The 40815-nt window shown below is 53.3% G+C and carries 29 protein-coding genes, 1 tRNA gene and 2 rRNA genes; 7 read left to right on the forward strand and 25 right to left on the reverse strand.

Annotated elements, in window-relative coordinates:
- Positions 1 to 475 precede the first annotated feature (475 nt).
- The 13 genes from RDM37_RS04640 to RDM37_RS04700 all read right to left on the reverse strand — a co-directional run bounded on the left by RDM37_RS04640 (position 476) and on the right by RDM37_RS04700 (position 13268).
- A complete protein-coding gene (locus RDM37_RS04640; protein WP_308555431.1) occupies positions 476 to 952 on the reverse strand; it encodes a biopolymer transporter ExbD in 477 nt (158 codons plus the stop codon).
- 23 nt (positions 953 to 975) lie between these two features.
- Positions 976 to 1581: a biopolymer transporter ExbD gene (locus RDM37_RS04645; RefSeq protein ID WP_298887169.1), complete on the reverse strand. Its 606-nt coding sequence runs from the start codon at positions 1579 to 1581 to the stop codon at positions 976 to 978.
- A 25-nt stretch (positions 1582 to 1606) separates the two neighbouring features.
- Positions 1607 to 2077 (reverse strand): hypothetical protein, encoded by a 471-nt coding sequence (locus RDM37_RS04650; protein ID WP_308555433.1) that lies wholly within the window; start codon positions 2075 to 2077, stop codon positions 1607 to 1609.
- 9 nt (positions 2078 to 2086) lie between these two features.
- Positions 2087 to 2908 (reverse strand): MotA/TolQ/ExbB proton channel family protein, encoded by an 822-nt coding sequence (locus tag RDM37_RS04655; RefSeq protein WP_308555435.1) that lies wholly within the window; start codon positions 2906 to 2908, stop codon positions 2087 to 2089.
- Positions 2909 to 2956: 48 nt separating this feature from the next.
- A tRNA-Ser gene (locus tag RDM37_RS04660) sits at positions 2957 to 3044 on the reverse strand.
- Positions 3045 to 3241: 197 nt separating this feature from the next.
- Entirely contained in the window at positions 3242 to 4033 is a 792-nt protein-coding gene (locus tag RDM37_RS04665; RefSeq protein ID WP_308555437.1) for a TatD family hydrolase, read from the reverse strand.
- An 86-nt stretch (positions 4034 to 4119) separates the two neighbouring features.
- Complete coding sequence (locus RDM37_RS04670) at positions 4120 to 5124, reverse strand: polyprenyl synthetase family protein (protein WP_308555439.1); 1005 nt, start codon at positions 5122 to 5124, stop codon at positions 4120 to 4122.
- Between the two features lie 172 nt (positions 5125 to 5296).
- Positions 5297 to 6001 (reverse strand): energy transducer TonB, encoded by a 705-nt coding sequence (locus RDM37_RS04675; RefSeq protein WP_308555441.1) that lies wholly within the window; start codon positions 5999 to 6001, stop codon positions 5297 to 5299.
- A 182-nt stretch (positions 6002 to 6183) separates the two neighbouring features.
- Complete coding sequence (locus RDM37_RS04680; RefSeq protein ID WP_308555443.1) at positions 6184 to 7593, reverse strand: MFS transporter; 1410 nt, start codon at positions 7591 to 7593, stop codon at positions 6184 to 6186.
- 56 nt (positions 7594 to 7649) lie between these two features.
- Positions 7650 to 8969: a folylpolyglutamate synthase/dihydrofolate synthase family protein gene (locus RDM37_RS04685; RefSeq protein WP_308555445.1), complete on the reverse strand. Its 1320-nt coding sequence runs from the start codon at positions 8967 to 8969 to the stop codon at positions 7650 to 7652.
- Positions 8959 to 10248, reverse strand: coding sequence for an adenylosuccinate synthase (locus RDM37_RS04690; protein WP_299367756.1), 1290 nt, complete (start codon positions 10246 to 10248; stop codon positions 8959 to 8961). Before RDM37_RS04690 ends, RDM37_RS04685 begins: the two co-directional genes overlap by 11 nt.
- Positions 10249 to 10269: 21 nt before the next feature.
- A complete protein-coding gene (locus RDM37_RS04695; RefSeq protein ID WP_308555447.1) occupies positions 10270 to 10767 on the reverse strand; it encodes a transcriptional repressor in 498 nt (165 codons plus the stop codon).
- A gap of 983 nt (positions 10768 to 11750) precedes the next feature.
- A complete protein-coding gene (locus RDM37_RS04700) occupies positions 11751 to 13268 on the reverse strand; it encodes a leucine-rich repeat domain-containing protein (protein ID WP_308555449.1) in 1518 nt (505 codons plus the stop codon).
- Between the two features lie 833 nt (positions 13269 to 14101).
- On the opposite strand from RDM37_RS04700, the gene RDM37_RS04705 reads away from it, so the two are divergent.
- The 7 genes from RDM37_RS04705 (at position 14102) to RDM37_RS04735 (ending at position 23263) form a co-directional block, all read left to right on the forward strand.
- The gene (locus tag RDM37_RS04705) at positions 14102 to 14323 is read left to right on the forward strand and encodes a DUF2795 domain-containing protein (protein WP_004331394.1); all 222 of its coding nucleotides are present in this window, start codon (positions 14102 to 14104) and stop codon (positions 14321 to 14323) included.
- Positions 14324 to 14399: 76 nt separating this feature from the next.
- The gene (locus tag RDM37_RS04710; protein ID WP_308555451.1) at positions 14400 to 15455 is read left to right on the forward strand and encodes a PorP/SprF family type IX secretion system membrane protein; all 1056 of its coding nucleotides are present in this window, start codon (positions 14400 to 14402) and stop codon (positions 15453 to 15455) included.
- A gap of 211 nt (positions 15456 to 15666) precedes the next feature.
- Entirely contained in the window at positions 15667 to 17031 is a 1365-nt protein-coding gene (locus RDM37_RS04715; protein WP_308555478.1) for an SUMF1/EgtB/PvdO family nonheme iron enzyme, read from the forward strand.
- A 53-nt stretch (positions 17032 to 17084) separates the two neighbouring features.
- The gene (gene gldL / locus RDM37_RS04720; protein ID WP_308555453.1) at positions 17085 to 18119 is read left to right on the forward strand and encodes a gliding motility protein GldL; all 1035 of its coding nucleotides are present in this window, start codon (positions 17085 to 17087) and stop codon (positions 18117 to 18119) included.
- A 57-nt stretch (positions 18120 to 18176) separates the two neighbouring features.
- Positions 18177 to 19727, forward strand: coding sequence for a gliding motility protein GldM (gene gldM / locus RDM37_RS04725; protein ID WP_308555455.1), 1551 nt, complete (start codon positions 18177 to 18179; stop codon positions 19725 to 19727).
- A 38-nt stretch (positions 19728 to 19765) separates the two neighbouring features.
- A complete protein-coding gene (gene gldN / locus RDM37_RS04730) occupies positions 19766 to 20977 on the forward strand; it encodes a gliding motility protein GldN (protein WP_308555457.1) in 1212 nt (403 codons plus the stop codon).
- A 396-nt stretch (positions 20978 to 21373) separates the two neighbouring features.
- Positions 21374 to 23263 (forward strand): leucine-rich repeat domain-containing protein, encoded by a 1890-nt coding sequence (locus RDM37_RS04735; protein ID WP_308555459.1) that lies wholly within the window; start codon positions 21374 to 21376, stop codon positions 23261 to 23263.
- 294 nt (positions 23264 to 23557) lie between these two features.
- Here RDM37_RS04735 and RDM37_RS04740 read toward each other — a convergent pair whose 3' ends face one another.
- The 12 genes from RDM37_RS04740 to RDM37_RS04795 form a co-directional block, all read right to left on the reverse strand.
- Positions 23558 to 24001: a hypothetical protein gene (locus tag RDM37_RS04740; protein WP_308555461.1), complete on the reverse strand. Its 444-nt coding sequence runs from the start codon at positions 23999 to 24001 to the stop codon at positions 23558 to 23560.
- A 70-nt stretch (positions 24002 to 24071) separates the two neighbouring features.
- Complete coding sequence (locus tag RDM37_RS04745; protein WP_308555463.1) at positions 24072 to 25409, reverse strand: hypothetical protein; 1338 nt, start codon at positions 25407 to 25409, stop codon at positions 24072 to 24074.
- 92 nt (positions 25410 to 25501) lie between these two features.
- Positions 25502 to 26464: a 2-dehydropantoate 2-reductase gene (locus RDM37_RS04750; RefSeq protein WP_308555465.1), complete on the reverse strand. Its 963-nt coding sequence runs from the start codon at positions 26462 to 26464 to the stop codon at positions 25502 to 25504.
- A 6-nt stretch (positions 26465 to 26470) separates the two neighbouring features.
- Positions 26471 to 27841 (reverse strand): dihydrolipoyl dehydrogenase, encoded by a 1371-nt coding sequence (gene lpdA, locus RDM37_RS04755; RefSeq protein ID WP_298889126.1) that lies wholly within the window; start codon positions 27839 to 27841, stop codon positions 26471 to 26473.
- Between the two features lie 36 nt (positions 27842 to 27877).
- Entirely contained in the window at positions 27878 to 28624 is a 747-nt protein-coding gene (gene gpmA / locus RDM37_RS04760) for a 2,3-diphosphoglycerate-dependent phosphoglycerate mutase (protein ID WP_308555467.1), read from the reverse strand.
- Between the two features lie 29 nt (positions 28625 to 28653).
- Positions 28654 to 31926 carry a protein O-mannosyl-transferase family gene (locus RDM37_RS04765; RefSeq protein ID WP_308555469.1) on the reverse strand — a complete coding sequence of 1091 codons (3273 nt, stop codon included), beginning with the start codon at positions 31924 to 31926 and terminating at the stop codon, positions 28654 to 28656.
- A gap of 164 nt (positions 31927 to 32090) precedes the next feature.
- Positions 32091 to 33149 carry a putative sulfate exporter family transporter gene (locus RDM37_RS04770; RefSeq protein WP_308555471.1) on the reverse strand — a complete coding sequence of 353 codons (1059 nt, stop codon included), beginning with the start codon at positions 33147 to 33149 and terminating at the stop codon, positions 32091 to 32093.
- 34 nt (positions 33150 to 33183) lie between these two features.
- Positions 33184 to 33837 (reverse strand): LysE family transporter, encoded by a 654-nt coding sequence (locus RDM37_RS04775; RefSeq protein ID WP_308555473.1) that lies wholly within the window; start codon positions 33835 to 33837, stop codon positions 33184 to 33186.
- Between the two features lie 607 nt (positions 33838 to 34444).
- On the reverse strand, positions 34445 to 36988 hold the full coding sequence (locus RDM37_RS04780; RefSeq protein WP_308555475.1) for an outer membrane beta-barrel protein: 2544 nt from the start codon (positions 36986 to 36988) through the stop codon (positions 34445 to 34447).
- 845 nt (positions 36989 to 37833) lie between these two features.
- Positions 37834 to 38076, reverse strand: a complete 243-nt coding sequence (locus tag RDM37_RS04785; RefSeq protein ID WP_308555476.1) for a hypothetical protein — start codon at positions 38074 to 38076, stop codon at positions 37834 to 37836.
- A gap of 2189 nt (positions 38077 to 40265) precedes the next feature.
- Positions 40266 to 40376: ribosomal RNA gene (rrf, locus tag RDM37_RS04790) — 5S ribosomal RNA — on the reverse strand.
- A gap of 127 nt (positions 40377 to 40503) precedes the next feature.
- A 23S ribosomal RNA gene (locus RDM37_RS04795) occupies positions 40504 to 40815 on the reverse strand; the annotation flags it as partial.

A 40815-nucleotide genomic window follows, 5' to 3' on the forward strand; every position in this document is an offset into this window, starting at 1 on the left:
GGTCCTATCCATCAGGGCGGATCGGAGGGCGGATTAGAGATTGGAGGTTAGAAGTTAGAGGTTAGAGATCGGAGGCCCGATGGCTCCAATAGCTCTGATGGCTCCGATCACTCCAGCCAACAGCCAATCCATGGCGGACACATTATATATAATGACCTCATTGATGCCTCACTCGTCCTTATGTGTAGCTCCTAACAGAGCGATCATAATGCGTCAGCCCTGGCTTGATACGCCTTAGTATTAGGTTTCTGTTCGTCAGGCCACGAATTCGCTATTGCTTCTTCTCTCCCAAGGGTCACCCCTTGAAACTTGCAAGTCGCTATGGGGTTCGTTGGCAACTACGCCCCGTGTGGACTTTCACCACAGATGTATAACATGCCCGTCATACCAAAAGAGGAGGGTGCTACCCTATTGTAAGTAGCACCCTCCTCGTGATTAAGTGAGAGAGTCTATTGCTTAGCGCAATGCGTCTCTATTAGTTATCTCGCTTAGGTCTTGCTGAGTATGATATATTCAGAGCATCAGCACGACGTAGCTCTTGCTTGATATCTGCTATGATTTTCATCTTGGTAGATGCATCGCCCTTGATAGAGATGGTCATCAGCTTGCGACGCTCATCCTGTATCTGCGCCTCTTCGTCCTTGACAAAGCCATAGACGGCAGAGGGATCTGTAGTAATCTGATCATTGAGCTGGATAGCTGGTGCTGTACCAAACTTAGCCTGAAGCTCAGGGATAGGCTTACCTACGTAGATAAATGATACAAGAGACTTCTCCTCCAACTTGGTTAGCTCTGTGGCTGTGGGGAGATTCTGAAAGGCTACCTTAGGTGTAACCTCTCGAATACTCGTCACCATCATGATGAAAAACAGAAAGGCAAAAATCAAGTCTGGCAGTGAGGATGTATTCAGCTCAGGCATCGTACGCCCTCCAGCTTGTTTGAACTTTCCCATAATAATGCGCTATAAGTTGAAGATTAGGAGTTGAGTGGCATCTCAGAGATGTGCATCGGATAGCAGTCGACTACAACCTTCTGCTTGTCTGGTGTAAGGTCATTGTATGGCTGACCATACTCCTTCTGAGCGACGATATCCCATACCTCATTGTAAGCGCGGAGTAGCTCGTTCTGTACGTCGATATACATCTGGTAGCTGGTCTCGACCTCGTTCTTGAGCGAGATAGCATACGAAGATATCGTCACGAGTCGATCTCCTAGCCCTGCGATGTAGCGTGTCTCCTTCTCTGGGAGATGTGGCAGATCTTGCGGGTTGAGGATAAACTCGACAGTACGATCCTTGAGCCTATCAAGAGGTACGATAGCCATGTCGTCACGTCCTGACGCATCTTTTTTGATGATAGCTATCTGATCCGAGCGGTTCACAAGGATACGGAGCACGTTACGATCACGTATCTCTATATCTTGCTGCTGCTGCTCGGGGGGAACCAACGGCGGTAGGCGCCTCTTTAGTCCCTGATCGGTGTCCATTGAAGTAGTAATCAAGAAGAAGATCAGAAGAATAAAAGAGATGTCGGCCATGGATGACCCATTGATACTGGGTACCTTCTTTTTAGTTTTAGACATTGCTCTTTACTGATGTGTTGATTACTTACTTGGCAAGACGCTTGCGGATACCACCCCAGATGACACCCACGATGATGAGAGCCACTAGTGTGTAGGTGGTGTAGATGCACATATCGATGATCTTGAGCCACCCTGGAGTGTTGTATTGTGCTGAGTCTTCATTGACAGACATCGGAGTACCATCGCCTATAGCATAGGTGATGCCGAGTATCACGATCAAGACTATGAATACTAAGAGACTCTGGAGAGCTCTCTTAGGATTGGTGCGGAACCCTTGGATTAGGGAGACGATAGCGAATACTATCGTTGCTATGAGCGTCAGCGCAACAAGTGCATAGCCCCAATACAAGACTAAGTCTGTATTGGCATAGACCTTATTGCCCGCAGCATCTAGCTCGACTCCCCCGACGAAGAACGCAAGGCAGACCGCAACGGAGACTACTAAAAGTACTAGTAGCGTCCAGCTAGAGATCTTACGAATTTTGGTTACTGCCATGGTTGCGTATTACTTATGGAGGTTGTACTTGATAGCAAAGTCAACTAGCGTGATAGATGCATCCTCCATACGATTGAGGATAGACTCAACCTTAGATAGGATGTAGTTGTAGAAGACCTGTAGGATCATAGCAACGATCAGACCACCGATGGTCGTGATCAGAGCCACCTTCATACCACCAGCGACGACCGTCGGGCTGATATCACCAACCTTCTCAATCTTATCGAATGCCATGACCATACCAACGACGGTACCAAGGAATCCGAGTGAAGGTGCAATAGCGATGAAGAGGGTAATCCAAGAGAGGTTCTTCTCGAGGAGTCCGCCCTGTACACCACCATAGGAGACGATAGAACGCTCGACTACGTCGATGCCCTGGTCAAAGCGCATCAGTGCCTGGTATGCGATAGAAGCAACAGGACCACGTGTGTTGCGTGCGATGTCCTTAGCTCCATTCATGTCACCGCGGTTGAGTGCCTCCTCGAGCTTGCGTAGGAATGCCTCGTAGTTATTGTCTGCTAGGTTGAGGTAGATGATACGCTCTAGGCAGAGAACGAGACCGAGGATCAGGACGAGTGCGATGAGTGCCATAAAGTCAGCACCACCCTCAATGAACTTGGTCTTGAGAGCCTGGTGGAAGGTCTGATCAGCCGTAGCGTCCTGCTCCATGACAGCCGCCATGTCGACTTCAACAGCCTCATCAACGGGAGTGGCTGCCACCTCCTCTGTGGTGTCTGTAGCTGCTGGAGCAGCCTCCTGTGCGTAGGTCATCTGTGTGAGGCCCAGTGTGAGTAGAGCCATGCATGATAACGTTGCAAATAACTTTTTCATTGCGATAGTTGTGTTAGTTGATTATTTCTAGTTTGATTGTTATTACTGCGGAGAGAGAGGGATTCGAACCCTCGAAACGCTTTCGACGTTTACACGCTTTCCAGGCGTGCCTCTTCAGCCACTCGAGCATCTCTCCTTATGGGTCTATTTTGTTTGTTCTGTCTTGCTATGCTTACTTGTTCTTTCCAGCTATCTGTGTCAGTAAATAGGCTCTCTTGATCCGTTTAGTAGTGCAAATCTAAAGAAATTTGGCGACTTAGCACGCATCTAGACCTCTGATCTCGTTTTTCACAACCTAATTCGGGAAGCTTTGTGATCTGTTACGATCATAAGCTACGAGACTAAGTCTAACGAAAAGAGCCGTATAGCGTTACTTGTCGTATGCTCTGCCAAGCTCTCTAGAGAGATGCCTAGCTGATCTGCGACATAGCTAGCTGTATGAACTAAATATGCTGGCTCATTGCGCTTCCCCCGCTGGGGAATAGGAGCCAAATAGGGTGCGTCTGTCTCTAGAAGCATCTTGTCTAGAGGGATCTGAGACAGTAGTCGAGCGGTGCGAGACCGCTTATAGGTTACATTGCCATTGACCCCTATCATCATCAGTGGCAAGTGATCCAATATGCGCTGCAGCTGTGTCTCCTCGCCTTCGAAGCAGTGAAAGACTCCACGGAGCTGCTCGGGAGCGAAGTGAGATGTCAAGAGGTCGATCGTCTCGTCCAGGGCTGATCGTACATGCAGTATCACCGGTAGGTCTAGCTCTGTAGCCCATCCGACCTGCTCGATGAGAGCTTTCTGCTGCTCGTCGACATAGGTACGATCCCAGTAGAAGTCTAGTCCGACCTCCCCTATCGCTACGATTGCCTCACTAGACTCAGCTATATATTGGCGTAGCTGACGTAGCTGCTCTGCGTAGTCTGCCTCCACCGAGGTGGGGTGCAGCCCTAGCGCCATCGCTGTACGATCAGGATAGGTGTGGTGCGTCTCGACTAGTAGAGGGAGTGACGTGAGATCTACATTGGGCATAACCATATAGTCTACCCCCGCCTGACAGGCTGCCAAGATGACCGCCTCTCTATCTGCGTCATACTCGACACCATATATATGCGTGTGGGTATCTATCAGCATATCTCTGTCCTACCTCTTCGATCTAACCAAAGGGAAGCTCTCCCTTTCGCTACAAAGTTGCTAGTCCTTCGCTAAGGACTGAGCGTTTAAGTGTTGCGCTCAGCTATTTTGGTTACAAAAGCGCGCAACTGCGTAGCCTCTCTACCACAAGCGGACTCCAAAGCCTTTAGCGCACTCTGCGCCTCTGCTAGGTAGTCTCGCACGAGTGCCTGCACTTGTGTAGCTACGTCCATCTCGTCATATAGAGCCTTGACTGCAGAGATCTTCTCTTCAGCCTGCTCGTTAGATCTACGCATCGCCTCTGTGAGTGCTTGTCGCTGAGCGGGAGAAGCAGTAGCATAGGCGAGTGTATGGAGGATGGTCTTCTTGCCCTCTAGGATATCCCCTCCGAGAGGCTTGCCAAAGGTCTCACTATCTCCGTATAGATCTAAGTAGTCATCTTGAAGCTGGAAGGCTAACCCGAGGTTCCACCCAAAAGCGTAAGAGGACTCGAGCTCTGCAGCACTCCCCTTCGAGAGGATGGCTCCAAAGCGCGTTGCCGTGGCTATCAAGACCGCTGTCTTATAGCCGATCATCTCTAGGTATTGCTCCTTAGAGACATAGTCTAGCTGCTCATACTCCAGGTCTAGTTGCTGACCCTCCATGATGAGCGTAGCCATCTTATTGAAGTCTTGTATCAGATTAGGGAGCATCTCAGCAGAGACACCCTCTGTAAGCATCTGATAAGCTAGAATGAGCATAGCATCTCCCGAGAGGATGGCGGGTGTCAGTCCATACTTAGCATAGACCGAGGGCTTGCCACGCCGTACGGGAGAATTGTCCATCACATCGTCATGTAGTAGCGTGAAGTTGTGAAAGACCTCTAGAGCTACTATAGGCGATGCTGCCAAGGGTGCCTCAGGACATAAGTACGCCTGCATCAAGAGAGCCAGGACTGGACGCACGCGCTTAGCTCCCTCTTGCTCCAATGTGTATCGTATCGGAGCGTAGAGAGCTTGAGGAGTGCGCTTATCTAGCTTCAGACGCTGCAGCGTATCCTGCACTATCTGACGATAAGCCCCCAGATCTTTGGCTTCTACTGTGTGAGACATTCCTTGGTTAGTATGAGGTGCAGAGACTTCCTGTGATACGGTGCTAATGGGTGATATAGCCGTCTACCTACCAGAGCTACTTGGTAGCAGGTTGGATTAACAACGTAGGGAGACACCTATATCATCCGATAGCGCATTGTGTTATTACAGAAAGGGCTTCACGCCTTTTGCATTAGCCTAGCACGAAGGCAACAGGCAGTGTGAAGTAAGAGCGTACGGGCTTACCACGCTGCTTACCAGGCGTCCACTTAGGCATAGACTTAAGCACACGGATAGCCTCTTTGTCTAGTGCTGGGTCTACCTTGCGTGCTACAACGACATCTCCGATAGAGCCGTCCTTCTCCACGACGAAGCGGAGTACGACCTTGCCCTGGATATTGTTGTCTAGAGCACTCTGTGGATACTCGATGTGATTAGCAATCCACTTAAGCATTGAGGGGATATCACCCATGGGTGGTACAGCGGGATTCTCGACGATCTCGAAGATCTGATCCTCAGGCTCCTCGAATGTCTGTACAGGCTGTACGATAACGGGTGGCGGTGGTAGCTCACGATTCTGGTCTACAGAGACAATTGAAATCTTAGCAACCTCCTTCTTATCGTCCACTACTTTAAACTCCTCAGGTAGTGCTACCTCTACGACCTCCTGTGGAGCCTCTGGTTCAGGTTCGGGTTGCTCTTCTTGCTGCTCGTTGATAATGAGCGCATCCTCCATGTCGGCGATATTGAGCGAGGTCATCTCGTCTGCATTATCGTCCTTTGTAGAGGTCCACTCTAGAGCGGTATAAAGGATACCTAGAGCTAAGACCAATCCCATAGCCAACGATAAGGGTATCGTCTTTCTTAGGTCTGCGTGGGGTGATTTCTTGATTTCCATATAGCGAGTTATCTTATTTCTTCGGTGGAATGGTAGTTCTTTTGGAGTGTGCTATCACGTATAGCTAGCTCTCTCGGCACAAATGTACGAAGATTTTTGCGAGTAGCCTACACCTCCTAGTTAAGTCTTCCCTAAGAGGCGCGATGCCACACACCAAAAGAACCCCCTCCCCGACGGATAAGTTACTTCTTAATGTTCGGCAACTCAAGGCCGTAGCCCTTCTTCTTGTCTGCTGCCTTAAGGAGTATAGCCGTGATGAGAGCTACGACACCAAATGCAGTAAAGACGAGCATAGCCTGGAAGTAATCCTTAGGCTGTCCAGGAGCTACGTTCTGGTTGTTTGCATCGAGGATCGCACCAATGAGCATAGGCACAGACATAAGCCCGATGTTCTGAATCCAAAAGATAGCTGAGTAAGCAGAGCCTAGCACCTTACCTGGGATGATCTTAGGTACGGAAGGCCATAGAGCTGCAGGAACCAGCGAGAAGGAGATACCTAGTACTACGATTGCAATGACAGCGATGGTAGCTGCCAGTCCGTGAGAGACTGTGCTGAAGGGGAAGAAAGCAAACGTACCATGGCAGACAATCATCAGGATAGCTCCGATTATAAGCATCGTCGCTCCCTTGCCACGAGCATCTAGGTAGAAGCCCAAGATTGGGGTTATAACCATAGCTCCCACTGGGAAGAGACTAAAGATCTTGGCGGCTATATCTGACTCAAAGCCCACGTTGCTCACAAGCATCTCAGTAGCAAACTTCTGGAAGGGGAAGATAGCTGAGTAGTAGAGCACGCAGAGGATCGCAACGATCCAAAACATCGAATTGCCAAAGACATGACCGAGGTCTCTAAACTTAAAGGGCTCCTCCGCCTCTTTCTCCATAGCAGCATGAGCAGCCTCTAGCTGATGGTCAAGCTTCTTATCCATAAAGAAGTAGACCACATAAAGAAGTAGGGCTACGACAAGAAGACAAGTGCCAAAGAAGACAGAAGCGCGTACCGTACCATACTGCTCAGCGACCATCGGTGAGAGCCAAAAAACAGCAAAGACACCCAGACGAGCCACAGCCATCTCGATACCCATTGCTAGAGCCATCTCCTTGCCCTCAAACCACTTGACAATGGATCGAGAGACCGTCACGCCTCCCATCTCTGTACCGCAGCCGAAGAGCGCAAAGCCCACACAAGCTAGCTTGGCGGAAGCTGGCACACCCGTCCAGAAGCTGTTGAGGAAGCTATACCCGAAGCCTCCTGCATTAAACACAGGACTCAGTGCATACAGCTTGATCAAAGCACCGATCACCATCAGAGAGCCTGATAGGAGGAAGGTAAAGCGTACCCCCATCTTGTCTAGGATGATACCAGCAAAGATGAGGAAGAAGAAGAATACATTGATAAAGAATTCACTACCTCCATAGGTGCCAAAGACGGTAGAAGACCACTTTAGCTCCGTCTCGACCATCGTCTTGATAGGTGAGAGGATGTCCACAAACATGTAGGCAAAGAACATCGTGAGTGCGACTAGTGCCAGTGCTAGCCATCTCATCCCTGCGCTGTCTCGCAGGGTCTTTAGTTGCATAGATTCAGTCATTACGTTATGTAGTATGTTTAGTTTGTTGATGCGTATATAGGTAGAGCGTCTAGCCCTCATTGATGGGTTGGACGCTCTTTTTGTATCGTGGGATAACTCTTGAGTAGCTCGGCAACGATGAAGTTGCTACCACCGACGAAGATCAAGTCTCCTGCATTAGCAAGTGCCACGACCTCTCGCAGAGCCTCCTCTACCGAGGGATAAGCTCTACCCCTGAGGCCGATAGCCTCAGCACGTTGCTGCAGCTCCTCGGCGGGTAGCGTACGCTGTGACGCTGTCGTACAGAAGTAGTAGCGAGCTGACGAAGGCAGGAGAGCCAAGTTGGTGTCTATATCCTTGTCGGCACTCATACCTACTATTATATATAGGTGATCATAGGACTCCTCTTTGAGTTGGTGCGCTACGACAGCTATACCTGCGGGGTTGTGCGCTGTATCGCAGACGATGTGCGGATCTGTCGAGATCGTCTCCCAGCGGCCACGCAGTCCCGAGAGCTTGTACAGCTCGGCAAAGCCTCGCGCCACCTCCTCATGAGTGAGTGGTGTGTCGAGCACTTTATCATCTAGGATGCGTAGTGCGGTTAGGACGGTATGCACATTTTCCAACTGCGCATCGCCCGAGAGCGGTGTCTCTATGAGTCCATAGTCGACGGTGTCTAGCCGCATACCTGGGTGCAGCTCATCGTATTGCTTGATCGTGTGCTCATCCTCGCAGAAGGTGATCGGCGCATGACGCTCATCAGCTACCCGCTCAAAGAGCTCACGCACAGAGCCTCCCGCATTGCCTATGACAGCCTGGACGCCCTCCTTGATGATGCCCGCCTTCTCGCCGGCAATCGCCTCGAGCGTGTTGCCGAGATATTGCGTGTGGTCCAGACTTATGTTGGTGATGATCGAGAGCTTAGGCAGTATCACATTGGTACTGTCTAGTCGCCCTCCTAGCCCTACCTCGATGACAGCGTAGTCCACCTCATGGGTGTGGAAATACTCAAACGCCATCAAGGTCGTGTACTCAAAGAATGAGGGACCGACAGACTCAATCAGCGGACGGGTTCGCTCGACAAAGGAGACTACCTCCTCCTCGGAGATCATCTCGCCATTGATCCGTATGCGCTCGCGAAAGTCCACCAGGTGTGGCGAGGTAAAGAGCCCCACCTTATAGCCGGCCGCTGTCAGCACGGAGGCTATGAGCGAGGTGGTCGAGCCCTTACCATTGGTACCACCCACATGGATGGTGCGAATGTATCGCTGTGGATTGCCTATCGCCTCGCACATCTGCTGCATGCGCTCTAGGCCAGGCTTATAGGCATCGCCCCCTTGGTTTTGGTAGCAAGGGGTCGCTTGGTAGAGATAGTCTACCGTTTCTTTATAGTTCATTGTTGAGCTTGCGCATGATGGTCTGTGAGCGGTCAGGCCCTACAGATATGATCGAGATAGGTACTCGTAGTTGCGCCTCTAGGAAGGCCACATAGTGACGGAAAGCGTCTGGTAGCTCTTGCTCCGAGCGACAGCCGTCTAGTGGCGTCTGCCAGCCTGGTAGCTCCTGGTAGATAGGCTCTATGTCCGCCTCGAGTGAGTACGGCATATTCTTGTACTCCTTATCTCCTATGCGGTAGGCGACACAAGCCTTGATCGTCGGGAGCGTATCTAGCACATCACTCTTCATCATGATCAGATGCGTCACACCGCTGAGCATGATCGTGTAGCGCAGGGCTACAAGGTCTATCCAGCCACAGCGACGAGGACGACCCGTCACCGCGCCAAACTCATGTCCACGATCTGCCATCAGGTGCCCTACCTCATCTTGTAGCTCTGTGGGGAAAGGTCCTGACCCGACACGTGTACAGTATGCCTTGAAGATACCGTAGACGCGACCTATCGCCTTGGGCGAGATGCCGAGACCGATGCAGCAGCCAGCACTTACCGTGTTACTACTGGTCACAAAGGGGTAAGTACCAAAGTCCACATCCAGTAGCGAGCCCTGCGCACCCTCAGCAAGGACGTTCAGCCCCTCCTCGAGTGCTTCGTTGATGAGGATCTCACTATCTACAAACTGGTAGCCCTTGAGGTACTCAATGGCTTGGTAAAAAGCCTCCTCCATCTCAGGCAGCTTAGAAAGGTCAGCACCCATCTTCTGCAATAGATCCACGTGACGATCCCGCACAGCTTTGTAGCGGGTTTCAAAGTCTCGCTCGATGTCACCGATGCGTAGTCCCGTACGAGCCACCTTGTCGGTATAGCAGGGGCCTATGCCCTTGCCCGTGGTGCCAATCTTAGCAGCACCCTTAGAGAGTTCCTGAGCAGCATCTAGCAGACGATGCGTCGGGAGGATCAGGTGTGCCTTGCGGGATATGACTAGTCGCTTCTTAATGTCGTGGCCGCTCTGAGCCAGCTGCTCAGCCTCCTCACGTAGTAGGACGGGGTCGAGTACGACACCATTGCCGATCATGTTAAGCTTGTTGCCCTGGAAGATACCTGAGGGGATCGAACGCAATACGTAGCGCTGTCCCTCAAACTCCAGTGTATGCCCCGCATTAGGACCTCCTTGAAAGCGTGCTACCATCTGATAGCCTGGGGTTAGGACGTCAACGATCTTGCCTTTGCCCTCATCGCCCCATTGTAGTCCGAGTAGGACGTCTACCTTTTTCTTGTTCATGTCTTAATATATCTCTATCGATCAGCGACTTGAGATGGCTTGTTGTAGCCCTCCCGACCGAGTCGCCGACCTCTTATTATTCGTTTTAGCAGTCTCACGCTCGCAGTGTTGGCATAGTCCGTAGAAGATCAGCAGAGGCTGTGCCAGACGATACCGATGCGGCGTAGTATGACGTAGTGCCTTGAGACGTCGAGGCTGTCTATAGAGCACCTCAGCACCACAGCAACGACAGCGACAGACAGCATAGAGACTAGCCTGCTCACTGGTCAGATAGTGCGCTTCGCTCGCCTGCGGGAGCTGCACGATCAGCCCCGCCTCAGCCAGCAGACGCACCGTACTATAGACCGTGCCGCGGCTCTGGCGATAGCCCCCCTCCTTCAGCTGAGCCATCAGCTCCTCTGTCGTAAAGATACGACGCTGCAGACTGACCACCTGAGCGATCTCTACTCGCTCAGAAGTCAGCTGATAGCCGTGCTGCTTGAGAAAGGCCTTAAAAGGCGACACCAAATCCGACATCATACTGCGCCACTCCCCTACCTTAGGAGATGTGACATACTACCATTTTACTGCGTTACACATTCGTGAGGACCACATCTGTAGTAGCCTCACAGCGAGACGCGTCACCACTTCGTGCGACACGCTCCACGGCATTCCCCCACCCCACTTCGTCCTCCAGCTGAGAGCAACGAGTGCAGCGGGATCTGACCGATGTCGCAAAGTTATACAAATTACTTTACTTACGCCACCTCTCGACCCACCCCGCTCCAAATTGCATTTTGGAGTGGAAAATACAGAGGTCACCCCGTAGGGAAGCACGATGAGTGTCGAGTCGGAGGGCGTCCGTTGGGGCAAAGCGAGACGTCGCCGTGTAGGGACGCTCGGTCTGAGCGTCCGTTGTGTCAAAGGTTACAGCATCGTGATTTAACGGGGACGGACGCACAGATCGTGCGTCCCTACACGGCGACGTCTAATCTCTAACTTCTAATCTCTCAGACGACTCCGACAGCTCTGATAAAAAGGACCTCGCAGAGGTCCGACGCATCGTAGCCGTCGGTCGGAGGGGCAAAGCCCCGAACGACCGATGGATAGGCGAACGTGCTAGGAGGTCGACCCCTTGTGGGTCAGACTAGACGAAGCTTACAGTCATAGTCCGACCTCCCACACAGGGGAGGTCGTTATGCGGGGTGTACCCATCGGCTCCCCCAGTCGTTCGGGCTACGCCCTCCGACTGGGGGCTAGGATCCGTCCGACCGCGCTGCGGTCGTTCCTCCCTAAGCCTGAGAGCGAAACGTCATTGTCATCTGTTGTGACCTCCGCAGGAGGTAATACGAAGGATCCATATTGCGGATACACATCGTTTGTGACCTCCGCAGGAGGTCAGACGAATCATAGCCCCCAGTCGGAGGGCGTAGCCCGAACGACTGGGGGAACAAGACGTCGCCCATTGATCGACCCCTTGTGGGTCGGACTAGACGAAGGATGCAGTCCCAGTCAGAACGCTCTTATCTTTCTAGAACTTCCCAGTTTTTCTTCTTTGCAGTAGTTACGTCAGCAGCGCTATACCTGTTTTCATCCCTTTTCTTAGGGAAGTGAGCTACTAGATAAATAGTACCACTACTCTTTTTCCTTCGATTGGGAAGACTATTCACTAGTTTGGTCATAGCCTTGCCTTTGATACGATTACTGTAGCAACGAATCTCCATCAATCTAGCACGCCCAGACACGTTCAAGCTGGTTAGTTGATTGTCGTAGCAGTAAAGCTCTGTCAAGGCGGTGTTATTTGACACGTCCAAGCGCTTCAGTTGATTGTCGTAGCAGTAAAGCTCTGTCAAGGAGGTGTTCTGCGACACATCCAAGCTGGTCAGTTGATTGTCGTGGCACAGAAGCGTTGTCAAGGCGGTGTTCTGCGACACATCCAAGCTGGTCAGTTGATTGTCGTTGCACCAAAGAGCTACCAAGGCAGTGTTCTTTGACACGTCCAAGCTGGGCAGTTGATTGTTGAAACAGAGAAGCTTTGTCAAGGCGGTGTTCTTTGACACGTCCAAGCTGGTCAGTTTATTGATGGAGCATTCAAGCTCTGTCAAGGCGGTGTTCTTTGACACCTCCAAGCTGGGCAGTTGATTGTTGAAACAGATAAGCTTTGTCAAGGCGGTGTTCTTTGACACGTCCAAGCTGGTCAGTTGATTGTTCATGCAGGTCAGATATGTCAAGGCGGTGTTCTTTGAGACGTTCAAGCTGGTCAGCTGATTGTAGGAGCAGCCAAGCTCTGTCAAGGCGGTGTTCTTTGACACCTCCAAGCTTGTCAGTTTATTCTTGAAGCAGTAAAGATCTGTCAAGGCGGTGTTCTGCGACACATCCAAGCTGGTCAGTTGATTGTAGAAACAGAGAAGCTTTGTCAAGGCGGTGTTCTTTGACACGTCCAAGCTGGTCAGTTGATTGTTGGAACACCAAAGCTCTGTCAAGGCGGTGTTCTTTGACACGTCCAAGCTGGTCAATTGATTGCTGTAGCAGTAAAGCGTATCCAGGGCGGTGTCCTTTGACACGTCCAAGCTGGTCAGTTGATTCTCGTAGCAGATAAGTTCTGTCAAGGAGGTGCAGCCCGAGAGATTCAAGCTGGTCAGTTGATTGCTGTTGCACTTAAGCTTTGTCAAGGCGGTGTTCTGCGACACGTCCAAGCTCGTCAGTTCACTGTAGGAGCAGTTAAGCGTTCTCAAGGAGGAACAACCCGATACGTCCAAGCTGATCAGTTGATTGAAGGTGCAGTCAAGCTCTGTTACATCGCCACGGATGGTGACTGTTCGGCTTTTGAGTCTGTAATACTTGCGATCGGAATTGTTCGTTTTCCCAGTATCTTGGGTTCCCTCAATGGTGACGTTGCCATTGGCCTTGATGACTAGTTGGATTTCCTCTCCGACCCCTTTGGAGGTGGTCATCGTGATGACGCCTTGGGCGAGGAGGGAGGTGGAGGTGAGGAGGGTGCCGAGAAGGGCGAAGAGCCAGATGCGTGGATGTTTGCTCATAATGTAGCTAGAAGTTAGAATTGGGGGGGGCTGTGAGGATTCTGCCGTGTGAGTGATGTTTCCTGCGAAGTTATGCCTTTACTTTGAGGTATGCAAGGGGTTAGAGATTAGAGGTGTCGGAGGGCGTCCCTCCGATTGGGGACGCAACAATAATTTAGGGTTGAGCACATATCGAGACGAAGCTATGTCGGGGAAAAGTGATTTCCACGTGGATATTTCGAAATATCCAGGTGGAGAATTTTTATTTCCCAGGTAGGAAAGAAAAAATTCTTCGGAGGAATCAAATGAAACTTCGGAGGAATTTTTTGACGCCCACGTGGAAAATAAAAAATATCCACGTGGAGATTTCTGATTTCCCACGTGGATATTCGAGAAAGAAGAGAATCGGACGAATTTCCCCGTAAAGATATGTAAATGGAGAGTAGAGGTTAGAAGTTAGAGATTAGAAGTTAGAGGTTAGAGACGGAGGGGCTTCTAGTGGCACTAGTATCTCTAGCCAACAGCTAACAGCCAACAGCCAATCGCCAACAGCCAATCGCCAACAGCCAATCCATGGCTGACACATTAATATATAATGAGTTGTCGAACCAGCTTGACGCAAGAACCTTTAACGAGTATGGCGCCCTCTCGCTAGACACTGGGATGCGCGGGTGACATTTGCGGGAGCCCGTAATCTGAAGTGTTGTAAATGTGGTCTAGGTTGTCTATATTTGCACGCTCGTAGGAGATGCGCTATGGGGCGAGTCGGCGAAGGTGTGCAATAATCTAGCGACACGGCCGTTCTCTCCGATAGGATACTCCTTATTATATATAACCACTGATATAGACTGACTATGTACTGGACGTTAGAATTGGCCTCCAAACTGGAGGATGCTCCCTGGCCTGCTACCAAAGATGAGCTCATCGACTATGCTCAGCGCTCAGGCGCGCCCATCGAAGTGATCGAAAACCTCGAGGAGATCGAGGACGAGGGCGAGGAGTACGAGACCATCGAGGATATCTGGCCAGACTACCCTAGCAAGGAGGACTTCTTCTTCAACGAGGAGGAGTACTAACTCGCTACTATAGACCCTGACTCATAATCGGGGAATCTCTGCATAGCTATGAGCTTATGACCACACGCCACCTAGGATGAAAGAGACGCACCCACTACGGATCTGCGCTATACGGCTTGCGCTAAGAGAGCACCAGTCGGAGAGGGGCGTGTGCGCTACGGTGAGGTGGGGGCGTAAGTCTTTCGGGAGGTTCCTGCTATGTCTACTTATCGTGGCCTGCTGGCTCCCGATGCGTTCGCTGGCACAGGTGGACCCGCTTTTTTCCGACTACCGACGGTTGCAGAACTACTACAATCCGGCAGCGATCGGGCTGCAGAAAGATCTGCTCCTGACGGCTGCCTATCATCAGCAGTGGATCGGTATCGAGGGGGCACCGGCTAACCTTTTTGTCTCGGCCCATACGGAGCAGCAGTGGGGCAAGAGCTACCACGGCGTGGGGCTGGTGGTCGTGGCGCAGCGTGCGGGACTCTTTACCCGTACAGAGGCGCAGGCGGAGTATGCCTTTCAGCTTCGCTGGAAGGGGGACAAAATTCTCTCTATCGGCACGGGACTAGGCATGATCAACCTCCTATACGATGGCACTAAGGCACACATACCAGACGGAGGAGCAATGACGCCCAACGACCCCTCGCTACCCCAGACGCCTGTGTCGGGGCGTAACTTTGACCTCTCTGCGGGAATCCTATGGCACACGCCTCGCTACTTCATCGGTGTCTCGGGGCGTCATCTCACGGTGCCGCGCATCACCCTCGATAGGCTTTACTATCAGAAGGTGCCGATACATATCAATGCCGTCTGTGGGTACAATATTACACCAGCAGGTGCGTTATTATCGTGGCACCCCTCACTATTTGCCTCGACAAACTTGACGTCGTGGCGGGTGGATGTCAACCTAGATGTGCGCCTTGCGCAGCGATGGGCGGCTGGTCTGATGTACCGACCTTTGCAAGCGGCGGGGCTACGGCTGGGAGCGCTCTTTGGCAAGTGTCACGTGGGTTACCTCTTTGAGATGCCTACGAGTCAGTTGGCGAGGGGCAACTGGGGCAGTCACGAGCTGGTGATCTCCTACGCGCTCCCGATGTCTAGCCACAAGAAAGGGACCAACAGCTACAAGAGCATCCGACTCCTTTAGCCCGTGCATCTCTATAAATAATAGAACTTAATCAGAAGACCTCTGAAACAACTTAGAAGCTATGAAAGAAGCTTTGCCGACATACAGCAGTCCGTCCGAGAGCGCGCATGACGCCCGTTCCGTACAAAGGCTTAGGACTAGAATCAGAGCGGGAGCCTTGCCCCTACTAGGTGCTTTGGCACTACTCTTACTCTTCATCTCCGTGCTGAGCATGGTAAGCTGCGCGCCCAAGCGTGGCTCTGGCGTGAGTGCCGAGCTGGTGGGCGTGGGACTCGCCTCGTGGAGTGAGCCAGCGCCCTACGGCATGGTACAGATACCACAAGGACACATCGTGCTGGGCGAGCGTGAGGCGGACACCGTATGGGGCCTCCCCGCAGAGTACCGGGCGATCTCGGTAGATGCTTTCTGGATGGATCAGACGGAGGTGACGAATGCGCAGTGGCGACAGTTCGTCTACTATGTGCGTGACTCGATCGTTCGTGAGCGTCTGGCGGACCCGCTATATGGGGGTAACCCGCTCTACAAGATTACGACGGACAAGTATGGTGACCCTGTCAAGCCTTACCTCGACTGGTCTCAGCCGCTACCCAATCCTAAGCGTGCGCTAGAGCAGGAGCTGGAGGCGATGGAGAGCGTCTACTACACGAACCCCGTGACGGGCGAGCGCAAGCTCGATCCTAAGCAGATGCTCTACAAGTATGAGGTCTACGACTACCACGCAGCAGCACTCTACCGAAACAACTTACAAAAGGATGTGCGCGCCAGCAAAGGAGTCCAGGAACCGGTGATGATCTCTAAGGACACCGCTTATGTCAACGATCGTGGCGAGGTGATCCGTGAGACGATCACGCGTCAGCTCGCTAGTGAGTACGACTTCCTCAATACTTACATCGTAGCGATCTACCCCGACGAGACGGTCTGGGTCAACGACTACCCCAACTCTAAGAATGAGATCTACACCCGCACTTACTTCAACCACCCTCGCTACGACAACCACCCCGTGGTGGGTGTCTCGTGGGAGCAGGCGACCGCTTTCTGCCACTGGCGCACGGACAACTACCGCAAGGGGCTGAACCTACCCGACGGAGCTATCGTCCCGGAGTTTAGACTACCCACCGAGGCGGAGTGGGAGTACGCAGCGCGTGCTGGACGGACGAACACGAAGTTCCCGTGGAATAGCGAAGACCTAGACTCAGAGGATGTCTGCTTCTTGGCAAACTTCAAGCCCTTCGAGGGAGACTACGCAGCCGACGGGCAGGTGATTACTTCGCAGGTAAGCACTTTCTCGCCCAATGACTACGGCCTCTACGATATGGCGGGCAACGTGGCGGAGTGGACCAGCTCGAGCTACTTCGTCTCGAGCTACGAGATGATGGACGATGTCAATCCGCAGATGCACTACAACGCAGCTCGCGAGGACAATACGATGCTACGGCGCAAGGTCGCCAAGGGTGGCTCGTGGAAGGACGTCCTCCGCTTCATCAGATCCACACGACGCATCTACGCACCACAAGATGAGGCGCACTCTTACATTGGCTTCCGCTGTGTGCGTAGCATCATCAACAACTCCAAATAAGCAACGCAACAGACAGCCCTAACGACGGCTTTACCCTTCAGATAGATAGACTCATGGCAAAGAAATATAGACGCTACAAGAATGGTCTGGAGATGTATCTCTCCAGCAAGAAAGGGCGCAGAGTGCTCAACTTCGCATACAGCTGGGGTGCCGCAGTGGTAATCCTCGGAGCTCTCTTTAAGTTGCTCCACTTCCCCTTCGGCAATGAGATGCTTTTCATCGGTATGATCACCGAGTTCTTCGTCTTCTTTATCTCAGGCTTTGAGCAGCCTGAGGAGCACTACCAGTGGGAGCAGGTTTTCCCCGAGCTAGACTCTAAGAACCCGATGGACAAGCAGGAGATGGAGGCTCGCCGACAGTACCTCCTCCGCAAAGCTCAGGAGGCAGCCGCAGCGCCTGCCCCCACCTACGCCTATCCTGAGGGTGAGCATCACGAGCCGACGAGAGCTTACGCAGCTCAACCACAAGCTCAGGCGGGCTACGCTGCTCCTGAGGGTGGTTACGGGGCACCAGCTTCGGAGGTTCAGGTGGAGCGTCTCTCCTCAGCCATTGATCAGCTAGCCAATGCCGCTTCACAGCTCAGCAGACTGGGCGAGCTATCTCAGCAGATGACCGATCAGTGGGTCGCTATGCAGCAAGACGGCCGCACCCTCGGTGAGAGTGCTGTCGAGTATCAGACGCAGATGGACACCACCTCACAGCACCTGGCGCGTCTCAACCAGATCTACGAGTCGCAGCTGGCAAGCATCACAGGACAGGTCGCTACCATTGACCAGATCAACCAAGGGCTGGAGCATATTAAGAATATGTACCAAGACTCCGCCATCGACAGCACCACCTTCCGCACGCAAAATGAGCGCTTGACGATGCAGCTCTCTGAGCTGAACCGTGTCTACGCCCGCATCCTAGAGGCACTGACGGTCAATATGGGTGCACCCGGTATGGCGGGTCGTCCTTATCAGGGAGGCTACGAGCCTAGCTACTACGCTCCACGGCAGGAGTACCCCTCGGCACGGCCTGACTACTACGCATCACAGCCCTACCAAGCACCACGCAATGCGGGCGCACCACAGGAGCCACAAGAGTAGATAGCTTTTCTCACCTCATCTACTCGATAGCTATTCAACTAACACAATCTAGGCATTATGGCAGCAGGAAGCAGTGGCAACCGCAATAGACAGAAGATGATCAATCTGATGTATCTCGTCTTCATTGCGATGGTAGCACTCAACGTCTCCTCAGAGGTGCTCTCGGGCTTTGTCCTCGTAGAGCGCAGTCTGACGCACACCATCGAGGGGGCGCAGCAGAGCAATGACAATATCATGAAGGGGCTCTCGACTGCTTATGCCAAAAACCCTAGCAAAGCGGAGCCCTGGTATCGCAAAGGACTAGCGCTCACCGCCTATGCCGACTCACTCTACAACGAGATAGACCAGTTGCGCCTCCTCATAGCACAAGAGGCAGACGGTAAGGATGCCAATCCCAACGATGTGGCTCGCAAGGACGATATGAACGCCCCCACGACCGTCATGCTCAACCCGCTCACACGACGTGGTGCTAAGCTACGCGAGTCGATCGACGCCTTCCGCACGTACACCACGCAGATGGTTCGCAGCGACAGCCGTCGTGAACATATCTCCGAGATGCTCAGCACAGAGGGCGCCGGCGGACTGAGCTGGGAGCAGCAGATCTTTGAGAACATCCCCACCATTGCCTCGCTCACGATGCTCACGAAGCTCCAGAGCGACATACGCTCCGTCGAGGGCGACGTGCTAAGTGACCTTGTCCAGAACATCGACAGTGGCGACCTCCGCGTCAATAAGATTGCGGCGCAAGTGATCCCACGCAGTCAGCTCGTCATGCAGGGCAGCCAGTACGAGGCGAGCATCGTCCTCTCTAGCTACGACTCGACACGCGTGCCCAAGATTGTGGTCAATGGCACCACCCTCCCCGAGAGTGCTGGAGGCATTTACCGTGTCACGGCGTCCAAAGCCGGCACCTTCCCCATCTCGGGATACATCGAGACGGAACTGCCCGACGGCACCGCTATCAAGCAGCCTTTCCAGTCGGAGTACTACGTCACCGAGCCTTTTGCGACGGTCGCGCCTACGATGATGAATGTCCTCTATGCGGGCATCAACAACCCGATTAGCATCGCCGTGCCTGGCGTCCCCTCGCAAAACGTGACCGCCACGATGACCAACGGCACGCTCACCCGCAATGGCAATGGCTGGGTAGCTAAGCCCGCTAAGATAGGCACTCCCGCCGTCATCACCGTCATGGCCAAGCAGGCGGACGGACGATCCACCAAGATGGCCGAGACCTCCCTACGGGTACGAGCACTCCCCGACCCACTTCCTTATATACAGTACACCGATGCCAATGGTGCGACCAAGCGCTTTAAGGGCGGACGTATTGCCAAGCGTGACCTCCTCACTGCCAACGGTATCGGAGCAGCTATCGATGACGATCTGCTAGACGTGCCCTACCAAGTGGTGCGTTTCCAGCTCCTCTTCTTTGACTCTGTCGGTGGCGTTATCCCTGAGGTCTCCAACGGCCCCACTTTCTCCACTAGACAGCGAGACAAGATCCGCAATATGGCAAAGGGTAAGCGCTTCTTCGTGAGCGAAGTAATCGCTCGTGGTCCCGACGGCATCGAGCGACAGATCCCAGCCATCGAAGTAATCGTACGATAGTCTTCACAGCTTTAAGAATAGACCCATCTCACTATACTATGCAACGCATTCAGTCTCTACTCATAGTACTCCTGACCCTCACGCTCTCACTGACCGCTGAGGCGCAAAACTTTGACCCGCTCTCAGCCACCCCGACCGACTCGACACAAGTCGCCACGGAGCAGCCACGCCAGCGCCCCACGGCACGTCAGCGACGCGATAGGAAAGAGCAGGAGCAGGAGACACAGGCCAATGGTATCTCCATGCGCGCCAAGAACTACGCCGACCAGCAGGTCAAAGATACCGAGGCAGCCCCCTGGCGCCGAGTCGTCTACCGACAGCTCACGATAGACAGCCTCGCCAATGCCCCTATCTTCCGTCCTGTACGTCCGTCGGGACAGTTGCAGAGCCTCTTCTCGCTCCTCTTCAAGCGCTTCAACGAGGGGAGTATCACCGTCTATGAGTACGAAGACCTAGGCTACGAAAACCTAACGCCAGAGCGACAGCTGCGCTTCGAAGACTTCCTCGACCGCTTTGGCATCGTATATGACAAAGACCCCAGCCAGACGGGCAACCGCGCCTTCAAGATTCTCCCCGTAGACATCCCCACGCAGTCCATTCGTAGCTACTACGTCAAGGAGGAGTACTACTACGATGTCAAGACCAGCGACGTGAGCAGTCAGATCGTAGCGATCTGCCCCGTGATGGACGACGAGATATCGATGGAGGGTAGCGTGCGCATACCACTCTTCTGGGTCAAGTACTCCGACCTGCAGCCCTACCTCTCGCAGCAGCCCGTCATGCTCTCGACCAAGAACAACGCCACGACCGCCACGATGGACGACTTCTTCAGTCTCAACCTGTATCGCGGACAGATCTCGATGACGCTAGGCGGTGAGACCGCTGAGCTCAACAGCGAGATGAGCGACTCGACAGCCATGGCTGCTCGTCAAGCCTTCAGCAACCAGATCGAGGGCGAGCTACAGCAGTTTGAGGAGAGTCTCTACGGCACCGAGTACACAACCTCTGCCACAAGCGACGACGACCTCCAGGAGGCGCGTGACAGCGAGGACGACTCGCAGCTAGACACCGCCCGTGCCCGTCGCTCACAAGAGCTACGCGAGGGCAAGAGCAACCAGCGCAAAGCTGCCAAAGCGACCAAGGCAAAGAAGAAGAGCCGTGCTAAGAAGGCTACCCCAAAAGCTGCCAAAACCGAGCAACCGAAGCAATCGAAGAGCAGCTCCACACGCTCCGTACGTAACCGCTTCTAGCCACAGACGCTAAGTCGCCAACCACACAGCAGAGGGCTGGGTCCGTCACAACGGACTCAGCCCTCTCTTTATGATTATTGCTGTCCGATAAAAGTCAGTAAGTCCGACCTCCCACGAGGGGAGGTCGTTATGCGAGGTGTACCCATCGGCACCCCCAATCGGAGGGCGTAGCCCGAACGACTGGGGGGACAAGACGTCGCCCATTGATCGACCCCTTGTGGGTCGGACTAGGAACAGCAAACACATTTGACTCGATCGAGGGGTCAATAAACTGGTGCATTACTATCCGACCTTGTCACTAGTAAGGGAGATCCCGAAGTGAACAGTGTCGCAGGTTAGTTGCACAGATTAGAAAATTATGTACCTTTGGTGAAACGAACTATCACATATACTCCTATGAACAAGACACTTCTACGCACTTTACTCTCGCTGCTCCTCTGCCTACCAGCTCTACTACACGCAGAGGGCGACAAGGTCACCCTGCGCACGTCAGCTCCCGTCGGATCGCAGGTGGCTCTCGCAGTCAATGAGGAGGCGATCATCAGCGACGCTCTGCAGCTAGACCATAGTGGAGTCAATGCTGTGGGCAACGACTGCAACTGGTACAAGGTCATTCGTCAGGAAGTCGAAATCACTGGATCTATAACGATGATCGAGACTACCTCATTCAGACTAGAGAGTCTCAAGATCGAGCAGGCTCCCAATCTAGAAGCCTTCTTCTCTGAGGCGCGTGACCGAGGGACACAGACGATCCAAGAGGCGGACTTCTCGATGTGTCCCAACATCACCAAGATCGGCCTACAGATGGCTGAGCTAAAGCAGATCAAGCTACAGGGCTTGGCGCAGCTATCCCTACTCGGTGTCGGAGGGAACAATCTCTCTGCGCTAGACGTCTCTGGGTGCGACAACCTCAACGTCATATTTATGCACCGCAACCAGATCAAGGAGCCCGAGATGGGGGCTTTCATCACCTCCCTACCCTCTCGTGTCGACCAGTCGACTGGCTTCGTTGTCGTCATAGACACGCACCCCTCTGTGACGGACGAAGGCAATGTCTGTACAGCTGAGCAGGTGCGACAAGCTAGGGATAAAAACTGGATCATTAAGACGGCAGACAACGAGGAGTACCCTGGCTCTGGATATCAGAAGCACATCTCCGACGAGACGATCCGACTGACCACGACACTAACCATCGGTCAGGGCGACAACTTCATCCCGCTTGGTATAGAGGCCTATCCCGATGAAGACTTTGAGGTCGAGGGAGGCACTTATCACAGTACAGCTAATGGGCGTCGCTACTACCTACTCGAGAGCCCTAATCTAGTCATACGTGGCAAGGTGCGCTCGCTAAATTGTGGCGGCACCTACCTGACGCATCTAGACATCAGTGGCAATCCTGAACTGGAGACCCTCCTATGTGACGACAACAAGCAGCTCCAGACGCTCATCCTAGGGAGTCCTCGCAAGCTGAAAACGCTCAACACATCTGACTCACCCGTCGGAGATATAGACTTCGCAGTCCTTCCCGCCCTCGAGTACCTATATTGTAGGAATAGTCAAGTGCCTCCTCGCTCGCTAGTCTCTCTGCCCTCTCTGACGCAGCTCAAAGAGCTAAACTGCTCGGGCAACGCTTGGAGCACGCTAGATCTCTCCAAAGCCACTCAACTCGAAAAGCTATTCGCAGCTGGGTGTGGGCTATTGAAAGTAGACCTCTCGCATTGTCCCAACCTTCGTGAGGTACAGGTACATGTCAATTACCTTAGAGAGCTGCCTCTGGCTTCTGAAAAGCTCTATAGCGTGATCGCCTTTGACAATGAGATCAGCGGAGAGCAGATGACCCGACTAGTAGAGAGTCTCCCGACCTTTGAGGCTGGGGCTGACCCAGAGGCTCCAGATCAGGCCGAGTTCATCATATTCCGTACGGACAACGAGCCAGAAGCAGACAAAAACCGCTGTATGGCCTCAGACGTTCAGATTGCTACAGATAAGAATTGGACAGTCCTATCCGTTGATATGGATGACAATAAGTCTCTCTACGCAGGAGTGCAAGGCAATCACATATCGCTCTGTCCGCCCACTGCGGTCTCTCTCTACGTAACGCCTGAGGCAGTCCGCATAGAGGGCATTCCACACGGAGAGACCGTCACGCTGTACGACTTGTCGGGCGTGCAGGTCTATAGTATAGCGGCCAGCGCAAGCACAGCCGTCATCAGCACAGACGCTATCCCCTCAGGCGTTTACTACCTATCTGTCGGTGAGGAGATCGTTCCTCTTATCCTAAGATAAAGCACCTCGCCAAGGCGAAGAGTTCTGGAGCAGAGGGCTGGGTCCGCCACAACGGGCTCAGCCCTCTCTTTGTTTCGTCCCCCCACCCGTCGCCCCTCGTGAGCAACTCCTCGCTGTGTCGAAGATCAAATCGTTTTCCAACGATGGAAAGTTTTTGGAAAACCTATCTCCTGCCGAGCGCACACACCTGCCGAGCGCACACAAAAGAAGGGGCAGAAACCGCTTAGGTCTCTACCCCATACTTATTTGTCGTAGGGCTATGCCTCTACAAATATGTCGTGCCTGATAGCTTGACTACTTGACAAGCGTGAAGAACATAAAAGGCTTCGGCATGACGACTCCAGCTTCCAGCTCGTAGGCTATCAAGATGTTAGTGTCCCAATTGACCTTCAAGATAAAGTGGTTGATATCATCTCCTATCTTTACCGTGGCGGGATAAGCCTTTTGCGTAGCATCGTAGCTGTAAGTCACCGAGAGTGTGAGCTTCGTCCCTTTGATAGCTGCTGTCAGCTCGCCTTCCGTCTGAGAAGTGAAGCGAAGCTCGCCAGATACTTCACCGATCTCTTTGTCAATGTCAAGCCCTGGGAGGTCTGTAGCCATCTTCCAGCGGGTACCAACGAGTGCTACCTTAGGGTCCTTATCTTTGGGGTCCTTATCCTTCTTGCAGGAGCTGAGCAGGAGGGTGCTACTGGCTAGCAACATGGCTAGGCAGATGCGGATCAATTGTTCTTTTCTCATTGTGATTGGGTTATTTATTGGTTTAATGCCCGCTAAGGTACTGCTTTTTCTGAAAACTGCGAAAGTCCTATTAGCGATGCGGACGCTCGAGCTGTCGTATCTCCTGAGCAAGTGCATGCAATGCCTTGCGAGCTACGGGGAGCTCACGCTCGAGCTGTAGGATCATCTCGGTCAGGTCGGCATCGCTACCGCTATGCTGGTGGTAGGCTGTGCGGAGGCGAGCCAGTGTCTGCTCCTGCTCGGTGAGCTGCTTCTGCTGGGTCAGATATTGATCGTAGAGGGTCGCAGCCTCGGCGGAGTGAAACTGCTCGCGGCTAGTGTAGATCAGATCCGGTGCCACGACGAAGGCTCCCTGAGAGGCGTTGCTGTGGGCAGGCTGTGCGGCAGTTCGCTGGCTCAGCAAGGCAGTGTAGTCTACATCCGCCCGCTGCGTGATACGATAAGGGCGCAGCATAGCGTACTGACGCAGGAGTGCGGGGTCATTGGACGGAACCTCTGTCACCTCGCCATCATTGTAGACAAAGCGGTAAACGGTGACCATGCCGTGAGGAGCATAGCGGTCGGAGACGAGGTAGCCGAGATGACGCTCAGCATTGAAAGCCAGGAGCAAGTCATCGCCCGTGCTGTTGTACGGGAGTCCTAGCGGGACCGGCTGTAGGTAGCCTCCCGAAGCGGTCTGGCGGGTCATATAGAGATCTCGTCCGCCCAGTCCGTGCTTGCTAACAGCTGAGAAGTAGAGCGTGATACCGTCAGGAGCTAGTGAGGGGTAAGAGGGAGCCTCTAGGCTGTCTGGGATGGCGGTAATAATCGTAGCATCCGCTTGGGGGGTTGTGGGGATCGGCTGATTGGCAAGAAGATCGCCATAGACGAGACGCACGGGAGCCTCGGGACGCTCTCGGAGCGGTCTGATGTATCGATCGCCACGCTCGGTGAGGAAGCCGAGACCTAGGCTGTCGCAGGAGAAGACTTTGACACCTTGTCCGTTGAGGTAGTTGGCTAACTGATCTCGTGCGATGGTGACGGTGTCGGCCACTTCTAGCCAGAGGACGTTTCCCATGAGCCGGCGCAACGCATGCAGTCGTTCAGCGTAGAGGTCGGTGGCGTGATGCGCCTTGCGCGCTCTGCTCTGCTTCTCGAGCGAAGCGGACTGCTCGTCTAGTCGCAGCTCTCGGAGATAGCTCTCCCAGAGAGCGGGCAGGTACTTGCCATTTTGATGAGCGAGGTACTCATAAGCCGAGACAGCTAGGTCACTGCGTCCTCGCTTTGTAGCCTGCTCCACGAGCTGCGTGGCGGTAGCTACAGAGGGCTTCGTACGAAAGGCTTGCGTGAGCGAGTCTAGCTCCTGACCTTGGACCATAAAGAGTGGCAGTGTGAGGAGGCAAACGAAGAGGACGAGTAGACGCTTCATGGGGGATTAGATGTTAGAGATTAGAGGTTAGATATTAGAGCAAGCGTCTCGGAGTAGTCAGACGATATCCGACAGCTCCGAGACGCTGATGATTACTGCTGCGCTATGCGCTGCAAGATGCCGGCGTAAGCCTCTTCGTAGTGTGGTGCTGAGAGGCCTAAGCGACGACTCTCACGGACTACATAACCGACAAGACTCTCGACCTCGCTCTGATGATGGTTGCGTAGGTCGCTATTCATCGAGGTGGTCGTGGCGGGTGGCATACGCTCTATGCGACGAAGTGCTGAGGCGACTGGATCGGCATCGCTGATGCCCCACCCCTTAGCACGGTAGAGCTGGCAGAGCTCTTCGGTGAGTCCGATGACAAAGGCACGATGCGCACCGAGCAAGCCCTCGACATTGCAATCGTAGTAGCCTGTTGCAGCTGCTGAGTTGGAGAGCATGAGGTACTTCTTGCGCACCTCCTCCATAGGATCGTCGGGGATGACGAGGTCGATGCCCGCAGCTTGGGAGATCCTGAGAAGTCGCTCTTCGCTAGCCGTTCGCTCACCGCCGATGGGGCGTGCTAGGGAACCTATGTAGAGTCGCTCGTTGTCGGAGTGGCTCTCCACTACGCCAGGCTCTGTGCGCCGTGCGGTGATATAAGCGACACCCGCCCAGCGCTCGACCTCTGCGGGGAGCATCGTGCGGAGCTGCTCGTGGATGTCTAGACCATTGAGCAGGGGCAGGACGGCACTCTCTTTGGTCAGGAAGGACTGCAGTGGACGAATACTATCGGCTAGGTCATAGCTCTTGGTCACGACGACTAGATAGTCTATCGGGGCCAGCTCTTGCGGATCGCAAGTGACGCAGCTAGGACGCACGATGGTCTCTGCCAGACGAGGCGAAGAGATGCGCAAGCCCTCACGGCGTACACGATCGTAGTGCGCTCCTGGACGCATAAGGTAGGAGACGCGCAACTGGTCGGGATGCTCCATAGCGTAGCGTGTCCAAAGCCCGCCGAAGTATCCGCCGACGCCTCCTAAGCCTAGTATAACGATGTGAGAAGGTCTCATGGCTAACTAGTGCGTACGGGGAAAGGTCTCTAGCGTCTCCTTGAGGATCTCAGCCACAGAGGGGTGCGGGAAGATGATTTCGCTCAGCTCGTGCGCTGTCATGCCACGCTCGATGGCTAGCCCAGCGGTGACGATCAGTTCGCTACAAGGATTGCCTAGCATGTGCACACCGAGTATCTTACCTTCGGGGTTGACAAGGACTTTGCAAAATCCTGAAGCCATCTCGTTTTCGGCAACAAAGCGACCTGAGTAGCTCATCGGGAGCATCAGCTTCGTATAGACCTTGTCTCCATTCTTTAGTGCGTCTTCGGTGAAGCCTACGCCCGCTATCTCGGGATGCGTGTAGACGACCCCTGGGATGGCGCGGTAGCTCATCGGATTGATCTTACGGCCGAGGATATGGTCCACCGCTACCTCTGCCTCACGCACAGCCGTATGGGCTAGGAGCGAGTGGCCATTGACATCGCCCGCAGCATAGAGGTTGGGGAGCGAGGTACGGAGATATTCGTCAGTCTTGACGCCTCGACGCTCTAACTCGAGCCCTTGGCTGAGCAGTGCCTCGAAGGAGCTAGTCACAGGACGACGACCCACGGAGAGCATCACTTGCTCGCCCTCTACCTTAAAGGTCTCGCCCTCGTACTCGACCTCTACGCCATCAGCATAGAGATGCGTCACCTTGTGCTGGAGGTAGAACTTGATACCACGCTTCGTGTACTCCTCACGCAGGAGTGCAGCCAGCTCGCTGTCCATCCCGTTGATGATCTCGGGGAGCATCTCGACCACAGAGACGGTCACGCCCATCTCGTTGTAGTAAGCTGCGAACTCCATGCCGATGACGCCACCACCAATGATGACGATCGAGGCGGGAAGCTCCTTGCTGTCCAATGCCTCTCGGTGGGTAATGTAGTGCCCCTCCTCGACACCTGGTATAGGCGGGATAACCGTCTCTGAGCCCGTGCAGAGGAGTAGATGCTTAGCCGTATAAGTCTCACCAGCTGCCGTGACGGTATAGGTGTCGTCACTATTGTGCGCTGTGACAGTTGCATGCTCCGTAACCACGGTCACGCCAGCATCCTTCATACGTGCACGAATACCAGCGACGAGCTTGCGCACGACTTTGTTCTTTCTAGAGATAACCTTGGCGGGGTCTATCTGCTCTGGCGTACAAGTGACGCCATACTTAGCGGCACTCTGTACCGTCTGCCAAACTTTAGCCGAGTACAGGAGCGTCTTCGTAGGGATGCACCCTTCGTTGAGGCAGACACCTCCGAGCGCGCGCTCCTCGATGAGCAGCGTCTGCAGTCCGCCACGAGCAGCACGCTCAGCAGCTGTGTAGCCCGCAGGTCCTCCACCGATGATGATCAGATCGTATGTCATAATTGAGATTGTCTAATGAAATGAACGGGATCGTGTCTACTTGCTCTTGCCCTGATTGGCAACGGCTGCCTGAAGCTTAGCTATCTGCTCGGGATCACCAAGGAAGTAGTCACGCTGCAACTGCATCTTGTCGTCAAACTCGAAGACATACGGGATGCCCGTCGGCAGGTTGAGCGCAGGGATCTCTTCGTCTGAGATACCCTTGAGATGCTTGACGATGCCTCTCAAGCTATTGCCGTGAGCCGTGACGAGGATCTCGCCATACCGCTCCAGGTCGGGACGAATGTTGCTCTCCCAGTATGGGAGGATGCGCTCGACCGTCTCCTTGAGCGACTCCGTGAGTGGGAGCTCGTCCGGATTGACCGCAGCATAGCGTGGATCGTGCTGAGGGGCACGTTCATCGGTCGGGTCTAGCGGTGCGGGCGGCACGTCGTAGCTGCGTCGCCAGATGTGCACCTGCTCCTCGCCATACTTAGCCGCTGTCTCAGACTTGTCCAGCCCTTGGAGCATGCCGTAGTGCTTCTCGTTGAGGCGCCACGACTTCTCCACGGGGATCCAGTCGAGGTCCATCTCGTCGAGGATAATGTTTAGCGTCTTAATAGCGCGCTTGAGATATGATGTGTAAGCCTTGCCAAAGCGAAAGCCCGCCTTGAGTAGCTGTCTGCCAGCCTCGTGCGCCTCCTCGACACCTTGCTCGGTGAGGTCGACGTCTGTCCAGCCTGTGAATTGGTTACTCTTATTCCACGCACTCTGTCCGTGGCGTACTAATACAAGTCTTTTCATAAGGGTGAGATAAAGGAGTTTCTAAATGATTACTGGTTCGTTGTGTCAGAGAGACTCTGATCGATCTGCTGAGCAGTCACCGCCTTGAGTGCCTCTAGGGAGCTGCCAAAGGCGGGGAGCGCCTGTCTTAGCATCGGCTCATACTCGGCCAAGAGGTTGCGACCCCAAAGCATATCTATACGGAGTGAGTTCATAAGCGTGCGGGGCGCATAGATCACCGTAATGTCGCTCATAAGAGCCATCTGATGACGTGGGCTCTGCTGGCTAACCCAGTAGAGGAGTTGCGCCGTGTCACGGTAGAGCGAACGAATGATGACGTCCCCCTGCTTTGGCATGCCAGCGCGGTAGTAGGCATCGGCTAGAGTTACATCCATCATGTCGTAGGGCACCGCCTTAGGCGAGATCACCTCAGCACACTTCGTCAGCACCTTCTTAGCTCGCTCGGTATCGCCTTGGCGCAGGAGCGCCTGGGCTAGCATCGCGAAGACTTGAGAGCGGTAGTAGTAAGAGATATTCCGTCGGATATTCTCATCAAAGTAGATGTCGGGGTCGTTGGCATTGAAGTAGCGATACTTGTTCATCACCAAGTCATACAGACGCTCCACATCTACCTCGTAGGGCGTACCCGCTACGGTCGTCGGGTTAAAGCGCTGCGCCATACCCACATAAGACATATACTGCCTCTGGTTGGCAAAGATATTCTGAGGAGCCGAGCTTACCCACATGATCGGTCGCTGCCACTCAGATGCGCCCAGCATGTCTAGGACAAAGAGCTGATCTCTCGTCATGACCGACTTGCCCTCTAGCGAAAGCACCATACTCTTGGGCATAGGCAAGCCCTGAAGCTGTGGGAACTGCTTAGCAACAACTGCCGAGTCAACGGGGAGCAACACCTTGTCCGTAGGTATCTGCGCATGTCCCTGAGGCACGGTCTTGGTCGCCTCCTTCATAGCTTGGTCAAAAGGCATCGGCACCGCACTCGTCGGGCGTACCAGCGCATAGGAGTTCGTCACAAAGAAGGCCGGAGTCATATACTTATTCGGTATCGGCTGCGCCTCGTAGCTGTGACGCAGCATGTGCTTGCCGTACCACTCCGACTGCAGGTAGCTTAGGTTGCTCACCTTGACATCAGTGCGCACGCCCTCCACCTCCTGGGCATACCACAGGGGGAAGGTATCGTTGTCACCGAAGCAGAGCAACACCGCATTGGGATCGCAGCTGATCAAGTAGTTGTAGCCGAAGTCGCTCGCCAGGACACGTCCCGAGCGGTCGTGGTCGTCCCAGTTTTCCGAAGCCATCTGTATCGGCACGATCAGCCCTAGTACCGAGACGATCGAGGCGGTCAGTACAGGCTTGAGCTTAGCACGGCTCAGCAGCTCGTAAAGGCCAGCCACACCGAAGCCGATCCATATCGCAAAGGCGTAGAAAGAGCCCGCATAGGCATAGTCTCGCTCACGCGGTTGCCCTGGCGTCTGGTTGATGTAGAGGATGATCGCCAAGCCCGTCATAAAGAAGAGCACCAGCGTGATCCAAAAAGCTTGCATCCCCTTCTTGCGCCTCGTCACTTGAAAGGCTATGCCGAGGAAGCCGAGGAGCAATGGTAAGAGGTAGTAAGCATTGCGCCCCTTGTTGTTGCGAAGTTGATCTGGCAGATCTTTGGTCTTGCCCAGTGCGATCTGATCAATAAACGAGTAGCCCGTCAAGACTCCTCCCTTGAGCATACCGCCATCACCCTGCAGGTCGTTCTGACGACCGATGAAGTTCCAGCCGAAGTAACGCCAGTACATATAGTTAACCTGATAGCGCAGGAGGTACTTCAAGTTGTCCGCCATCGAGGGCTTAGACATATCGTCTGGATTGCGATCCACCCAACTGTTGTAACCACTTATATGCTCCGGCTGCGAAGAGTACATACGGGGGAAGAGCATCTTGCTCCCCTCGGCATACTTGACCTTCGGCTGACTAGATATCTTGACATACTCGTCTGGTTCGTTGGGATTACTCTTCACCTTAGGTGCATAGACCGGGCTGCCCTCCTCCATAGCTATAGGACGCGCCACGTAGGTAGCACTGTATAGATGCGGGATAGCGCCGTACTGCTCGCGGTTGATGTAGCTCTTGATGGCAAGTGCCGTGTTCGGCTCATTCTGATTCATCGGCGTGCCAGCCAGCGAGCGCACCAGGATCACCCCATAGGAGCTAAAGCCGATCATGATGACCAGCATACACATCTGTGCCGTGTGCAGCATCTGGAGGGAGACCTTTCTGTTTTGGAATAGGTATATAGCCAGAGCTATCGTCACGATCACGCCTAGCCAGACGGCTCCTCCGAAGTATGGGATGCCGATCAAGCACCACGAGAGGATAAACGAGCTAATGATCAGACTACGACCACGCTCGCCTCGCTGATAAAGCGTGAGCGAACCGACCAGCACCACCATGAGGACCGCTAGATAGAGGTAGAAGCCACTGTTGTACGGCATCTTTAGCCCATTGACCACCCAGCGATCTATCGTACCACCGAAGGCGACGACACCCTGCATGATGCCAAACATAATGACCGCAATCAAGACGAAGGAAACGATCAGTGTCGTCACGATCCCCTTGAAGGTCAGCGTATCATGCTTGCGGAAGTAGTATATGAGTGCCATCGCCGGGATGCAGAGCAGGTTGAGCATGTGCACCCCGATGCTTAGTCCCATCACGTAGGCGATCAGGACGATCCAGCGGTCGGAGCGAGCATTGTCTGCACGGTCGCTCCACTTGAGCATCAGCCAGAAGACCAGCGCCGTCAGGAAGGAGCTAAAGGCATACACCTCACTCTCCACAGCACTGTACCAGAAGGTATCTGTAAAGGTATAGAGCAACGCTCCCACCAGTCCCGAGCCCATGATCAGGATCGTCTGCGCTAAGGTAGGCACAGGCGTCACCCCCTCAGGGATCAACTGCTTGGCACAAGGCGAAGCACCCGGCAGCACCACACGGCGCACCAGATGGGTGATACTCCAGAAGAGCAGGAGGATCGTCCCCGCACTGAGCAGGCCACTCAGCGCATTGGTGTATAGTCCCGCCAGCTCAGGCCTAGGAGCTAGGTGTGCAGCGACATTGTACACAAGCATGTAGATCGGCGCACCAGGTGGGTGACCCACCTCCAGCTTAAAGGCCGATAAGATAAACTCGGGGCAGTCCCACAGACTCGCTGAGGGACCGATGGTCATCAGGTAGACCACCGCTGCGATGACAAAGGTCACCCAGCCCACCACGTTGTTCAGCAGATTGTACAGTCGCCAGTTCTGTTGCATATCTATAGTTAAGGTATCGTATATGGGGACAAAGATACGAAAATAGAGGTTAGAGGGTTAGAGATTAGAAGTTAGAAATTAGAGATTAGACTCTAGAGGCACTAGCCTCACTAGAAGCACTAGTCCCCTCTAATCTCTAACTTCTAATCTCTAACTTCTAATCTCTACCCTATCAGGCGGATCAGGCAGTAGCCCCCGATGGTGAGCCACAGATAGAGCGCACCCGCTAGCAGGAAGGGCTTGCCACCAGCCTTTCTAAAGCGAGCAAACGACGCATCACTACCGAGTGCCGCCATGGCCATACAGAGTCCGAAGTCGTCCGCCCAGCGAATGCCTCCACAGATCTGACCATAGAGATCGCTCACACCCTGCTGCTCAGCAAGGTAGCCGATGAGCGTATTGACGCAGATCATGATGAGAAACCAGATGGCGAACCAAGGTATCGACACCTTGCGCTGCGCCGTGGCTCCTCCGCCACGCCCGCCACTTTGCAGGACGGAGGTGAGGATCAGCAGGAAGGGGGCCAGGAGGATCACACGGATCATCTTCGTGATGGTTGCTGTCGAGGCTATTGCCTCACCCATAGCACCGCCAGCACCCGCCACGTGAGCCACCTCGTGGAGCGTACCCCCAGTGTAGATAGCCATCTGATGATCCGTCAGCCCGAGCCACCCTGTCGCATGGACCAGTGGATAGATAAACATGCTGAGCGTACCAAAGAGCACCACCGTAGCGACAGCTACGACCGTCTTCTCCGAGCTAGCTCCCAGCACAGGCTCGGTGCCTAGTACGGCAGCGGCTCCGCAGATGGCACTACCCGAGGCAGTGAGGATGGCGGTGTCGCGGTCCATCTTGAGCCAGCGACCGATGAGCACCCCAAGGAGGATCACCGAGGTGACGATGATGAGGTCATAGATAAAGGCCGTAGCTCCCGCCTCGTAGATATCTGCCAGCGTGAGGCGAAAAGCGTAGAAGACGATTGCCAGGCGTAGGATACGCTTCGATGAGAAGGCTAGCCCAGGTACCCAAGCGGGGTTGAGCTTGTGCCGTAGCGTGTTAGCATAGATCATGCCTATCAAGACACTTATGATGAGTGGAGAGATGCGGAGCGTCTCCTTAAAGAGTGGCAGCTGCGCTAGTAGCACAGCTACGCCGGCGAAGGCTGCCATCAGGAGTAGCCCACACCAGAAGCCCCTGGTAGGGCGTGAGATTGCTTTTGTCATATATATAAATAAGGTATAGGTCTAGTCGCGGCTTTTACAGAGCCACAAAGGTGTAGAGTAGCGAGACAACCGCAATCACGGCAAAGACGAGCGCAAAGATGCGATTGAAGAGGCGCAGATTGCGCAAGCTCACAAAGTCTCGCAGACGGGTCGCTATGTAAGTGATAAAGAGCCACCAGCTCAAAGCTCCCAGAGCGATGGAGATGAGTCCGAGAGCAAACATCCCGTAGGGGGGCTCACCGAGTGGATAGACGAAGTTGAACTGACTGAAGAGGACTACATAGACGGGGACGATGAGCAGATTGGGAATGGTCAGCAAGAAGCCACTACCTAGGCGAGAGAGGTTGCGCTGATTGATCTGCCCCACGACACGCTGCGACACCTCAAGGCGAGGTTTGCTGAAGTATAGGTATATAGCAAAGGCCAAGAAAAGAAGACTCGCCACGATACGCAGAGCCATCTTATTGTGGTCTACATAGTCTAGCATGATCCCCGTAAAGAAATAGGTGAAAATTGCATAGACTAGGTCGCCCAGCGTGGCTCCTATACCTGTGATGACCCCTGCACGCCGACCCTGCTCGAGAGCTCGTCGCAAGCAGAGGATCCCAGCAGGACCCATCGGGGCAGAGATGCAGAGACCTATGATGATACCTCCGACTAACTGTAATATGTACTCTGTAATCAACATGTATCTATAGCATCAGAAGGAGAAGCCTCACGGAGCCTACTCCACTTACTCTCGTGCAAAGATACGAAATTAGAGATTAGGGGTTAGAAGTTAGAGGCTAGATGTCCGATGGCTCCGACACCCTCCGATAGCTCCGATCACTCTCCGATACCTCCGATAGCTCTGATCCTCTCCAACACCCTCCGATAGCTCCGATCACTCTCCGATACCCTCCGATACCCTCCGATACCCTCCGATAGCTCTGATCCTCTCCGATCGCTCCGATAGCTCTGATAGCTCCGATACCTAATTTCTAATCTCTAACCACTAACCTCTAATTACATATCTTTACAGGGAAACTCGTCCGATCCCCTCCTTTCTCGAATATCCACGTGGATATTTCAAAATGCCCACGTGGATATTTTTTATTTTCCACGTGGGCGTCATTCATTTCCTCCGAAGTTTCATTTCATTCCTCCGAAGAATTTTTTATTTCCTACCTGGGAAATAAAAATTCTCCACGTGGATATTTTAAAATATCCACGTGGAGATCACTTTTCCCCGATATGGCTCCGTATCGATACGTATCCAGATCTAAATAAAAGCTAACAGCCAACAGCCAACAGCGTCAGATACCGAAGCGGTCGGTCGAGAGCTGTGTAGGCTGCTTCGTCTCTACCTTGTCAAAGCTACCGAACGTGTAGCTCAGATGAACTGAGAAGCGGGTATTGTAGCGCGAGGGTCGGAAGTCCACCTGATGGATTCCGTAGTTGACCCGCACCCGTGGCACACCCGCATTGAGGAGGTCGTCTCCTCGCAGGGTGAGGCTCCACTTCTTATCCTGGCTGGTCCACTTAGCACGACAAGCGAGGTTGTATATATCGCCTAGACTATAGTAACCCTGTATGGCTCCGTGCAGATAGCTCCCGTCTAGCCCGATGGTGATATTGTGCTTTTGGCTGAGCCTAAACTCATTAGAGAGGCCGACATAGTACATAGGCTTGGTGCACTGGTAGGTCGGCTCGTAGGGGATCTCTAGCTTGACCGAGTTAAGCTGACCATTGAGGGTCAGGCGCGCGTTCCACCACTTGGTCTGAGGCAGTGGCACGACAGCTCCGATACTAGCATTACTGGCATAGTGCCAGTTCCACGTTTTGTAGACCAAACGACTTCTATCAGGGTCTAGATACATCTGCTGCTCGAAGCGATGAGGCTGATAGTAACCGCTCAAGAAGAAGACATACCGCTGCTTGAAGATGTAGTTCACCTGCCCAAAGTACGTCACGTAAGGCCTAATCTGTGGATTACCCTCCCAGAGTTGATAGCGATCATCCGCCCGTGAGAAGGGCTCACGCTCCCAATAGCTCGGGTCCCTCTTGACAGATTGTATGTTCATCTGTAGGACATGGTTGGGATTGCGTGCGTAGCTGAGACTGGCCTGCGGGATAATCTGAAAGGTCTCCTCCGCACCTATATAGTTCGCATAGTCACCAATCAAGGTTAGCCCGAGGCTTAGCCCATTATTAAACTGCTTTTTACCGCCTATATAGAGGTCCGCCAGTAGCTCTTTACTGGTTCCTGACACTGCATCGCTTGGCACTTGCTGACCATTTCGCCAGAGGTAGGTTTGTCCATTGATCGTCTTGGAGTAGGAGACCTTGGAGCCGTACGACAGACCCCAGCCGCTCTCCCAGCTATGACTATTGTCGATATGCCCGCCCCACACCTGCGAGAGCTGATCACTCGTATAGCTCGTAGCATAAGGTGAGCGAGGAGACTGCTCCATACCATAGAGCACCTCTCTGTGAACCCGATAGTGCGTGTAGAAGAGACCCGCCAGCAAGTTGCCACCCAGTCTGTAGTTTATAGCAACGTGATGCGTATTGGCACCGCTTTTGTTTAGCGACTCCAGAGGTTCACGCTCCTTTTGGTTGACTTGGTATCGGGACGTTCCCTCGGGAGGGGTCAAGCTCCCGTAGTAGTCGACGGATAGTGAATGGCGCCCGAACTTATACCCCAGCTCGGCAAAGAGGGTATGCTTGTTATAGTTCGTGTAGCCACTGTTTTCTATCTCAAGCCCCTTGGTGTAGCTACCAAAGGGAGCTATGTCGTAGATTAAGTCACTTCGCATTTTACCTAGACTAGCCCTATAATTGGCGGTAACGGAGAAGCCATTGGGAGCGGAGTAGTTGACACTACCACCCGCAGCGTAGTTGCTGTAGTACTTATTGCTATACTCAGTAAAGAGCTGACCAGAGGTGCCACTCAGAGGGCTGCCCGTAGCTTGCCCCTTGAAGACTACATTGATCGAAGCACCCTTAGCTCGATAGCGGGCAATGGGAGTATAGGATATCTCCACACTAGCGACCATCTCTCGGGGAATGCTCTTGAGACGCTCGAGTAGCATATTTTGAGGAATGTCGGAGGGCTGGCCATTGAAGACCAAGGTATAGCCATTGGTCCCCACGAGCGTCGGCACATCGCCCTGCATCGACATCCCAGGAAGCTGACCCAGCATCTCATAAGCGGTGGTGACGGAGCTATGTGCGAAGAGCTGATCAATATCGTAGCTCGGGGTGGTACCATCGACGAGCTTCATAAGCGGACGCTCCGCCTTGACCACCACCTCGCCCAGTTCACCTGTCGCCTGATCCATATAGAGCAGGTCAGGCAGCGGAGCATCCAGGCTCACGCGGAGTGTCTGATAAGCCAGATGGTTCACCTGGAGCCAATGCGCCCCCTCACCTGAAAGTTCAAAGGTCCCCCCGTCGCTCGAAAGCGTCGTGGAGACCACGGTCGAATCTGCCGAAAGCAATATGACGGTCGCCATAGAGATAGGCTCCTCGGTCACCCTATCTCTGAGCTGCCCACGATAAGTCTCTTCCTGCTGCGGGTGTACGCTCTGCGGCTGTGCGCTCTGAGACTGCTGGAGCTGAGTGCTCTGAGGTTGCTGAGGTTGAGTGTTCTGAGATTGCTGGAGCTGGGCGTTCTGAGGCTGCGGCTGGGTGCTCTGAGGCTGCTGGAGCTGAGTGCTCTGAGGCTGCTGGGGTTGCCCTTTGACTGTCTGTCCGTTGGAACCTTCTTTAAGCGTTTGTCCGCTGAGGCTTTGGGTGAGCATCAAGCTAACCACAACCAATATCGCGAGAAGTCCGCTCTTTCTTCCTAAAATCATAGCTCTTTTTGTCTGTGTGTCTGTATGTCTGTGTGTCTGTATGTTACTACACCGCTTGTCGCAAAGGTACCTTTTTTTTAGATACGCAAGCCAACACTGAGACCTCAACTCCGCAAATCTCACAAGTAGCCAAATGAGACCAGTAGCCCGCCGTAGGGAGGCACGGCTCGTGTCTAGCAGAAGAACGTTCGCTGTCGTCCATTCCCGTCAAAGCGAGACGAGTAACCCTTTGTAGGGACGCACGGCTCGTGCGTCCGTCCCCGTCAAAGCAAGACGAGTCCTCCGATCCACTCCGATTTGCTAAGGTCTCAAATCTTTTAGTACCTTTGCCATTGAGAGAGAGCTACTGTTGCTGGGGTTGGTGCCAGAGGTATCAACTAAAGTTCCCTTCAGTAGTTCTCTTCTCTGAGAGCTACTGTTGCTGGGGTTGGTCCCAATGGCATCAACCAAACGTCCCTTCAGTAGTTCTCTTCTCTGAGAGCTACTGTTGCTGGGGTTGGTGCCAGAGGTATCAACCAAACGTCCCTTCAGTAGCTCTCTTTTTGTAGCCTCTGACGAATGCATCTTGCCAGGCTGAGCATCATAAATCTCACGAGCGTTCCCCTACTGCGGGGCTACCCGTTTTTACAGGCTATCTCTGACTCTCAAGTTCTTTTACTATCTTTGTGGCGAGTTCTAGGTCTAGATAGGCCACGTCGGCGAGATTGATTCGCCGTTGGTCTATCTGATTTAGAACTCTTTCTTTATCCACACTTCTCAGCTTTTCCCCAGGGTACTCCCCCATTACGCTGCTCAAACCTTACTACCGCCCGCTGACACATATACACATCAGCGCATCGAGCTAGCTAGCAATCAACTCTGCGAAGCTGTGGGCATATCAAACAAAAGCTTATCTCAAGTTCTTTCACTACCTTTGTGGCGAGTTCTAGGTCTAGATAGGCCACCTCGGCGAGATTGATTCGCCGTTGGTCTATCTGATTTAGAACTCTTTCTTTATCCACACTTCTCAGCTTACCCGAGGCCACTAAGGGAGCGTCCTCCGTCCCTTGCAGCTTCTCAATCTCTTTTACTACCTTCGTGGTAGGCATAAGCTTCTGCTTAATATTTCCGCCTGCAAGATAATTGGGCTCTTGGGTTGAAAGAAAAGCAGAAGCTTTCTCCTTGTTTACTGGCCTCCATTTATCCCCTCCCGTGATTCCCCCTGCAAATCGCCACGGTGCCGGGCATGCTCCAAGACAAACTCCACATAGTCGCCTCCAGTTCGCAGATGCACTCGCTAGGGTCCTCCATTCTCATCGACAACCTTCGAGACATTTGTAAGAGAGACTCAAGCTTCTTATCTTTGTACTCAAGAAAAGGCAGATTGATTCGTTGAAGGCAACGTGGGAGATAAAGCGCCAACTTCATCAATCAGTTTGCCTTCTTCTATTTCCGTAAGAGCGTGATCGTAATACCAACTATTCCGAGACTCCCGATAGCTGATTTCTATTTTCTCAGGATCTCAATTACTTTCACTACCTTTGTAGGTACAGAAAGCTCTTGGTTATATGTAGCACTCGCAATTGGAGCGAGAGAGCTTGTATAATCGAGAGCTTTCGCTGGCTATGTGCCTTACGAGACTCCCGATGGCTAATTCTTATCTTCTCAAGGTCTCAATTTCTTTTACTACCTTTGCCACTAGAAGGAGATGTTGTGGAAGAGTACCCGTTAGTATTCCTGTCCTCAGTCATAGTACTAGACGAGCCGGTCTTGGCAGGTAGACCGTCTCTCGATACGGGTACAGATCCACCCTCTCCTGTTGGCGAGCTAGACGTACCGCTGGAAAGGGCTCCAGCCTCCTCAGGCGATTCAGTCGATTCTGAGGGCATGATGAGGACTTGCCCGCCCTCACCTCTAAAAGTCTCACCTTGAGAGCTGTCAGGAAGAGCAGAAAGGGCTGCTGCCGCTTCTTACGAAGTCTGTATGAGGACTTGCCCGCCCTCGCTGACAGAACCCTCTCTTAGAGAAGGAGTCTCCTCGGTAGAGTTCCCGCTGCGGGTCGCAGGGCTACCAGGATATCCAACCTGCGTTTCCACATCCTCTTGGCTCTCAGTAGCAGGGTCAATGCCTAGTGCGGGTACGGCAGACCAGTGGAGCCCCTTCTCTTTACTTTCGACTAATTGCTCCCTACGGATAGCCAGCTCTATCCAACCCATCAGATAGCAGCATATCTATCTCATAGCGTCCTAGTCGAGGTCGCCCACGTCAGCGAAATTGGTTCGCTGTTGGGTGATCTTTGCTAGGACGCTTTCTATATCAGGACGCTTGCTACATCTAGATAGAAAGCAACTGGATACAAGACCTTTCCCCTAAGCTATCCAAGACAACCGCAAACGGTCGTCTCCCCCAGCCCCCTCCGACACCTCCGATCCTATCCTTCCGACACCCTCTGATTGCTCAGCCCCACTCCGATACCTCTGATCACTCCGATTACTTCCGATCAGCTCCGATAGCTCTGATCCTCTCCGACCACTCCGATAGCTCAGATCACTCCGATACCCTCCGACCCGCTCTGATCACTCCGATAGATAGGACCTCGCAAGAGGTCCGACGCATCGTAGCCGTCGGTCGGAGGGGCAAAGCCCCGAACGACCGATGGGGACAAGACGATAGTAGTTTGTCGACCCCTTGTGGGTCGGACTAGACAAAGGCTACAGTCCCAGTCCGACCTCCCACATGGGGAGGTCGCTTGCTTCACTTGGCTCTCCTAACCCTCCAGTCGTTCGGGGCGTAGCCCCTCCGACTGGGGGCTACGATGCGTCCGACCGCAAGCGGTCGTTCTCTCCCATCCGCTCCGATCCACTCCGACAAAGCTGGTTTAGAGAGAAAAAAGAAACCGACCTATGATTAGGCCGGTTAGACTTGTTTGTATTGTAGTAAGGTAAGGACAGCAACCAGAGGGTAATCTACCGTCCCTACGAGGCTTGAAAGCCAATTTGTTGTAGACAAAGCCCTCCGGTGTTCAGCTACTCGAGACTCATTAGAAAGAAAATTCGGCTCAGAGCCTATTAAAGTATTAGCGTCACAGTAGCCTAGCTGCCTTATTATGCCTACAAAGGTATGAAAATTTGACTTACTAGAATCGTCCTCCTTCTGCACGAAATATCAACGCTTTCGATTACCTCCGACATCTCTGCTCCACTCCGATAGCTCTGATCGCTCCAATCACCAACAACCAAGGGCCCAAAAAAAAGAGTCCCCAGACAGGTATCGTACCTATCTGAGGACTCTCCAATGGGAAAGGCGGTTACCTACTCTCCCGATTTTACTCAGTACCATCGGCGCTATTGGGCTTAACTGCTCTGTTCGGAATGGGAAGAGGTGGATCCCCAACGCTATAACCACCTTAATGGGGCGACATACGTAGACTTATATAGTTACTCTAGATAGCAAGTGAGTCAACAATGCTGCAAACTCACGAATACGCTGCTTCGTTTTTAGGCGTACACTCTAAGTAAGTCGTATAACTCAACTCTCTTAGCGAATCGTTCGGGTAATTAGTACTACTCGGCTTTGACATTACTGTCTTTACACCTGTAGCCTATCAAGGTCATCGTCTTTGACCACCCTCAATGAGATCTTATCTTAGGGTCGGCTTCGTGCTTAGATGCTTTCAGCACTTATCCTAGCCCGACTTAGCTACTCGGCATTACACCTGGCGGCATAACCGATAGACCAGCGGTCGGTCCAACACGGTCCTCTCGTACTAGTGTCAGAGCCCTGCAAATCTCTACGCCCACAACAGATAGAGACCGAACTGTCTCACGACGTTCTGAACCCAGCTCGCG

Origin of the sequence: uncultured Porphyromonas sp., assembly GCF_902489635.1 — a bacterium.
Classification (GTDB): Bacteria; Bacteroidota; Bacteroidia; order Bacteroidales; family Porphyromonadaceae; genus Porphyromonas.

Excerpts from the sequence above, each read along its gene's own strand:
- RDM37_RS04640 (WP_308555431.1), bottom strand. The coding sequence starts at position 952 with ATGGGAAAGTTCAAACAAGCTGGAGGGCGTACGATGCCTGAGCTGAAT.
- RDM37_RS04645 (WP_298887169.1), bottom strand. The coding sequence starts at position 1,581 with ATGTCTAAAACTAAAAAGAAGGTACCCAGTATCAATGGGTCATCCATG.
- RDM37_RS04650 (WP_308555433.1), bottom strand. The coding sequence starts at position 2,077 with ATGGCAGTAACCAAAATTCGTAAGATCTCTAGCTGGACGCTACTAGTA.
- RDM37_RS04655 (WP_308555435.1), bottom strand. The coding sequence starts at position 2,908 with ATGAAAAAGTTATTTGCAACGTTATCATGCATGGCTCTACTCACACTG.
- RDM37_RS04665 (WP_308555437.1), bottom strand. The coding sequence starts at position 4,033 with ATGCTGATAGATACCCACACGCATATATATGGTGTCGAGTATGACGCA.
- RDM37_RS04670 (WP_308555439.1), bottom strand. The coding sequence starts at position 5,124 with ATGTCTCACACAGTAGAAGCCAAAGATCTGGGGGCTTATCGTCAGATA.
- RDM37_RS04675 (WP_308555441.1), bottom strand. The coding sequence starts at position 6,001 with ATGGAAATCAAGAAATCACCCCACGCAGACCTAAGAAAGACGATACCC.
- RDM37_RS04680 (WP_308555443.1), bottom strand. The coding sequence starts at position 7,593 with ATGACTGAATCTATGCAACTAAAGACCCTGCGAGACAGCGCAGGGATG.
- RDM37_RS04685 (WP_308555445.1), bottom strand. The coding sequence starts at position 8,969 with ATGAACTATAAAGAAACGGTAGACTATCTCTACCAAGCGACCCCTTGC.
- RDM37_RS04690 (WP_299367756.1), bottom strand. The coding sequence starts at position 10,248 with ATGAACAAGAAAAAGGTAGACGTCCTACTCGGACTACAATGGGGCGAT.
- RDM37_RS04695 (WP_308555447.1), bottom strand. The coding sequence starts at position 10,767 with ATGATGTCGGATTTGGTGTCGCCTTTTAAGGCCTTTCTCAAGCAGCAC.
- RDM37_RS04700 (WP_308555449.1), bottom strand. The coding sequence starts at position 13,268 with ATGAGCAAACATCCACGCATCTGGCTCTTCGCCCTTCTCGGCACCCTC.
- RDM37_RS04705 (WP_004331394.1), top strand. The coding sequence starts at position 14,102 with ATGTACTGGACGTTAGAATTGGCCTCCAAACTGGAGGATGCTCCCTGG.
- RDM37_RS04710 (WP_308555451.1), top strand. The coding sequence starts at position 14,400 with ATGAAAGAGACGCACCCACTACGGATCTGCGCTATACGGCTTGCGCTA.
- RDM37_RS04715 (WP_308555478.1), top strand. The coding sequence starts at position 15,667 with ATGGTAAGCTGCGCGCCCAAGCGTGGCTCTGGCGTGAGTGCCGAGCTG.
- gldL (WP_308555453.1), top strand. The coding sequence starts at position 17,085 with ATGGCAAAGAAATATAGACGCTACAAGAATGGTCTGGAGATGTATCTC.
- gldM (WP_308555455.1), top strand. The coding sequence starts at position 18,177 with ATGGCAGCAGGAAGCAGTGGCAACCGCAATAGACAGAAGATGATCAAT.
- gldN (WP_308555457.1), top strand. The coding sequence starts at position 19,766 with ATGCAACGCATTCAGTCTCTACTCATAGTACTCCTGACCCTCACGCTC.
- RDM37_RS04735 (WP_308555459.1), top strand. The coding sequence starts at position 21,374 with ATGAACAAGACACTTCTACGCACTTTACTCTCGCTGCTCCTCTGCCTA.
- RDM37_RS04740 (WP_308555461.1), bottom strand. The coding sequence starts at position 24,001 with ATGAGAAAAGAACAATTGATCCGCATCTGCCTAGCCATGTTGCTAGCC.
- RDM37_RS04745 (WP_308555463.1), bottom strand. The coding sequence starts at position 25,409 with ATGAAGCGTCTACTCGTCCTCTTCGTTTGCCTCCTCACACTGCCACTC.
- RDM37_RS04750 (WP_308555465.1), bottom strand. The coding sequence starts at position 26,464 with ATGAGACCTTCTCACATCGTTATACTAGGCTTAGGAGGCGTCGGCGGA.
- lpdA (WP_298889126.1), bottom strand. The coding sequence starts at position 27,841 with ATGACATACGATCTGATCATCATCGGTGGAGGACCTGCGGGCTACACA.
- gpmA (WP_308555467.1), bottom strand. The coding sequence starts at position 28,624 with ATGAAAAGACTTGTATTAGTACGCCACGGACAGAGTGCGTGGAATAAG.
- RDM37_RS04765 (WP_308555469.1), bottom strand. The coding sequence starts at position 31,926 with ATGCAACAGAACTGGCGACTGTACAATCTGCTGAACAACGTGGTGGGC.
- RDM37_RS04770 (WP_308555471.1), bottom strand. The coding sequence starts at position 33,149 with ATGACAAAAGCAATCTCACGCCCTACCAGGGGCTTCTGGTGTGGGCTA.
- RDM37_RS04775 (WP_308555473.1), bottom strand. The coding sequence starts at position 33,837 with ATGTTGATTACAGAGTACATATTACAGTTAGTCGGAGGTATCATCATA.
- RDM37_RS04780 (WP_308555475.1), bottom strand. The coding sequence starts at position 36,988 with ATGATTTTAGGAAGAAAGAGCGGACTTCTCGCGATATTGGTTGTGGTT.
- RDM37_RS04785 (WP_308555476.1), bottom strand. The coding sequence starts at position 38,076 with ATGCCTACCACGAAGGTAGTAAAAGAGATTGAGAAGCTGCAAGGGACG.